The organism is Vibrio kyushuensis (assembly GCF_050337325.1).
GTDB classification, from domain to species: domain Bacteria; phylum Pseudomonadota; class Gammaproteobacteria; order Enterobacterales; family Vibrionaceae; genus Vibrio; species Vibrio kyushuensis.
The window spans coordinates 1-57,671 of record NZ_JAKJSV010000016.1 but is presented as its reverse complement, the minus strand read 5'-3'; the positions used below and the strand labels follow the sequence as shown (position 1 = coordinate 57,671).

Annotated in this window: 50 protein-coding genes and 3 tRNA genes (1 of these 53 running past the window's edge); 18 read left to right on the top strand and 35 right to left on the bottom strand. The window is 44.1% G+C overall.

Features of this window, described 5'->3' with window-relative positions; all coding sequences use genetic code 11:
• A protein-coding gene (locus tag L4D20_RS23145) for a DUF1481 domain-containing protein (RefSeq protein ID WP_428803942.1) crosses the window boundary here: on the top strand, positions 1-616 show its 3' portion. Its footprint begins 83 nt before the window's first position; 616 of the gene's 699 nt are visible here — the last part of the coding sequence; the start codon falls outside the window, past its left edge; it ends in the stop codon at positions 614-616.
• Positions 617-711: 95 nt separating this feature from the next.
• On the opposite strand, the gene purD is transcribed toward L4D20_RS23145, so the two are convergent.
• The gene (gene purD / locus L4D20_RS23140) at positions 712-2,004 is read right to left on the bottom strand and encodes a phosphoribosylamine--glycine ligase (protein WP_428803941.1); all 1,293 of its coding nucleotides are present in this window, start codon (positions 2,002-2,004) and stop codon (positions 712-714) included.
• A gap of 88 nt (positions 2,005-2,092) precedes the next feature.
• Positions 2,093-3,703 carry a bifunctional phosphoribosylaminoimidazolecarboxamide formyltransferase/IMP cyclohydrolase gene (gene purH, locus L4D20_RS23135; RefSeq protein WP_428803940.1) on the bottom strand — a complete coding sequence of 537 codons (1,611 nt, stop codon included), beginning with the start codon at positions 3,701-3,703 and terminating at the stop codon, positions 2,093-2,095.
• 327 nt (positions 3,704-4,030) lie between these two features.
• Between purH and zntR the strand changes: the two genes are divergently transcribed.
• Positions 4,031-4,465, top strand: a complete 435-nt coding sequence (gene zntR, locus L4D20_RS23130) for a Zn(2+)-responsive transcriptional regulator (RefSeq protein WP_428803939.1) — start codon at positions 4,031-4,033, stop codon at positions 4,463-4,465.
• On the opposite strand, the gene L4D20_RS23125 is transcribed toward zntR, so the two are convergent.
• The 10 genes from L4D20_RS23125 to L4D20_RS23080 form a co-directional block, all read right to left on the bottom strand.
• On the bottom strand, positions 4,462-6,105 hold the full coding sequence (locus L4D20_RS23125) for a methyl-accepting chemotaxis protein (protein ID WP_428803938.1): 1,644 nt from the start codon (positions 6,103-6,105) through the stop codon (positions 4,462-4,464). The two genes, zntR and L4D20_RS23125, sit on opposite strands and share 4 nt — an antisense overlap.
• Before the next feature lie 273 nt (positions 6,106-6,378).
• A complete protein-coding gene (gene fis / locus L4D20_RS23120) occupies positions 6,379-6,675 on the bottom strand; it encodes a DNA-binding transcriptional regulator Fis (RefSeq protein WP_017035697.1) in 297 nt (98 codons plus the stop codon).
• Positions 6,676-6,699: 24 nt separating this feature from the next.
• Complete coding sequence (dusB, locus tag L4D20_RS23115; RefSeq protein WP_428803937.1) at positions 6,700-7,668, bottom strand: tRNA dihydrouridine synthase DusB; 969 nt, start codon at positions 7,666-7,668, stop codon at positions 6,700-6,702.
• A gap of 136 nt (positions 7,669-7,804) precedes the next feature.
• Positions 7,805-8,695 (bottom strand): 50S ribosomal protein L11 methyltransferase, encoded by an 891-nt coding sequence (gene prmA / locus L4D20_RS23110; RefSeq protein ID WP_428803936.1) that lies wholly within the window; start codon positions 8,693-8,695, stop codon positions 7,805-7,807.
• Positions 8,696-8,840: 145 nt separating this feature from the next.
• On the bottom strand, positions 8,841-10,184 hold the full coding sequence (accC, locus tag L4D20_RS23105; protein WP_428803935.1) for an acetyl-CoA carboxylase biotin carboxylase subunit: 1,344 nt from the start codon (positions 10,182-10,184) through the stop codon (positions 8,841-8,843).
• A gap of 15 nt (positions 10,185-10,199) precedes the next feature.
• Positions 10,200-10,655, bottom strand: coding sequence for an acetyl-CoA carboxylase biotin carboxyl carrier protein (accB, locus tag L4D20_RS23100; RefSeq protein ID WP_428803934.1), 456 nt, complete (start codon positions 10,653-10,655; stop codon positions 10,200-10,202).
• Positions 10,656-10,769: 114 nt separating this feature from the next.
• Positions 10,770-11,219, bottom strand: coding sequence for a type II 3-dehydroquinate dehydratase (gene aroQ / locus L4D20_RS23095; protein ID WP_428803933.1), 450 nt, complete (start codon positions 11,217-11,219; stop codon positions 10,770-10,772).
• 357 nt (positions 11,220-11,576) lie between these two features.
• A complete protein-coding gene (acs, locus tag L4D20_RS23090) occupies positions 11,577-13,526 on the bottom strand; it encodes an acetate--CoA ligase (RefSeq protein WP_428803932.1) in 1,950 nt (649 codons plus the stop codon).
• A gap of 203 nt (positions 13,527-13,729) precedes the next feature.
• Positions 13,730-14,365: a 3'-5' exonuclease gene (locus tag L4D20_RS23085; protein WP_428803931.1), complete on the bottom strand. Its 636-nt coding sequence runs from the start codon at positions 14,363-14,365 to the stop codon at positions 13,730-13,732.
• A gap of 53 nt (positions 14,366-14,418) precedes the next feature.
• The gene (locus L4D20_RS23080) at positions 14,419-16,245 is read right to left on the bottom strand and encodes a DUF294 nucleotidyltransferase-like domain-containing protein (RefSeq protein WP_428803930.1); all 1,827 of its coding nucleotides are present in this window, start codon (positions 16,243-16,245) and stop codon (positions 14,419-14,421) included.
• A gap of 212 nt (positions 16,246-16,457) precedes the next feature.
• Here L4D20_RS23080 and L4D20_RS23075 point away from each other — a divergent pair, with 212 nt between their 5' ends.
• On the top strand, positions 16,458-17,642 hold the full coding sequence (locus L4D20_RS23075) for a 3-phenylpropionate MFS transporter (protein WP_428803929.1): 1,185 nt from the start codon (positions 16,458-16,460) through the stop codon (positions 17,640-17,642).
• A 107-nt stretch (positions 17,643-17,749) separates the two neighbouring features.
• Positions 17,750-21,181 (top strand): hybrid sensor histidine kinase/response regulator, encoded by a 3,432-nt coding sequence (locus L4D20_RS23070; RefSeq protein ID WP_428803928.1) that lies wholly within the window; start codon positions 17,750-17,752, stop codon positions 21,179-21,181.
• 146 nt (positions 21,182-21,327) lie between these two features.
• Here L4D20_RS23070 and L4D20_RS23065 read toward each other — a convergent pair whose 3' ends face one another.
• From L4D20_RS23065 to L4D20_RS23055, 3 genes are all read right to left on the bottom strand, one after another.
• Positions 21,328-21,816, bottom strand: coding sequence for a hypothetical protein (locus tag L4D20_RS23065; protein ID WP_428803927.1), 489 nt, complete (start codon positions 21,814-21,816; stop codon positions 21,328-21,330).
• Between the two features lie 123 nt (positions 21,817-21,939).
• On the bottom strand, positions 21,940-23,667 hold the full coding sequence (locus L4D20_RS23060) for a sodium:solute symporter family protein (RefSeq protein ID WP_428803926.1): 1,728 nt from the start codon (positions 23,665-23,667) through the stop codon (positions 21,940-21,942).
• Between the two features lie 12 nt (positions 23,668-23,679).
• Positions 23,680-23,943 carry a DUF4212 domain-containing protein gene (locus L4D20_RS23055; RefSeq protein WP_428803925.1) on the bottom strand — a complete coding sequence of 88 codons (264 nt, stop codon included), beginning with the start codon at positions 23,941-23,943 and terminating at the stop codon, positions 23,680-23,682.
• A 352-nt stretch (positions 23,944-24,295) separates the two neighbouring features.
• Here L4D20_RS23055 and L4D20_RS23050 point away from each other — a divergent pair, with 352 nt between their 5' ends.
• Positions 24,296-26,026 (top strand): potassium/proton antiporter, encoded by a 1,731-nt coding sequence (locus tag L4D20_RS23050; RefSeq protein ID WP_428803924.1) that lies wholly within the window; start codon positions 24,296-24,298, stop codon positions 26,024-26,026.
• 27 nt (positions 26,027-26,053) lie between these two features.
• On the opposite strand, the gene L4D20_RS23045 is transcribed toward L4D20_RS23050, so the two are convergent.
• The 11 genes from L4D20_RS23045 to aspA form a co-directional block, all read right to left on the bottom strand.
• Entirely contained in the window at positions 26,054-26,683 is a 630-nt protein-coding gene (locus tag L4D20_RS23045) for a response regulator (RefSeq protein ID WP_428803923.1), read from the bottom strand.
• Positions 26,684-26,861: 178 nt separating this feature from the next.
• Positions 26,862-28,673 (bottom strand): protein-disulfide reductase DsbD, encoded by a 1,812-nt coding sequence (locus tag L4D20_RS23040; RefSeq protein WP_428803922.1) that lies wholly within the window; start codon positions 28,671-28,673, stop codon positions 26,862-26,864.
• A 133-nt stretch (positions 28,674-28,806) separates the two neighbouring features.
• Positions 28,807-29,295, bottom strand: coding sequence for an arginine repressor (locus L4D20_RS23035; RefSeq protein ID WP_428803921.1), 489 nt, complete (start codon positions 29,293-29,295; stop codon positions 28,807-28,809).
• Positions 29,296-29,599: 304 nt separating this feature from the next.
• Complete coding sequence (pyrI, locus tag L4D20_RS23030; RefSeq protein WP_428803920.1) at positions 29,600-30,064, bottom strand: aspartate carbamoyltransferase regulatory subunit; 465 nt, start codon at positions 30,062-30,064, stop codon at positions 29,600-29,602.
• Positions 30,065-30,079: 15 nt separating this feature from the next.
• The gene (pyrB, locus tag L4D20_RS23025) at positions 30,080-31,009 is read right to left on the bottom strand and encodes an aspartate carbamoyltransferase (protein WP_428803919.1); all 930 of its coding nucleotides are present in this window, start codon (positions 31,007-31,009) and stop codon (positions 30,080-30,082) included.
• 106 nt (positions 31,010-31,115) lie between these two features.
• Positions 31,116-32,126, bottom strand: a complete 1,011-nt coding sequence (locus L4D20_RS23020) for an ornithine carbamoyltransferase (protein ID WP_428803918.1) — start codon at positions 32,124-32,126, stop codon at positions 31,116-31,118.
• 141 nt (positions 32,127-32,267) lie between these two features.
• Entirely contained in the window at positions 32,268-33,182 is a 915-nt protein-coding gene (arcC, locus tag L4D20_RS23015) for a carbamate kinase (RefSeq protein ID WP_428803917.1), read from the bottom strand.
• Positions 33,183-33,241: 59 nt separating this feature from the next.
• Entirely contained in the window at positions 33,242-34,462 is a 1,221-nt protein-coding gene (gene arcA / locus L4D20_RS23010; RefSeq protein ID WP_428803916.1) for an arginine deiminase, read from the bottom strand.
• A gap of 692 nt (positions 34,463-35,154) precedes the next feature.
• Complete coding sequence (locus tag L4D20_RS23005) at positions 35,155-36,603, bottom strand: YfcC family protein (protein WP_428803915.1); 1,449 nt, start codon at positions 36,601-36,603, stop codon at positions 35,155-35,157.
• Positions 36,604-37,095: 492 nt separating this feature from the next.
• On the bottom strand, positions 37,096-38,403 hold the full coding sequence (locus L4D20_RS23000) for an anaerobic C4-dicarboxylate transporter (protein WP_428803914.1): 1,308 nt from the start codon (positions 38,401-38,403) through the stop codon (positions 37,096-37,098).
• A gap of 132 nt (positions 38,404-38,535) precedes the next feature.
• A complete protein-coding gene (gene aspA / locus L4D20_RS22995; RefSeq protein WP_428803913.1) occupies positions 38,536-39,987 on the bottom strand; it encodes an aspartate ammonia-lyase in 1,452 nt (483 codons plus the stop codon).
• Between the two features lie 339 nt (positions 39,988-40,326).
• Here aspA and L4D20_RS22990 point away from each other — a divergent pair, with 339 nt between their 5' ends.
• A complete protein-coding gene (locus L4D20_RS22990; RefSeq protein WP_428803912.1) occupies positions 40,327-40,842 on the top strand; it encodes an FxsA family protein in 516 nt (171 codons plus the stop codon).
• Positions 40,843-40,939: 97 nt separating this feature from the next.
• On the opposite strand, the gene trmL is transcribed toward L4D20_RS22990, so the two are convergent.
• From trmL to L4D20_RS22970, 4 genes are all read right to left on the bottom strand, one after another.
• A complete protein-coding gene (trmL, locus tag L4D20_RS22985; protein ID WP_428803911.1) occupies positions 40,940-41,419 on the bottom strand; it encodes a tRNA (uridine(34)/cytosine(34)/5-carboxymethylaminomethyluridine(34)-2'-O)-methyltransferase TrmL in 480 nt (159 codons plus the stop codon).
• A 92-nt stretch (positions 41,420-41,511) separates the two neighbouring features.
• Complete coding sequence (locus L4D20_RS22980) at positions 41,512-42,129, bottom strand: superoxide dismutase (protein ID WP_428803910.1); 618 nt, start codon at positions 42,127-42,129, stop codon at positions 41,512-41,514.
• Positions 42,130-42,220: 91 nt separating this feature from the next.
• Positions 42,221-43,600, bottom strand: coding sequence for an envelope stress sensor histidine kinase CpxA (gene cpxA, locus L4D20_RS22975; RefSeq protein WP_428803909.1), 1,380 nt, complete (start codon positions 43,598-43,600; stop codon positions 42,221-42,223).
• Positions 43,600-44,286, bottom strand: a complete 687-nt coding sequence (locus L4D20_RS22970; RefSeq protein WP_428803908.1) for a response regulator — start codon at positions 44,284-44,286, stop codon at positions 43,600-43,602. Before L4D20_RS22970 ends, cpxA begins: the two co-directional genes overlap by 1 nt.
• Before the next feature lie 210 nt (positions 44,287-44,496).
• On the opposite strand from L4D20_RS22970, the gene L4D20_RS22965 reads away from it, so the two are divergent.
• The 3 genes from L4D20_RS22965 (at position 44,497) to pfkA (ending at position 47,344) form a co-directional block, all read left to right on the top strand.
• Positions 44,497-45,003: a CpxP family protein gene (locus L4D20_RS22965; RefSeq protein WP_428803907.1), complete on the top strand. Its 507-nt coding sequence runs from the start codon at positions 44,497-44,499 to the stop codon at positions 45,001-45,003.
• Positions 45,004-45,128: 125 nt separating this feature from the next.
• Positions 45,129-46,037 carry a CDF family cation-efflux transporter FieF gene (gene fieF / locus L4D20_RS22960; RefSeq protein WP_428803906.1) on the top strand — a complete coding sequence of 303 codons (909 nt, stop codon included), beginning with the start codon at positions 45,129-45,131 and terminating at the stop codon, positions 46,035-46,037.
• Positions 46,038-46,381: 344 nt separating this feature from the next.
• On the top strand, positions 46,382-47,344 hold the full coding sequence (pfkA, locus tag L4D20_RS22955) for a 6-phosphofructokinase (protein WP_428803905.1): 963 nt from the start codon (positions 46,382-46,384) through the stop codon (positions 47,342-47,344).
• Between the two features lie 127 nt (positions 47,345-47,471).
• On the opposite strand, the gene L4D20_RS22950 is transcribed toward pfkA, so the two are convergent.
• Both L4D20_RS22950 and epmB read right to left on the bottom strand, forming a co-directional pair.
• On the bottom strand, positions 47,472-48,794 hold the full coding sequence (locus tag L4D20_RS22950) for an anaerobic C4-dicarboxylate transporter (protein WP_428803904.1): 1,323 nt from the start codon (positions 48,792-48,794) through the stop codon (positions 47,472-47,474).
• A 211-nt stretch (positions 48,795-49,005) separates the two neighbouring features.
• Entirely contained in the window at positions 49,006-50,028 is a 1,023-nt protein-coding gene (gene epmB / locus L4D20_RS22945) for an EF-P beta-lysylation protein EpmB (protein ID WP_428803903.1), read from the bottom strand.
• 33 nt (positions 50,029-50,061) lie between these two features.
• On the opposite strand from epmB, the gene efp reads away from it, so the two are divergent.
• The 3 genes from efp (at position 50,062) to rraA (ending at position 52,264) form a co-directional block, all read left to right on the top strand.
• Positions 50,062-50,628 carry an elongation factor P gene (efp, locus tag L4D20_RS22940; protein ID WP_428803902.1) on the top strand — a complete coding sequence of 189 codons (567 nt, stop codon included), beginning with the start codon at positions 50,062-50,064 and terminating at the stop codon, positions 50,626-50,628.
• Between the two features lie 125 nt (positions 50,629-50,753).
• Complete coding sequence (locus L4D20_RS22935) at positions 50,754-51,671, top strand: 1,4-dihydroxy-2-naphthoate polyprenyltransferase (RefSeq protein ID WP_428803901.1); 918 nt, start codon at positions 50,754-50,756, stop codon at positions 51,669-51,671.
• 74 nt (positions 51,672-51,745) lie between these two features.
• On the top strand, positions 51,746-52,264 hold the full coding sequence (gene rraA, locus L4D20_RS22930) for a ribonuclease E activity regulator RraA (protein ID WP_428803900.1): 519 nt from the start codon (positions 51,746-51,748) through the stop codon (positions 52,262-52,264).
• 121 nt (positions 52,265-52,385) lie between these two features.
• Here rraA and L4D20_RS22925 read toward each other — a convergent pair whose 3' ends face one another.
• Entirely contained in the window at positions 52,386-53,720 is a 1,335-nt protein-coding gene (locus tag L4D20_RS22925; protein WP_428803947.1) for an MATE family efflux transporter, read from the bottom strand.
• A gap of 150 nt (positions 53,721-53,870) precedes the next feature.
• On the bottom strand, positions 53,871-54,641 hold the full coding sequence (gene tpiA / locus L4D20_RS22920; protein WP_428803899.1) for a triose-phosphate isomerase: 771 nt from the start codon (positions 54,639-54,641) through the stop codon (positions 53,871-53,873).
• Between the two features lie 252 nt (positions 54,642-54,893).
• On the opposite strand from tpiA, the gene L4D20_RS22915 reads away from it, so the two are divergent.
• Positions 54,894-55,244, top strand: coding sequence for a 5-carboxymethyl-2-hydroxymuconate Delta-isomerase (locus tag L4D20_RS22915; protein ID WP_428803898.1), 351 nt, complete (start codon positions 54,894-54,896; stop codon positions 55,242-55,244).
• 71 nt (positions 55,245-55,315) lie between these two features.
• Complete coding sequence (locus tag L4D20_RS22910) at positions 55,316-55,741, top strand: DUF805 domain-containing protein (RefSeq protein ID WP_428803897.1); 426 nt, start codon at positions 55,316-55,318, stop codon at positions 55,739-55,741.
• 78 nt (positions 55,742-55,819) lie between these two features.
• Here L4D20_RS22910 and coaA read toward each other — a convergent pair whose 3' ends face one another.
• Positions 55,820-56,743, bottom strand: a complete 924-nt coding sequence (gene coaA, locus L4D20_RS22905) for a type I pantothenate kinase (RefSeq protein ID WP_428803896.1) — start codon at positions 56,741-56,743, stop codon at positions 55,820-55,822.
• A gap of 210 nt (positions 56,744-56,953) precedes the next feature.
• Between coaA and L4D20_RS22900 the strand changes: the two genes are divergently transcribed.
• The 4 genes from L4D20_RS22900 to L4D20_RS22885 form a co-directional block, all read left to right on the top strand.
• Positions 56,954-57,029, top strand: a tRNA-Thr gene (locus L4D20_RS22900).
• A gap of 56 nt (positions 57,030-57,085) precedes the next feature.
• A tRNA-Tyr gene (locus L4D20_RS22895) sits at positions 57,086-57,170 on the top strand.
• A 35-nt stretch (positions 57,171-57,205) separates the two neighbouring features.
• Positions 57,206-57,280, top strand: a tRNA-Gly gene (locus tag L4D20_RS22890).
• A gap of 136 nt (positions 57,281-57,416) precedes the next feature.
• A partial coding sequence (locus L4D20_RS22885) for a GTP-binding protein (protein ID WP_428803895.1) occupies positions 57,417-57,671 on the top strand: 255 nt, incomplete at its 3' end.

The window sequence follows — 57,671 nt, the reverse complement described above, 5'->3', positions numbered from 1 at the left end:
GTTCTCTCATTATAGTGGTGGCCAATCAATGGGGGATGCTACTACGTTCTATTGGTACACAGAGAGACTCAGTCAGTCTTATACTGCAGGTGATTATGTTTTTGCCGGGGATTATGGCTGGTATAAAACAGATTACCGTTGGAGTGATGGTGAAGTTCGAGAGCTAATTCGTGAGGGTGAACAAATACGCCAAGATGTTGGTTTAGTACCGTATCGTATCCACGTTCGGTTCAATGTTAAAGGTGAAGCTGTTTATCAACAATATCGAATAGATGATAAAGTCCTGCCTATAAATGAAGAACAGCTCCAGCGCTATCAGGAAGAGGCGAAAACAGTCGCTGATGTCACTAAAGAATTTAGTCGAGAAGGCATTGATCTGATTCAAGGCTATTGGGATGGTTCAACCTTCGAAAGCTGCAATGGACAAACTTATGATGGGATTGAGTTTAATCACTCACTGCCAAGCTTTGTTGTAAATCGATTAGCAAGCCTCGATAGCTATGTCGCAGTACTCGGTAAGACTCGATCAAATAAAGTCATCATTGAAGAGCTATTGATGCTAGATACAGACAGTCACGACTGTGTTGAGCGACCAACGTTAATAGAAGCCAATTAATTGATTGAGATATATAAGAATAAAACAAAGGCGCTAATAATAGCGCCTTTGTTGTAATTAAAAGCCAAGCTTTTGCTTAGCCTGTAATCAGCTAATTATTTAGCTTCATTTTCACGCGCTATAGCACGGTAACCGATGTCATTGCGGTGGAACATACCATTCCAGCTTACTTGCTTAGTTAGGGCGTATGCACGCTCTTGAGCTTCAGAAACCGTATTACCTAGTGCTGTCGCACACAATACTCGTCCACCGTTTGTCACAACGTCTCCAGCTTCATTGTTAGCAGTGCCAGCATGGAAGATTTTTTGCCCTTCAACATTATCAGCTGAAAGAGAAATAACATCTCCTTTTGCGTAATCGGCAGGGTAGCCGCCAGCTGCTAATACAACACCGATTGATGCGCGTGGATCCCAGTGAGATTCTGCTTCATCTAGCTTCTCATTAACTGCAGCTAGACAAAGTTCTACTAAGTCTGACTCCATACGCATCATGATTGGCTGTGTTTCTGGGTCACCAAAGCGGCAGTTATATTCGATGACTTTAGGAGTACCATCAGCGTCAATCATAAGACCCGCGTATAGGAAGCCAGTGTAAGGTGCGCCTTCAGCGTCCATCCCACGTACTGTTGGGTAGATAACTTCTTCAAGAATACGATTATGGATTTCAGGCGTAACAACTGGAGCAGGAGAGTAAGCGCCCATGCCACCTGTGTTAGGGCCAGTATCTTTATCGCCAACTCGTTTGTGATCTTGGCTTGTTGCCATTGGAAGAACACTTGAACCATCAACCATAACAATGAAACTTGCTTCTTCGCCTTCTAGGAACTCTTCGATAACAACGCGGCTGCCTGCTTCACCAAAGGCGTTACCTGCTAGCATGTCTTTGATAGCGTCTTCTGCTTCTTCCAATGTCATTGCAACGATGACACCTTTACCAGCAGCAAGGCCATCTGCTTTAACAACGATTGGAGCACCTTGTTCACGAACGTACGCTAGAGCAGGCTCAATCTCAGTAAAGTTAGCGTAGTAGCCCGTCGGGATGTCATGACGAGCTAGGAAGTCTTTAGTGAATGCTTTAGAGCCTTCTAGTTGAGCAGCCGCCTGAGTAGGACCAAAGATCGGTAGACCAGCTTCACGGAATGCATCAACGACGCCGATAACAAGTGGTGCTTCAGGGCCCACAATCGTTAACTCAATAGCTTTCTCTTTAGCAAAAGCTACCAGTGCAGGAATATCTTCCACGCCGATGTTTACATTCTCAAGCTTAGGCTCAAGTGCAGTACCTGCATTACCTGGCGCTACGAATACGGTTTCTACATTTGGGTTTTGTGCAGCTTTCCAACCAAGTGCGTGTTCACGACCGCCAGCACCAATGATTAATACGTTCATGTTTTATTCCTTAAGTTCTAAATTCTCAAAAGCCCCTCATAATGAGAGGCTTGATATTCGTCTACTGTTTAGAAGCTAACTCTAATAATTAGTGACGGAAGTGACGCATGCCAGTGAAGATCATCGCCATGCCGTGTTCATCTGCCGCAGCGATAACTTCGTCATCACGCATCGAACCGCCAGGTTGGATAACACACTTAATGCCAGCTTCAGCTGCTGCATCAATACCATCTCGGAATGGGAAGAAAGCATCAGATGCCATCGCACAACCTTCAACCACAAGACCTTCGTCAGCAGCTTTAATTCCTGCAATTTTAGCTGAGTAAACGCGGCTCATTTGGCCAGCGCCGACACCAATCGTCATATCGCCTTTTGAGTAAACAATGGCATTAGACTTAACGTATTTAGCAACCTTCCAGCAGAATAGTGCATCTTTTAGCTCTTCTTCTGTTGGTTGACGTTTTGATACCACTTTAAGGTCAGACGCTTCAACCATACCTTGGTCACGATCTTGAACAAGTAGACCACCGTTAACGCGTTTAACATCAAAGCCTGTTGTCTTCGCAGCCCACTCGCCACACTCAAGTAAGCGAAGGTTTTTCTTAGCTGCTACGATTTCTACCGCTTCAGCAGAAACAGAAGGTGCAATGATAACTTCAACGAATTGACGTTCAGTGATTGCTGTCGCTGTTGCTGCATCTAATTCACGGTTAAATGCGATGATGCCGCCAAATGCCGATGTTGGATCAGTTTTGAAAGCTCGGTCGTAAGCTTCTAGGATGTCTTTACCTAGTGCAACACCACAAGGGTTTGCGTGCTTAACGATGACACATGCTGGCTCGTCAAACTCTTTCACACACTCAAGTGCAGCGTCAGTGTCCGCGATGTTGTTGTAAGACAGAGCTTTACCTTGAATTTGAGTGGCTGTAGATACTGACGCTTCTTCAGGGTTTGCTTCTACGTAGAAAGCGGCTGCTTGGTGGCTGTTCTCACCGTAGCGCATGTCTTGCTTCTTCTCGAATTGTTGGTTGAATGTGCGAGGGAACTTAGACTCTGCATCAGCCTTCTTTCCTTCTTCATCAAGCAAAGAGGCACCGTAAGATGGAACCATAGTGCCGAAGTAATTAGCAATCATACCGTCGTAAGAAGCGGTGTGCTCAAATGCTGCAATAGCTAAGTCGAAACGAGTTTCTAGTGTTAGAGATTTCTCGTTTGAATCCATTTCTGCAACAACGCGATCGTAGTCATGTGCGTTAACAACAATAGCTACGTCTTTGTGGTTTTTAGCCGCAGAGCGAACCATTGTAGGACCACCGATATCGATGTTCTCAACAGCATCAGCAAGCGTACAGCCTTCTTTAGCCACAGTTTCTGCAAATGGGTATAGGTTAACGACAACCATATCGATAGGGTTGATACCGTGAGTTGCCATGATTTCATCATCTTGACCACGACGACCAAGAACGCCACCATGAACTTTTGGATGAAGCGTTTTTACACGACCGTCCATCATTTCTGGAAAACCAGTGTAGTCAGAAACTTCTGTTACTGAGATACCTTTCTCAGCCAGTAGGCGAGCTGTGCCGCCTGTAGATAGGATATCGACACCGCGGTCACTTAGAGCTTGTGCAAACTCAACGATACCAGTTTTGTCAGACACGCTGATAAGAGCGCGGCGAATAGGGCGAGCGTTATTCATGCTTCCATCTTCCTCAAATTCACGGAGTTAAAGTAGTAAAGATATTTGCCAAAATAAACCACTCTGAATCCGATGTCATTGTAAACAAGCACTAATTGGCAATGTAACAATGGATGAGGTTAAATACTCATACTCGGATTAGAATGTTGGTTAACTTTGGTAAAGAACTTTAGGCGAGTTAAGTGCCAATAGACTCTAGATTTGATGGCGCACATTCTAACTAATTTATTACAATAAAGCTTGCGCAATCGTTTGGCATCGCAAAAATAATTGTAAAATCGACGAAAATGAACCAAAAAAGTAACAAGATAGTTAATGAGGAATGTTATGTTTCAGATTGGTGAACTGGCGAAAAAGTGTCAAGTAAGCACAGATACACTGCGTTTTTATGAGAAAAATAAATTAATTAAACCAGCAGGACGAAGCGAGTCAGGTTATCGTTTATATAGCGAAGCGAACCAGCGTCAGGTGAGTTTTATTATCAAAGCGAAGGAGCTTGGACTTAGCTTAGATGAGATTAAAGAGCTATTGGAGATAAAGCTGGAGCCAACGGAGCACAGTTGTGCTGAGGTTAAATCGATTACATCGTCAAAATTAGAGCTCATTGATGACAAAATCAATGAGCTCACTCGTATTCGTTCTGCACTTAAAAAGATCAATGACGCTTGTTGTGGTCATACTGATGACAAAGCGACGCACTGCTCTATTTTAGCCTCTCTTGAATATGACATCGTTAAGACATCATGCTCCTCAGAAAATTAGACCTTAAATAGCCCTAGATTAACTTGCAGCTGTTGACCGCTTTCCATCATATTATTACTTGCCTGCGCAACTTGTTCTGCTTGCGATGTGGTTTGAATACTATGATCTGCAATGCTAGTAAGATTCTGGCTTATCTCATCGGTTGCTAGAGTCTGCTGAGAACTCGCTTCTGCTATCTGCTCATTTAGTCCTAAGATGATATTCACCTGTTCTTCAATGGCGCTTAATGCGTCTTTTGCAAGGACGGCTTGCTCTTGAGTTTGTGAAGATTGCACTTGAGTCTGAGCCATCGATTCAGACACTTCTTTTGCTCTGCCTTGTAACGTAGACACAATCTGTTCTATCTCGTCTGTACTTGCTTGAGTACGAGTTGCGAGTGTTCGAACTTCATCAGCAACGACAGCGAACCCTCGTCCTTGTTCACCTGCTCTGGCAGCCTCAATGGCGGCATTTAATGCCAATAGATTGGTTTGTTCAGCGATGCCTCGAATAACATCGAGTACTGTGCCTACTTCCTGAGAATCTTGAGCTAGTTGATTGGTGTTTGTTTCTGTTTGACTCAACAGTGCTGAAAGTGAATCAATTTGAGTACTCGCTTGATCAATGACGCTAGCGCCCTGTGAACCTTTGTCGCTTGCTTCTTTAGCTGCCGTTGCCGCATGTTGAGCCGCATTGGCGACCTCTTGATTACTGGCATGTAGCTCGTTCATTGCTGAAGCAACAGTATCAACGGCTTGGTGCTGTTGATTTGCTTTAGATGAACTGTCTTGTGCGACATTGTTGAGATCGACTGCCGCGTTCGTAATATTCTCACTCACAGGTGTCATGTTGAGTACGATAGTTCGAATTTTATTGGTGAATTGATTGAACGCCGTAGCAATTTGAGACAGCTCGTCGTTGCCATCCTCAGCTAACTGCTTGGTTAAATCGCCATCACCACTGGCTATTTCATTGAGAGCATCTAGGGTCTCTTGGCAAGGGGCAGAGATACTTCGTCCAATCCACAGTGCTAAAACAACCATTAGAGACAAAGAGAACACTAGAGCAATTAGAACGTGTTGAATTCTTTCCCACACGATGACTTTTATATCGTCTACATAGACTCCGGTACCAACGATCCAGCCCCAAGGTTTAAAGAGTTTAATGTAGGATATTTTCCCGACATCGGTTTCTGAGCCGGGTTTTGGCCACATATAGTCGACATAGCCACCGCCTCCGTTAGAGCGAACGACGCTAATAAACTCCATGAAGATTCGTTTTCCAGTCGGGTCTTTGACTCCCGAGACATCTTTACCATTGAGAGATGGCTTAATAGGGTGCATAACGACGACAGGCTGCATGTCGTTAATCCAGAAGTAATCTTTACTTTCATATCTTAACTTTTCAACAGCACGTTTAGCTTGTTCTTGAGCATCTTCTTGGGAGAGTGCCCCGGAAAGCTGTTGTTGGTGGAAGTGACTAATTAAGCTATGCGTAGACTCAACAAGATGACGAGTTTTTAGCTTTTTAGCTTCCATAAGGTCATTTTGATATTGATTAAGGACGTAACCTAGTGGGATTAGGAGCGCAATAGTCACGAGCGTAGTGAGTAGGATCAGACGTTTTTGAATCGTCAGAGTTCTTAGGCCAAAAATGTTCATAGTACACTCCATTAGGTACGTTTAATTCTTTGGCTAGCCGCTGACTATTATTGTTATTTTATCTATTCATAAATGTAGTGGAGGAAAGAAGGGTTTGGTAGCTGTATTGACAATTTAATCAAGAGGGTGAGTTGCAGTGAGAAATAAACCTGGTTGCTTAGCGTGTGATTTCAATGCATTAGAGCACGGTGTGCTAGCGTGATGAGAATGTTTAGATATAAAAAAACCGCACATTAATATGTGCGGTCTTGAAATATAATAGCGACTAACTTTCTAGTTCATGCCGTATTTTTTTAGTTTCTTGCGAAGAGTACCGCGGTTGATACCCATCATAGTTGCTGCGCGAGTTTGGTTACCACGCGTGTACTGCATGATGGTGTCGAGTAATGGCTGTTCAACTTCAGCTAGCACTAACTCATATAGTTCAGTGACTTCTTGGCCATTTAATTGAGCAAGATAGTTTTTAAGAGATGCTTTAACTGAATCACGCAGTGGTTTTTGCGCGATCTGATCTTGTGAAGTAACGGTAGTAACTGTTAAAGCTTCTGAAGTTATATTTTGTTCGAACATATTCGGTCTAGCTCTTCTCATTAATTATGATGCAACGTTATCAAAATAACCTTCCAATGCTTCAAGTTGCTGCGAGGCAGCGTCGATAGCATTAAAGGTACGGCGAAACTCACTTGCTTGTTCATGCTCTTTTAGATACCACCCGACATGCTTACGAGCAATACGAGGGCCTAAAAACTCACCATAAAAATCATGGAGAGCATCTACATGGCCAAGCAGTATGTCTTTCACTTCCTCGAAAGGAAGCTCAGGCATTGTGGTACCGTTTTCCAAATAGTGTCGGATTTCCTGAAAAATCCATGGACGACCCTGGGCGGGACGACCAATCATTAAAGCGTCGGCACCGGTGTACTCCAGTACAAACTTAGCTTTTTCTGGACTGTCGATATCGCCGTTAGCAATAACCGGAATCGAGATAGCTTGTTTTGCCGCTTTAATGTGTTCATATTCGGCCTCACCTTTGTACATACAAGCGCGAGTTCTCCCATGGAGTGCTATTGCTTGTATGCCGCAGTCTTCGGCTAATTTAGCGATTTGGACACAGTTGCGACTCTCTGTATCCCAGCCAGTACGGGTCTTTAGTGTTACAGGAACATCTACTGCGTTCACTACTGCGGTTAGAATCTCTTTGATGAGTTCAGGGTGCTGTAGTAAAGCAGATCCGGCTAGCTTCTTATTCACTTTTTTAGCTGGACAACCCATGTTGATATCGATGATTTGCGCACCGTTCTCTACATTAAATTGTGCAGCTTCTGCCATAAGCTGTGGATCAGCGCCCGCAATCTGTACTGAACGAATGCCCGATTCGCCCTCATGTACCATACGTTGCATTGATTTGGACGTTTTCCATAGTTTCGGGTTAGAGGACATCATTTCACTGACCGCCATTCCCGCACCATAGCGAAGGCATAACTCTCGAAACGGTCTATCAGTAACTCCAGCCATAGGAGCGACGATAAGATTGTTCTTAAGTTGATGATTTCCTATTTTCAAAACGTCTTCACAGTATTACAGCAGTAAGGGCGCGCATTTTACGCATTTTTTCGCTGCGTGAAAAGACTAATATTTGAGCATTTACAATTTGTTTATGCAAAATGCATGAAATTCAGACAATTAAGCCCAAAAAGTCTTATTCAGCCTGTTTAGAACCCGATACGCGACACCATTCATCAATCTCTTTGATTGGGTCAATGTTGAATTCATCACGGTAATAGGTAGCGACATCCTCTGCTTGAGTGTCTAAAACACCGGACATAGCGAGCATACCTGACGGTTTTACTAGGCCTTTAATGATAGGCGATAGCTCACGCAGTGGTGCTGCTAGAATGTTGGCAACCAAGACATCAGCGAGAAGCCCTTCAGGTTGGTATTGCGGCAAGTAGACTTCTAATTGGTCAACAACGCCATTACGCTGGGCGTTGTCTTTTGAAGCAAGTAAAGCTTGAGGATCGATATCAATACCGACAACTTTTTTAGCGCCAAGTTTGATAGCTGCAATCGCTAAGATGCCGGAACCACAACCAAAATCGATCACTGTTTTATCCGTAAGATTGATCCCTTCAAGCCACTCTAGACATAAAGCCGTCGTTGGGTGAGTGCCAGTACCAAAGGCAAGGCCAGGGTCGAGCATGACATTGATGGCATCAGGCTCTGGAACTTCACGCCAGCTTGGGCAAATCCATAGTCGTTCGCCAAACTTCATTGGGTGAAAGTTATCCATCCACTCACGTTCCCAATCTTTATCTTCCAGCTGTTCAATTTTGTAAGCAAAGTTAGCGTCAAGTAAGTTGCTAAGCTTAATTTGCTCTAGGACAAACTGTGTATCAGCTTCAGCATCAAAGAGTGCAAGAACATCAATGTCACCCCAAAGGCGTGTTTCACCGGGGAGCGGCTCAAAAATAGGCGTGTCGCGAGCATCTAAAAACGTCACCGATAGTGCGCCAGCTTCTTCCATTAGCATGTCGCTAATCGTTTCAGCATTGTCTTTAGTGGCATTGAGTTTGATTTGAATCCAAGGCATGAGTTGTACTCTTACTATGTTTGAAGATAGGAATGGCGCTGAGTTTAGCAGATATCTGACGATTTTATAGCCATAAACAAAAATGCTCACCGAAGTGAGCATTTTGACTGTGCTGAGGCCAAATGACCCCGCTTAGTGTTCAATCTTATTGAAGACCAAGTTTCTTCTCAAGGTAGTGGATGTTAGCGCCACCGTGTTGGAAGTTCTCGTCGTTCATGATTGATTCTTGCAGTGTTACGTTCACTTTGATGCCTTCGATGATCATTTCACTCAATGCATTTTTCATGCGAGCAATAGCAACATCGCGGTTTTCACCAAAGGTGATCAGTTTACCAATCATTGAGTCGTAATGAGGCGGTACTGTGTAACCTGTGTAGATGTGAGATTCCCAACGAACACCCATGCCACCAGGTGCATGGAAACGAGTGATCTTACCTGGAGACGGTAGGAAACGCTCTGGATCTTCAGCATTGATACGACATTCAATAGCGTGGCCGCTTAGTCTAATGTCGTCTTGCGTGAATGACAGAGGTTGACCGGCAGCAACACGAAGTTGCTCTTTGATAAGATCAACACCAGTTACCATTTCCGTTACTGGGTGCTCTACTTGAATACGAGTGTTCATTTCGATGAAGTAGAATTCGCCATTTTCGTATAGGAATTCAAACGTACCTGCACCGCGATAGCCAATTTCAAGACAAGCGCGTGTACAACGTTCACCGATGTATTTACGCATCTCTTCAGTGATGCCTGGAGCCGGAGCTTCCTCAACCACTTTTTGGTGACGACGTTGCATTGAACAGTCACGCTCACCAAGGTGAATTGCGCCACCTTGACCATCAGCAATGATCTGAACTTCAACGTGACGAGGGTTTTCTAGGAATTTTTCCATGTAAACCACGTCATTGTTGAAACATGCTTTTGCTTCAGCACGAGTCATAGCAATCGCTTCAACAAGATCAGCTTCGCTGCGAACAACACGCATACCGCGGCCACCACCGCCACCAGAGGCTTTGATGATTACTGGGAAGCCAATACGTTTAGCGTGAGCTTTATTCTTAGCATCATCGTCATCAAGTGGGCCATCAGAGCCAGGTACACAAGGAACGCCTGCTTTCTTCATTGAAGTGATCGCAGACACTTTGTCACCCATAATACGGATAGTTTCCGCTTTAGGGCCAACAAAGATGAATCCACTGCGCTCAACTTGCTCAGCGAAATCAGCATTCTCTGATAAGAAGCCGTAACCTGGGTGGATAGCAACTGCACCGGTGACTTCTGCTGCAGAAATAATGCGAGGGATATTTAGGTAGCTATCGATACCGCGCGCAGGACCGATACATACCGTTTCGTCTGCAAGTAGTACGTGCTTTAGATCGCGGTCAGCTGTTGAGTGAACAGCAACTGTCTTAATACCTAACTCTTTACATGCGCGAAGGATACGAAGTGCAATTTCACCTCGGTTCGCGATGACTAATTTATCTAACATGAGAGACTGCCTCTATTATTCGATAACAACAAGTGCTTGGTCGAACTCAACCGGTTGGCCATCTTCAACTAGAATTGCAGTAACAACACCAGATTTATCAGCTTCAATTTGGTTCATCATTTTCATTGCTTCAACGATACAAATTGTATCGCCAGCATTAACTTGTTGACCCACTTTAACGAATGGTTTTGCATCAGGGCTTGGAGCGCCGTAGAAAGTACCAACCATTGGAGAAAGAACTTGGTGACCAGATACAGCTTCTGGCGCAGCTTCAGTTGCAGCGGCTACAGGAGCGGCAACGGGTGCAGCTACAGGAGCGGCCATTGGCGCTGCTGCGTATTGAACTGGAGCTGGTGCGCCAGTGTGGTTACGACTGATTCGTACTGACTCTTCACCTTCAGAGATCTCTAGCTCAGCAATGCCAGATTCTTCAACTAACTCAATAAGCTTTTTGATTTTGCGAATATCCATTTTTCTTTCTCTTTATCTTGTGAATAAGACAGCTCCCATAGAGCTGTAGAGTGTTCGTTTACTTTAAAAGCAATTATGTTACTTTCACGGCTAATTAGTTATTTCGGTTGCTAATTACTTAGCTTGCAAATGCTTAATCGCAGCCGTCAAAGCGAATTCATAACCTTGCGCGCCTAAACCACAGATGACGCCTTCAGCTTTATCTGAAAGGTAAGAGTGGTGACGGAAAGGTTCACGTGCATGAACGTTTGATAAATGCACTTCAATAAATGGGATAGCGACACCGAGGAGTGCATCGCGTAATGCAACACTGGTGTGCGTAAAAGCTGCGGGATTTATAATAATAAAATCCACTTTACCAAAGGCATTATGAATGGTTTCGAGCAGCTCGTACTCTCGATTCGACTGTAGATGTTGTAACTCAACCTGAGCATCAGATGCTTGTTGAGTTAAGGTGTCAATGATCTGAGCTAGCGTTTGAGAACCGTAATGTGCTGGCTCTCGTAACCCCAAAAGATTAATATTTGGACCGTTTAGGACTAGAATGCGTGATTTTGCAGTCATTGTGTTGCCATCTTCCTATATCGTGTGACGAATCTTAATATTCCCATATTATCAGAGAATCAGCATGAGATTTATGTCAAAAAATCACGGTTCTTTGAAATTAGACCAAGATTATAGCGAATTCAGCGCAAATCGCAGCAATTTACTGGTCTTATCACCTAGTTGTAACGACTAATTCTGTAACCGAGTTAACAAAAATGGCGATAACCACTCTCTATCTATGGTCAAATTTTGAGGTTATACGCATAAAAAAACCGCCACAGGAGTGACGGCTTTATCAGTTAGATGTTTTAAACGTATTGTTTCGCTTACTGCAATCTCGTTAATTTATGCAACTAAAGGGACTGTGTATCGACTTTAAGCAAGCTCGGCTTTTTCAGCGATTAGCTTGTCAACAACACTAGGGTCTGCGAGCGTTGAAGTATCACCTAAGTTGCTGGTATCTCCAGTGGCAATCTTACGTAGGATACGACGCATGATCTTACCTGAACGCGTTTTTGGTAGAGAGTCTGTCCAGTGGAGCACATCTGGCGTTGCAATTGGGCCAATCTCTTTACGTACCCAGTCTTTGACTTCTTTATGAAGCTCAGCTGACGGGAACTCACCATCATTTAATGTGATATAAGCGTAGATTGCTTGGCCTTTAATATCGTGAGGAATCCCTACGATAGCCGCTTCTGCAATCTTACTGTGCGCAACGAGTGCTGATTCAACTTCGGCTGTCCCCATTCGGTGCCCTGATACGTTCAGTACGTCATCAACACGGCCTGTGATCCAGTAATAGCCATCTTCATCACGGCGGGCACCATCACTTGTGAAGTACATGCCTTTGAAGGTAGAGAAGTAGGTTTGTTCAAAGCGGTCGTGGTCACCATAAACGGTTCGCATTTGGCCTGGCCAAGAATCAAGGATGACTAGGTTACCTTCGGCAGCACCTTCAATGATATTACCCATGTTGTCGACAAGTGCGGGTTGAACACCAAAGAATGGACGAGTAGCTGACCCCGGTTTTAGATCGGTTGCTCCTGGTAGAGGTGCAATCAAAATACCGCCAGTCTCAGTTTGCCACCACGTATCAACGATAGGCGATTTCTCATTACCAATGGTTTTGTAGTACCACTCCCACGCTTCTGGGTTAATAGGTTCACCAACAGAGCCCATAATGCGAAGGCTCGAACGTGATGTACCATCAACCGCTTCTGTGCCTTTCGCCATAAGAGCACGAATTGCAGTAGGTGCAGTATAAAGAATATTGACTTGGTGCTTATCAACCACTTCACTCATACGGCTTGTGTTTGGATAATTAGGCACGCCTTCAAATAAGATCGTTTTCGCGCCGTTTGCCAGAGGCCCATAGATAAGGTAAGTATGACCAGTGATCCAACCCACATCAGCCGTACACCAGAAGGTTTCGCCTTGTTGATAATCAAAGACGTATTTGAAGGTCATGGTTGCGTAGACAAGGTAGCCGCCAGTTGTGTGCAATACGCCTTTTGGTTTACCTGTTGAACCCGAGGTGTAGAGAATAAATAGTGGGTCTTCTGCTTTCATTTCTTCTGGTGGGCAATCTGCAGACACGGTTGCCGTTGCTTCGTGCCACCAAACGTCACGATGATCGTGCCATTCAACATCGCCACCGGTACGTTTGAATACGATGACTTTTTCAATGTTTTTAACTTCAGGGTTTGTTAGCGCTTCATCGACATTTTTCTTAAGTGGAACAGCGCGACCACCACGAACGCCTTCATCGGCTGTGATGACAATTTTTGAATCTGAATCGATGATACGACCTGATAGTGCTTCTGGAGAGAAACCGCCAAATACAACCGTGTGTACGGCGCCAATACGGGTACAAGCGAGCATCGCGACAGCAGCTTCTGGTACCATCGGCATATAAAGACAGACGACATCGCCTTTACGAACGCCTTGTTCTTTCAGCGCATTTGAAAATAAACACACTTCTTTGTGCAGCTCATTGAAGGTCAGTGTTTTATCATCGGCAGGGTCGTCGCCTTCCCAAATGATAGCCACTTCATCACCGCGGTCAGCGAGGTGGCGGTCAATACAGTTTGCAGAAACGTTAAGTGTACCGTCTTCAAACCAGCGAATATCAACATGGCCAGTATCAAATGAAGTGCTTTTAACTTGAGTGAATGGTTTGATCCAATCAACGATTTTTCCATGTTCCGTCCAGAACCCTTCAGGGTTAGAGACCGATTGTTGGTACATGGCTAGGTAAGTGTCATTATCCGCGTGAGTCGTTGCTTTAATGTGTTCTTTTACCGGATAAATATGGGCTTCACTCATTGCTTCTCTCCTTGTGCCTATGATGTTGTGAGCAGGACAAATTTCCATTTTGTTATTGAATAGTTGAGCTAGGTTGGAAAGTTTGTATGCCTATCACTTTCCGCCACCTTGCTCATTTTCACAATTAGACTTTAGGATGAGAGAAGGGTTTTATCTTATATGATAACGACTTAAGTTGATAAATTGAGATGTCAGTCGAGAGATTATCGTTGATGATAAGGGGAAGTGAACGAAGGTAGATCACCTTTTGTTAGCCGAACAAAGACCAGAGCAGCAGAAATAGCGTCTTGCAGAGCGTCATGCTTGCCTTGTATTGGAAGGTCCAAATGCTTGCAGATAGCCTCTAAGCTGAGATCAAAATAGGCGTTGGGTAAATGGCGCTCAAGCTTATCATGATAAATCTGGCTTACTTCAATAAGTGGATTTGGCAGAGGAAAGCCAAGCTGTTTACGACAAGCAATATCGAGGATCTTTTTATCATATCGAATGTGATAACCGACTAAAGGGCGATTACCAATGAAATTGAGCAGTTGCAGTAGTGCTTCTTTTTCTCCGATACCATCAAGCAAATCTTGATGTCGAATCTTATGGATTTTGACTGAACCTGAATCCAGTGATTGCGGAGCTCTAAGCCTCACCTCGAATGGCTGGCTGGTAATGATGCGATTACCAATGATTTTGGTTGCAGCAATGGTCACAAGCTCAGCTCGGTGAGGATCTAGGCTGGTAGTTTCGCAGTCGAGTGACACAAATTCCCCTTTTTGAGGCGAGCGGAACAGGGACCGGTAGGGCGATCCTTTTAATTTGTTATGCCAGTATTTACGTATCAACCAATTCATTTAAGACCTCTCACTCCTTTATGCTTTCAATATATTTAATACGTTGGTGGTAGCTAGTCTCTAATTTGATAGTGATAGCCCAGCAGCTGCTTAAATTTCTTTACTACATGTAGGCTGTGACGTAGCAAATCTCGCTCTGTTCTATCGAGCTGTTTGAGCTCAATATTATTTGAATTGTGGCGCTGTGAGAGTTGCTGTGACAGGCGCAGCTTGAAGAACAGCTTGAGCGCTTCACTGAGATTATCCGCAGTTTCTGGTTCTAAAATACGCTTAGCTTGGAGTTCATCAATTCGATCAAAGGTATTTTTCTCACTCAACGCATATTCAAGTGAAAGCGTTCGAATGCCGTGTACGATGGGGAAAATGCCCCCTCGCTTAATATCTAAGCCTTCTTTGTTTCGCTTTACGTTACCAAATAGGGTTAACGGAATAGAGAACTGCAAAGCGGGGCGAGTAAACTCTTGTAGAACTAACATCTTATTTTTCATTAAGCCGTGTAAGTGCTCACTCACGCTGGTAAGTAGATCTCGGTTTCCCGCAACGGCATGGGCGTCGGCTATGATTGCGAGATCCATGACGTGCTCGGGTTTAGCGCCTTGAATCCAGCGACTCACGGTATCTTTCCATTGCTGTTGAGTCTTGACCCATTTAGGGTTATTCACCATAACGTCACCTGGGCATAAAGGGTAACCGAGCTGCTGTAATGTATGAGTAAGTTCATCCATCACACTTTGGCAGTTTTCCCACTCAAGCCCGTCTTTGATAATGAGCGCGTTGTCTTGATCGGTTTTTAAAATTTGTTCGCCACGCCCCTCTGAACCTAGCACTATTAAACAACAGTGATCATGAAGCGCTGGTGGCACGACTAACTCAAACGCTTTTTCGATGATCTGTTCATTGACTGCGGCAATGAGTTCCATGATAAATCTGGTGCGAATACCATTGCCTAATAAGCTTTCGACTAATTGCCTCTGCTTGTTTGAAGCCAGTGCTAATTCTTCAACACTCGAGGCTCTGGCTATACTAAGGGTGAGTACGTGTGAATGGGTAGAGAAGGCACTGAGGATCTGGGTCATATCGAGCATACCCACTGCATCTTTACCATCACAGACCATCACTCGCTTCATCTTATTCCGTGTCATGGTGATCATAGCGTTAAATAGGAAGTCACCATCGTCGATATGAAGAACGGGAAATGTCGCTATTTTTCCGATCTCAGTATCTAAAGCTTGGTTCTCTAGCATCACGGCATGAAGCATGTTAGTTCTAGTTACGATGGCATATGGAAGTTCGTTTGGACTGCTACTTAAACGGTCATCATTATCGGATAGTCTAACCAATGCTGAGTCAACACCGCTCTCTTTTAGTTGAAGTGTCACCTCATTAAGAGGCTGTTCAGGCTTTAGGATCATCGGTGGGTGATAGATCGACTGGTCGACTTTAGTCAGTATAAATTCGGCAAGGTTTTGCTGCTGCTGCGCAGCTTCAATAAGGACTTGGCGGTTTTTTAGATTATTATCAAAGTAAGCGGCAAATTGCCCGTTGGCTTCATACAGTTCAATAAAGACCGCTTTTGGTAGCAAGTATGACAGCGTATCTTCTAATGCAATGTATTGATGGCGAACCTCACCTTCAAATAGTGCTCTGACATCAAACATGTCATCGTTGGCATAGTGCGCATAGATTTCTGAGGTGTCGATTGAGCGCTCTTCAACCGCCCCTTTAATTAATATATTAAGGTGCTGACACGGTTGGCCTGGCTGTAAAATGATGTCTTTGTCGCGGTAATAAGCAACATCCAGAGACGAGCGTAGCTGATGCTGCTGTTTTTCCGTTAAGCGATCAAAAGGTGGAGATTGCATATTAAACTTGTCTGGCATCACCATTCCTCTTGGTAACTTTCGTACCTACCAGTGTGACAACTTTCACCAGTACCTCCAGACGACTTTGGTCTAATAATCACTCAAGCAAAAGATCATTTTGTCGGTTTTTAAAGCGGAAATGTGTAAAGCGGCTTTCTTCCCTTTTTAATTAATTGATCTAGGTCCATAATAGCCGCGCTTGCACTTTTGCCATGTTTTAGGAGCACTCGATGCTAACCCCATCTCCCTATGGCTGGATCTCCCAGTACTTTCTCGGTTTCTTTTTTGCTTACGGTGTTTATCTTCCGTTCTGGGCTCTTTGGTTTGAAGAGCAGGGCGTCTCTGCAACAGATATCGGTCTCCTAGTGGGTATTGGTTTCGCGACACGATGTGTGGCCAACCTTGTCATTACGCCTCGGATTCATAAAGCTGAACACCTCTTACCCGCGCTTCGGTGGCTCAGTTTTGCGGCTTTCTTATTTATTGGCTTCCACTTTTTTACCGGTGGTGACTTCTGGTTGATGGTGCTGGCAACGGTTCTATTTAATCTCTGTTGCGGTCCGATAGTCCCTCTGTCTGATGCACTGGCTAACTACTATGCTCGCCTGAAAATGTTGGACTACGGGAGAACACGATTATGGGGCTCTATTGCCTTTATTGGTGGTTCTACGGTTGTAGGCTATCTGGTGTCGCTATACGGCAGTGACATGATTCTCTATACCGCCTTAGCTGGTGTACTTTTTTCACTGCTGATTTCAATGCGCAGCATCAGTACCATGCCGGTGACACAAAGTAAGCAGCAGGTTGAACGCCCGAAAGTGTCTCAACTATTACGTGAATGGCCTGTAGTTAAGTTCTTAACGCTTATTGCTCTGATCCAAGGTAGTCATGCTGCCTACTACAGTTTCAGTGCCATATATTGGCGAGATGCAGGTTACTCTGCCGATATTATCGGCTATTTATGGAGCTTGGGTGTTGTTGCTGAGGTGATGGTGTTTGCCTTTAGTAAGCGTATTTTTTCAGGCTGGACACTCCGAGCACTCTTTGTGACGGCATCTATTGGTGTGATGGTTCGTTGGGGGATGACGGCTTCAACGACGGATCTTTCAGCGTTGGTACTGATTCAACTGCTGCACGGTGTGACCTTCGCGATGGCGCACATTGCCGCAATTCAATATATACAGCAGGAAGAAGAGCATAAAATGGTGGCACTGCAGGCGCTGTATAATGCTATTCCACTTGGTGCTGTTATCGCTCTAATCACCACATTAAGTGGCTGGGGTTACGATAATTGGGGCGCTAATGTTTTCTGGGCAATGTCGCTAATGGGGGCATTGGCTCTGTTTGTGAAAGTAGAACCCAGAGCATCCAAGATCACCGATGTTAATAAAGCCGAGCCCAAAGCACAGAATTAGACTCAATTGATTGAGATTACAGTAGTTACTTAGTTAAATAGAACCTCTCCCTGTGGAGAGGTTTTTTTATATGAACACAGAAATTAATCGCTTAGAAAGGATCTCTAATGCAAGGATGGATTGTCATACCTGTTTCGCTCGCTTATCTTGGCGTTCTCTTTCTCATCGCTTGGTATGGTGATCGTCAAACGAACTGGCTTGCCAAGTGGCGACCATGGATCTACAGCTTATCGATCGCAGTCTACTGTACCTCGTGGACCTTCTACGGAACGGTTGGGCAGGCAAGCAGTAATCCTTGGTCATTCTTACCGATATACATTGCCCCCATTCTTGTTTTTACCCTTGGCTGGCGAGTCCTTGCTCGCTTGGTATTAACCGCAAAACGTGAACACATCACCTCAATTGCTGACTTTATTGCTGCAAGGTATGGGAAATCTCAGGGATTAGCGGTTGCTGTTACGCTCATTGCGGTTGCTGGAATACTGCCTTACATCGCATTGCAGCTTCGTGGCATCACTATGGGGCTAGACATTGTAGCTCCAAACTTAGCTGCCGATTTAGGCTATCAAGAACGGTATGTTTCTTGGTTTGTTGTTGCTGCCTTGGCTATTTTTACCATGCTGTTTGGTACCAGACATATTGATAATACTGAACATCACCGCGGCATGATGATGGCCATTGCCTTCGAATCAGTCATTAAGCTGGTGGCCTTTTTAACGGTTGGTTTTTTTATTATCTATTTAGCTTGGAATCAAGAGCATGTCGACCTTGTGTCTGTTGCCAAGCAGACTTATCAATCGCCAAATATACCGACACTTCTTATTCATACCGCACTGACCATGGTCGCGATAGTCTGTTTACCACGGCAGTTTCATACCATGGTAGTCGAGAACGAGCGCGCTCAAGATCTCCATACTGCCCGTTGGCTGTTCCCGCTCTACCTTATTTTAATGGGGATCTTCGTTCTTCCTATCGCTTGGGTCGGACAAAGCTTACTTGGTGGTAGCCCAGCGGACGCCTACGTGATCAGTGTACCAATGTCTGTGGGTGCCAATAACATCGCACTATTGGCCTTTTTAGGTGGTACATCGGCTGCCAGCGGGATGGTGATTGTCTCGACGATTGCGTTAGCGATCATGGTCTCCAATGACTTGGTGATGCCACTTCTATTGCGTCGTATGCGCATTACAGACCGTAACTATCGTCACTTCTCTGGGTTACTTCTGATCATTAGGCGAGCGCTGATTCTGCTGTTGTTAATCGGTGCATGGGGGTTTTATCAAGCACTTGATACCATTCACTCCTTGTCCGCGATTGGCTTTCTCTCATTTGCTGCGATTACTCAGTTCGCGCCCGCACTTATAGGTGGTATGTACTGGCGTAGAGGCAACCGAAAAGGGGTGTATGTTGGTCTAGCGGTTGGATTTGGTATTTGGCTCATTACCTTAATGAGTCAAACTGGTGTATTAGCTGGAGATGCCAGCAATAATGCACTTATTTGGTTGATTACACCGCCTGAAACACTAAGCGGCTGGGGGATTAAAAGCTCTGACTGGGGAATGCTACTCAGTGTTGTGAGCAATACGGTTTGCTATGTCGTGATTTCAATGATGACACGATCAAGCCTAAGTGAGCGCTTACAGTCGGCCTCTTTTATTGGCACACCAATGCCTGAGAGTGAAAATCAGAGCCTGTATCAAAGTCGTGTTACCGTTGGTGAGTTAGAGATGCTCGCTTCTCGCTTTGTGGGCCGAACGAGAGTGCGTAACGCCTTCAACCAATACTGGACTCAGCAACATGAAACCTTATTGCCTAATCAACAGGCACCATCAACTCTGATTCGTCATACCGAGCGTGTATTAGCGGGTGTTTTTGGCGCATCTTCTGCCAAGTTAGTGCTTACTTCTGCCCTGCAGGGTAAAAATATGCAGCTAGAAGAAGTGGCGACCATTGTTGATGAAGCTTCAGAGCTGTACGACTTTAGCCGAGGCCTGCTTCAGGGAGCAATTGAACACATTGGTCAAGGCATTGCAGTTGTTGATAGGCAGCTTAGGTTGGTGGCTTGGAATCAGCGTTATTTAGAACTGTTTGAGTTTCCTAGTGGGCTGATTCAAGTTGGACGGCCAATTTCCGATGTGATTCGCCACAATGCAGAGCATGGGTTATGCGGTCCTGGCGATCCTGAAGACCACGTTCGGCGCCGAGTATCACACCTAGAGCAAGGCACCCGTCATACCTCTTCACGAATTCGCCCTGATGGACGTGTGATTGAGGTTCAAGGTAACCCTATGCCTAGCGGTGGGTTTGTGATGAGTTTTACTGACATCACCGTCTTTAGAGACGCAGAGCAGGCGCTAAAAGAAGCGAACGAAACATTGGAGGTTAGGGTACTAAAACGAACGCAGGAGTTAGAGCGACTCAATAAGCAGCTAGTCAGTGCTACTCAGCGATCAGAGCATGAGTCTCAATCTAAATCCCGCTTTCTCGCTGCGGTTAGTCACGATTTAATGCAGCCCCTCAATGCCGCGCGACTGTTTGCATCATCGCTTTCTGAAGTGGCAAAAGATAAAGAAGTTAAAGGTCTATCAACGCATATTGAGAGTGCGCTAGAGGCGGCTGAAGATCTTATTGGCGATCTACTCGATATCTCTCGTCTGGAGTCTGGTAAGTTGGATGTTCATATCCAAAGCTTTGCGATTAAAGACGTGCTTGCCAACCTTGACGCTGAATTTAGTGCTTTGGCGAAACAGCAACAGCTCTCATTTAAGATGATTCCATCATCACTACTGGTTCAGTCTGATCCTAAATTATTAAGACGAGTCGTGCAGAACTTTTTGACGAATGCTTTTCGGTATTGCCCAAAAGGTAAGGTTCGTTTAGGGGTTAGGCGAATTGGTGACAATGTTCGAATTGATGTCTGGGACAACGGTATCGGCATTGATGAAGGGAAGCAGCAAGAGATCTTTGAAGAGTTCACTCGAGGAAGCCAAATTCGCTCCGATCAAGGGCTTGGATTAGGGCTTGCGATCTCTAAAGGGATCGCTCATGTATTGGGGCACTCTATCTCATTACGTTCTTGGCCAGATAGGGGTAGCGTCTTCTCGATTACCCTGAATCGAGCACAGAGCGATGAAATTATTGAGGTTATAACGCCATCACTACCAGTCTCTGATTTGTCTCATTTGAAAATTCTATGTGTGGATAACGAGCAAGAAATTTTAGTTGGAATGGAAAACCTACTGGCTCGCTGGGGGTGTGAGATTAAGACTGCGATGGACTTAGTACAGAGCATGAAGGCACTAGAGAATGGCTGGGTGCCTGATGTTATCTTCTCTGACTATCGACTGGACAATGGTCGTACAGGATTAGAAGTTCTTCAGCAGTGCCGCTTGAGACTAGGGGATAGTTTTAAAGGGGTTATCATCAGTGCAGATAGAACCGATGATATGTTGGAAGGTATCAAGTCTAATGGATTTGCTTTCATTCCAAAGCCAGTCAAACCACTCAAACTTAGAGCAATTTTGAATCAAGTTAACTAGCCTATTTGTTGCCTATTTACCTAGCAGATAAGCAGATAAGCAGATAAGCAGATAAGTAGATAAGTAGATAAGTGGTATTAACTATTGGCAGAGTTAACTTGATATGCAGAAGTTATTATTGGAAGAGCCGCGAGCACTCTTCCAATCTATTGCGCTTGGTCAAGCAGCGTTTCATAAGTTACGAATATGGTCTGAGTATCGCCATAATACAGCGTATCACTGGCCTGAGCGGCAACCCTTAACCAGTTTTCATCAGAAGTTGGTGCAGGCAAGCTAATGTGCCATTTTTGGTTAGTCTCATCGACAGATTGCATGGCGATAGGGTCACCGGTTGCTTCTAAACTATCAACGAGTGAGAGTTTTATGCCCTGTAGAGGTAGCTTTGATGTCAAGCTAAGGTAGAGCTGTTCATCAGTCACGCTTTCAGAGCGGAATTGAATTTTAAACTCGCCATTTTCCATATCGCACAAACCACTGGTGTAACGACAGTTAGATTTACTCAGGAGTTTGTAGGCCTCTCCCTTTTTTGCCGCATGGGGCTTCTCACTAAGGGCCATGTCGGTACCAACGTAAGCGAGAATTGAGAGAACTGGCGTAACAAGCATAGCGACGATGAAGTGCTTACTTTTAAACATATTGGCTTCCTTGCAGCTAAAGACGTTGTATAGACTGGGTAACTAATTGTAATAATAGATAAAGTACAGCATTGAATAGAATAAAAAAGCCCCCGAAGGGGCTTTTGTGGTTTAGGTTAGATTTTAGTGATCAACCGCATCACCAGCACCCGCTGGCATACGTACATGCTCAACTAAGTCTTTGACTTCTTGTGGTGTTTCAGCGGTTACTTTCGAAACTGCGAATGCCACAACAAAGTTACATACCGCACCAATGGCACCGAATGCGTTTGGCTCAATGCCTAGGAACCAGTTGCTACCCCAGCTTTCTAAGAATTTCCAGTCAGCAACGAATAGAATGCCTTTGTGTTGGAATACGTAGAACAGCGTGATACTGATACCTGCAATCATACCTGCGATAGCACCCTCTTTATTGATCCCTTTGCTGAAGATACCCATCATCAGAGCAGGGAAGATAGAGGAAGCAGCTAGACCGAAGGCGAGAGCAACAGTACCGGCGGCAAACCCTGGTGGATTAAGCCCTAGATACCCCGCGACACCAATTGCTACAGCCATGGATATTCGACTGGCGAGTAGCTCTTTTTTCTCGGATATATTTGGATTGATCACCCCTTTAATCAAGTCGTGCGATATGGAGGAGGAGATCGCTAGTAGTAGACCTGCCGCTGTTGATAGTGCAGCCGCTAAGCCACCCGCTGCGACTAGTGCGATTACCCAGTTAGGTAGTTTCGCAATCTCAGGGTTAGCCAGTACCATAATGTCACGGTCAACTTTTAGCTCGTTTGTTTCTGCGTTAGAAGTATATTGGATGTTGCCATCACCATTAATATCATCAAAACCTAGAAGTCCTGTTTTTTCCCAGTTTTTAAACCAGTCAGGTCGTTCATCGTAAGCGAGGTATTCGCCAGGATTTGGATTTACCGTATCCATCAGGTTTAGACGAGCCATTGCTGATACAGCAGGTGCTGTCGTATAAAGAATAGCAATGAAGAATAGTGCCCAACCTGCTGATGTACGAGCATCACGTACTTTTGGTACAGTAAAGAAACGGATGATTACGTGAGGCAGACCCGCAGTACCAATCATTAGAGACATGGTGTAAACGAACATGTTTAAGGTATCGCCCCGAACTTGGGTGGTATATTCGGTAAACCCGAGTTCGGTGACCACCTGATCGAGCCGGTCGAGCAGATAGACATCGGTTCCGAGCATGGTACTCCCGAGACCTATTTGGGGCAGAGGGTGACCTGTTAGTTGTAGAGAGATGAATATTGCTGGAATAGTGTAAGCTAAAATGAGTACGCAATATTGAGCAATCTGTGTGTAGGTGATCCCTTTCATGCCGCCCATTACTGCGTAGATGAATACGATACACATACCAATAACAAGACCGGTTGAGTAGTCCACTTCAAGGAAGCGACCGAAGGCAACACCAACCCCTTTCATTTGACCGATAACGTAGGTTACGGAAGCGATGATCAAACACGCTACAGCAACAACACGAGCCGTCTTAGAGTAAAAACGCTCACCTACAAACTCAGGCACAGTGAACTTACCAAACTTACGTAGGTAAGGCGCTAGAAGTAGGGCAAGTAGTACATAGCCACCTGTCCAGCCCATTAAGAATACTGAACCACCGTAACCCATGAAGGCTATCAGGCCGGCCATCGAAATAAACGACGCTGCTGACATCCAATCGGCTGCGGTTGCCATACCATTAGCGATAGGGTGTACACCACCGCCGGCAACATAAAACTCTTTGGTTGAACCAGCACGCGCCCAAATGGCGATACCGATATATAGGATAAATGTGGCACCTACTACGAGATAGGTGATAGTTTTCAAGTCCATCTGACGTATTCCTTATTCGTCTACATTAAATTCGCGGTCGATCTGTCTCATTTTCCACGCGTAATAAAAAATGATGGCTAAAAATGCATATATAGCCCCCTGCTGAGCAAACCAGAACCCGAGTTTGTATCCGCCTATTTGGAATTGGTTTAGAACATCAACGAACAAGATGCCGCAACCGAACGATACGGTAAACCAAATAACCAGTAGCCCGATCATCAACCTTACGTTTTTGTCCCAGTAGGCCTTGGCGCGATCTTGATTTTCAAATGCCATTGCCGTCTCCTTTTTTATGTTGTTAATAAATTGTTTCATTTTTACAATAGCAAGGACTGGACAATGGATCTTTTCAACTTTAGTCGTGGGCAATAAAGTAAAAACTGTCGAAAAATAGGCTTTTAGGTGAGGCTAGATGGAAAAGTGTGATGTTAATACGTTGTTAATTTAGCCAAAGGTCTAATGCGGGTATGCATAATGTATCGCATGATTGTTGTAAAAAATTTAGCTTGAACTTGCATGTTTATGAATAAGTGGTAATTAAATGTAATTTCCTTATAACATTCTGACTATTCAGGCGGCATGTTTGTTATATTGTAACACTCGAAATGGCTTCGCTTAGGAGGGAAAATTGGACGTCGATACTATCAATGGTTTGTTTCTAACCGGAGCAACATTAATCGCAATAAGTGTTCTAGTCAGTCGTGCTTCTTCTAAGCTAGGTGTCCCCATTTTATTAGTCTTCTTATTCGTTGGAATGTTGGCGGGTGAAGATGGCCCCGGCGGTATTAATTTTGATGACTACTCTCTCACTTACCTCGTTAGTAATTTGGCTTTGGCGATTATCCTGCTGGATGGTGGTATGCGAACCAAAGTATCGAGCTTTAAGGTCGCTTTCTGGCCATCACTTTCATTAGCTACGATTGGGGTTGCTTGTACCGCAACACTGACCGGTCTCATGGCATCATGGTTATTTGATCTTACTTTGCTACAAGGCATATTGGTGGGAGCAATTGTTGGTTCGACCGATGCGGCTGCGGTTTTCTCGCTATTAAAAGGTAAAAGCCTTAATGAGCGAGTAGGTGCGACACTTGAAATAGAATCGGGCACTAATGATCCGATGGCCGTATTTTTAACTGTCACCCTTATTACTATTCTATCCAGTCCAGAGATGGATATGGGAATGAACTTTTTACTCACCAGCTTTGCAATGCAGTTTGGTATTGGAGCGTTGGTTGGGTTTGCTGGTGGTTGGTTGTTGTGGTCGTTGGTGAACCGAATCAACCTGCCAGAAGGGATGTACTCGATCTTGGTACTCAGTGGCGGTATTGCACTGTTCGCTTTGTCTACTATTTTTGGTGGCAGCGGTATCCTTACTATCTATATCGTGGGCTTGTTAATCGGTAACAAACCCACCACGTCTCGCCACTCAATCTTAAGCGTACTCGATGGCATGACCTGGCTTAGCCAAATTGTGATGTTCTTGGTGCTAGGATTATTGGTTACCCCATCAACGCTACTCGAGATAATGCTTCCAGCGTTAGCGTTAGCATTCGGTATGATTTTAATCGCAAGGCCGATTTCAGTCTGGTTAGGGTTATTGCCATTTAGAAGCTTCAATACTCGTGAACGTTGGTTTCTTTCTTGGGTTGGACTTAGAGGTGCAGTGCCGATCATCCTTGCTGTATTCCCGATGATGGCAGGGCTACCTAATGCCCAGCTATATTTCAATATCGCCTTTTTTGTGGTTATGGTTTCATTGATCATTCAAGGTGGCAGCCTGATGAAAGCCGCTTCTCTAGCGAACGTTTCACTACCGCCGAAACCAAGCCCAATCTCTCGTAGTGGTATTGAGATTTTTCCAACCAGTGAGTGGGAGATGTTTGTCTACAAACTTAAGGAAGAAAAGTGGTGTATTGGCGAACCACTTAAACGCCTGACGATGCCAGAAGGGACAAGAATTACGGCATTATTTAGAAATAACACACTGCTGCACCCGTCAGGAAGCACGGTATTGGAAGCGAACGATACATTGTGTGTATTGGGGCAAGATAAGAATCTTGATGCGTTAAGTGAGCTATTTAGTGAAGCCCCTGTTGAAAAAGAAGACACGGCACGTTTCTATGGTGATTTCTTTCTTGATGCGACGACCTCAATTCAAAGTATTGTTGAACACTATGGCATTTCAGTTTCATTGGAAGATCAGAGCATAACACTTCAGCAACTGGCGAAAGAGCAGATCGGGCAATACCCTGTTCTAGGCGATAGTTTTGATTGGGAAAATCTTCATTGGGTGATTGCAGAAGTGCAGGATCATGAAGTGATTAAGATTGGATTGTGCTTACCAGAAGAAAACCCGTAGTAGAGTTTGCTTCTGGTCGTCACTGAACTAGTTGTGCTGTTCTTGAATAAGGATAACGGCCTGAGTACGGTTTTTAACCCCAAGTTTTCGGAAAATAGCGGTCATATGCGCTTTGATGGTCGCTTCTGAAACACTGAGCTCATAAGCAATCTGCTTATTGAGTAGCCCATCAGAGAGCATTCCTAGTACCTTATATTGTTGCGGTGTTAGGGCTGAAATTTTTTCTGCCAAATCGTTACAGGCGGCATTGTTGGTGATCAACCCTTCAGGAAAGAATGGGTCGCCGTTAAGGACTTGGTTAAGTGCACTAATCAGCTCTCGCATATCACTTGATTTAGGGATGAAACCAAACGCCCCATGGCTTTTAACCTGACTTACCACCGACGCTTCTTCACTGGCTGATACTACAACAATCGGCAGATCTGGGTATTCGGCTCGAAGGTGAATAAGGCCAGACATACCATTAGCACCGGGCATTTTAAGATCAAGCAACAGCAGATCGGGCTCATCTTCTTTTTTCAATAAGCTAAGAAGTGCATCCAGAGAATCGGCTTCGAGTAAGTTTGCCCCACTGACGGCCATATGAACTGACTGAAATAATGCATTGCGAAATAGCGGATGATCATCAGCAATGATAATGGAATAGGTTGGTTCCATAAGGTTATGCACTTATTAGGAAAAAGTTAAATTTAGTATCACCACTTGAGAGCAGCGTGACAACCAATACAGGCTTATTGCCTGACTTTTCTTCCTAAAATGTGAAAGAGTTGGGTTATCACTCCCAACTCTTTTGTATATAACTATTAATTAATAGAGACCGTGAGATCTGATTAATCTATTCGTTGTTTAGTAATGCATTAATGTGCTCCAAGAATGGCTTCGCTTCCATAAATCCCGTTAAGCGTGCGGCATTCACTTGTTCTCCTGATGCATCCCAAAATTCAATGGTTGGCAGCCCTAGAACATTCAGGTGTTGCAGTAAAGCGATGTCGTTAGGTTGATTACGAGTCACATCGGCTTGAAGCAAGACAAAGTTTTTGAGCTGCACTTCCACGTCAGGTTGGTGGAAAGTGTACTTCTCAAATTCTTTACACGCTACACACCAGTCGGCATAGAAATCGAGCATCGCTGGCTTGTTATTTTTCTTGGCAATTGCTAACTGTTCTTCAAGTTCTGCCACGCTGCTAACCTGAATAAATTCTACTTTGGGTTCGCTAATGTTAGCGCTTGGATTGAAGTAATAGTTAAGTGCGGGTTGAGCGGAGGCAAAGAGGCCAAGCACAGCAATAATACCGACGGCACTCTGTTTCCAGCCGCCAAAAGGCAGTCTGTTTTTAAGGTGATAAAGCCACCCAAATGCCACCAAACCTAACAGTGACCACAGTATCGTTGTCCATAGCGTTGGTAGAATTCGTTCTAGTAAGAAGATTGGTGCGGCAAGTAGAACAAAACCAAATAGAGTTTTCACTACATCCATCCACGCTCCTGCTTTTGGAAGGAGTTTATTGCCGAACACTGCTGCGAGCATCAACGGAATGCCCATCCCCATGGCTAATGCATACAGAGCGACACCACCAGTGAGTAAGTCACCACTTTGCGCCACATAGAGCAGTGCGCCAGATAGCGGGGCGGTGGTGCACGGAGAGCAAACTAGACCTGAAATCGCGCCCATAGAAAACACACCAAGAGTGCTGCCGCCTTTCTGCTGATTACTTAGATTATTGAGCCATGTTTGCATGCCACTTGGCAATTGAAGACTGTATAGGCCAAACATCGACGCTGCCAATACAACAAATAACGTACTTAGCCCGATGAGCACGTATGGGTGCTGCATTGCGGCTTGAAATTGCATGCCAGCAGAGGCGACAACAAGCCCAAGCAAGGTATAGGTCAGCGCCATCCCTTGAACATAAATAAACGAAAGCCCAAGTGCTCGTCGATGACTTAGCTTGCCACTGCCCAATACGATACTGGTCAAAATTGGGTACATCGGTAGCACGCAAGGCGTGAATGCTAGGCCGACACCTAACGCGAGAAATAGCAGGGGTGTCCACCAATTTTCAGCTAAGTTATCAGCCAGACTGCTGTCTTGTGAGGTTTGAATATTCGATTGAGGTTGAGAGTTTTCTGCCGTCACTTGTTTTGAGGCATTGACGATGGGAGTGCTGCCTGAAAACTCGAAGTTGGAAATTTCGATGACACGTGTTTCTGGCGGGTAGCAAAACCCTGCTTTAGCACAGCCTTGGTACTGAACAATGACACGCGCTTTGTCGTGGTAATCACTTAAAGGGATATCAACCAACAGCGGTTCCGTGTAGATATTGACCTGACCAAAAAACTCATCTTCATAAGGCTGACCTTGGCGCATGTTAATATCGCCTAGCGTGACGTTTTCACCACTAAATGAGATGCGGCTTTGATAAAGGTAATAGTCATCCTTTACTTGCCAATCAAGAGAAAGACGATCGCCTTGTTGATAGAAATTAAATGGAAATGCCTCATCCACGGGGACAAAGGTATTACTGTCAGATTGTGAGAACAAGGAGTCCGAGCTATTTGAAAGCTCTGAGCTTGTTGAAAACAAAGCATTGACGGGAAGCGCCGTGAGCGATAAACAAAAAGCAAAAACAAGAGAAAATAAACGCATATGAATCGTCTTTCTATTAGTGGATTGGGTATCTTAACTTAATCAGACAGGTTTAGAAGGGAATAAGTTTCATCCAAAATAAAACAGGCTTGAACAAACAAGCCTGATTGTAATTGCTTATGTATTAGATAAATTACCTAACGCCGAGGCGCGCCTTTACTACAGCCTCGCAAGCGTCAATATTCTCTACGCTTTTAGGGATGATCAAAACAGTATCATTTCCGCCAACCGTACCGAGTATTTCGGTATGTGGGTCAATGTCGACCAGCCTAGCAACCAGCTGAGCACTACCCGGGTGTGTTTTTACTACCACTGTCGCTTGATTGTGAGTAATGAACTCAATTTGTGAGGCAATAGAGGATTCGACACGCACTGGAGCATTTTCAACGGTAATGCAGTAGACCTTTTTTCCACAGGCATTTTGAACTTTTACCACGCCCAAATTGGATAATAAGCGTGAAACGGTCGATTGGCTGATCCCCTCAAAACCAATCTCAACAAGCTTTAATCGCAGATCGTTTTGCGTTGCGAAACTTTGCTGTTGCAGTAAGCGTTTACAAGCCGCAGTCAGTGTTTTGTCTTCTGCGGAAAATAAGGATCCGTGTTCTAAGGTGTCGTTCAAGGTCAACTCCTTGTATTTGACGTTCTGGATGTTGCTGGTCCTTAGCATCATGGATACTTCTAAATCCTTAAAGTATCAGTTCTTTTACTGTCCACTCTTTAAGTTGAGTTGTTATTATATTTTTCATTTGGAGTGTACCACTGAATTTAAATAGGCTATTTGAAGGTGATCACCAAAATAAACAACTAGTACCTTGTCTTAATTTTGGCGTTTAATTCTATCTGGTGGGATAATTATCCACTTGAGTGAATAATTATCCGGTGATGATTCATCTGTTTATATGCTTGATTAATAGGTATGGGCGCTAGCGCGCTTCTCTCATTATTCCGCGAGAGAATACTTTTTCACAATAGTGACATTTTAGCTGAACTTTCTCGTGTTTTAGCTGCACATTAAAACAACTTTCTACCGGTTCACCATGAGAAATACAGTTGCTGTTCGGGCACTCAAACACACCGTTTATCTGCTCAGGCAGTGCGAGTGTTAACTTATTCACCACGTTGTACTCTTCAATCTGATTAACCGTTGCATTGGGTGCATAAAGTGCGAGTTGATTGGCTTGCTCCTTGGTTAAAAAGAGATCCTCAATTTTAATCAAATCTTTAGCCCCTAAGGCTGAAGAGGGTAGATTCAGACCGATAGTAATACGGTGGTCGGTTTTATGCATTTTGAAAAGCTTGAGGATTTTTATTCCAACGTGCGCAGGAATATGATCGATAACGCTGCCGCTACGAATGGCTTCAACTTGAAGTTGGGTTTGCTTCACCATGATGGTATCTCCTGCTTATAGGTTGTCATTGAGTACTAGGGCTAATAGGGCTTCACGAGCGTAAACGCCATTCTCAGCCTGTTCGAAGTAATAGGCGTGTCGGGTTTTATCGACATCAGTGGTGATTTCATCCACTCTTGGAAGTGGGTGTAACACTCGCATATTGCTTCGAGCTTCTTTCAATGTCTCTTTAGTTAAGATGTACAGTGACTTCATATGTGCGTATTCCGACTCGTCAAAACGCTCTTTTTGTACTCGAGTCATGTATAGAATATCAAGCTCAGGAACAACCTCCTCAATACTGCTGTGGGTACTGTAAGTGATCCCGGCATCATCAAGCTCCTCACAAATGTAATCAGGCATGGCTAAGATATCTGGCGCGATAAAGAAGAAGCGCACATTGTTGAATTTAGACAGTGCCTGAGTCAGTGAATGTACGGTGCGGCCATATTTCAGATCACCCACAAAGGCGACATTAAGGTTATCAAGCGTGCCTTGAGTCTCTTGAATGGAGAACAGATCGAGTAGCGTTTGGGTTGGGTGCTGATTGGCGCCATCACCACCATTAACAATAGGGACACCGTTGGAAAATTCTGACGCTAAACGAGCAGCCCCTTCTTGTGGATGACGCATTACAAAGGCATCTACATACGATGAGATCACTTGAACTGAATCCGCTAGTGTCTCGCCTTTTTTTGCCAGTGATGTATTGCCACCGTTATCAAAGCCAATGATTGTCCCACCTAAACGTTGAACCGCAGTCTCAAATGAAAGTCGAGTTCGTGTCGAGGGCTCAAAGAAACAGCTCGCAACCACCTTGTTTTTTAACAGCTCTGGGTTTGGCTCTGCTTTGAGCTTTGCTGCGGTATCGACGATGAGTTCTAACTCACTTCGGGTCAGCTCCGGAATCGATATGATGTGTTTATTAAACAGTGAATGTGCCATAGAAAAAGCTCCTTACTTTATAAATTAACCCTGTGTATCAAGGTGGATATCTACCTATAAATTGCAGACAAAAAAACGCCCCCTTAAAGGAGGCATTTTCTATTGATTAATCACCCAAGGTGGCGACCATGACCGCTTTGATGGTGTGCATACGGTTCTCTGCTTCGTCAAAGACAATTGAGTGGTCGGATTCGATCACTTCATCAGTGACTTCAACACCCTCTTTGAGCATTGGGTACTCTTCGGCTAGTTGCTTACCTACCGTAGTATCTTCGCCGTGGAAGGCAGGTAGACAGTGCATGAATTTCACATGTGGATTGCCCGTTGCTTTTAGCATCGCCATGTTCACTTGGTAAGGGAGCATTAAGTTGATGCGCTCTGCCCACGCCTCTTTCGCTTCACCCATCGATACCCAAACATCAGTGTAGAGGTAATCACAGCCTTGCACGCCCTCTTGGACATCTTCAGTTAGTGTGATTTTGGCGCCCGTCGTAAGTGCAATTTCTTGGCATGTTGCTAACAACTGTTCTTCCGGCCAGAACTGCTTTGGTGCCACAAGGCGAATGTCCATGCCCATTTTTGCCGCGCCAACCATCAGTGAGTTACCCATGTTGTTGCGAGCATCACCAAGATAAGCGAATTTCATTTCATGTAGCTGCTTACCACGGCCATGCTCTATCATAGTCAGGAAATCAGCCAAGATTTGTGTCGGGTGGAACTCATCTGTTAGCCCATTCCATACAGGGACACCTGCGTAAGCACCTAGGTCTTCAACAATCTCTTGACCAAAGCCGCGGTATTCGATGCCATCGTACATACGGCCAAGAACACGAGCGGTGTCTTTCATTGATTCTTTATGGCCAATTTGAGATCCTGATGGGCCTAAGTAAGAGACGCGTGCGCCTTGGTCATAAGCGGCAACTTCGAAAGCACAACGAGTACGAGTCGAGCTTTTCTCAAAGATTAAAGCGACGTTCTTTCCGGTTAGACGCGGTTGTTCGTAGCCGTTGTATTTTGCTTTTTTCAGCTCTGCTGATAGCTCTAATAGGTGTTGGATTTCACGAGGAGTAAAATCTAACAATTTTAGGAAATTACGGTTACGTAGATTAAAAGCCATGGTCTATTCCTTCTGTATTAGGCGCTCTTGCGTTGTAGGGAAGAGCAAAGAGCGCTCTGTTTTCAGTTATTAGTCATTTTGTTATTTATTAATAGAATCAGTAGGTAATAACTCTATTTTTAACAGATGTTGAGTTGGATATTAGTGCTCTCGAACAATGTTTGTGCCTGCTGTACCTTGAAGAATGTGTAGACCATCTTCGAGTGCACCAATGCCCACGACTTTTCCGCCGTGCTTAATAAATTCACATGAAGCTTCTATTTTTGGCCCCATGGAGCCCGCATCAAACTTGTATTTTGCTAGCGCACTTGGTGTTGTGCTGCGTAGTGGGTGCTGAGTTGGTTTGCCCCAATCTAGGTAAACCGCATCGGCATCAGTGAGGATAAGTAGTGCGTCAGCATCAAGCTGTTTTGCTAAAAATGCCGCTGACATGTCTTTGTCGATAACCGCTTCAACACCAACTAACTTGCCATTCTCTTTTTTCACTGGAATGCCACCGCCACCGGTACAGATCACGAGGTGACCTTCGCCGATAAGTTTAGTGATAGCTTGGTGCTCGACAATACCAGTCGGCTGAGGACTTGGGACAACACGGCGGAAGTGCTTTCCGTCTGGCTTGATTGTCCAGTGGTACTTTTCAGCCATTTCACGGGCTTCTTTCTCTTCATAAATCGGGCCAATTGGCTTGGTTGGATCGGCAAACGCAGGATCGTTTGGATCAACCATCATCTGAGTCAGCATGCAAGAGATGTTGCGCTCAGGCAGGTAGTTTTTGAACTCTTGCATGAGCATGTAACCAATCATGCCCTGAGTTTCACTGCCAAGAACATCGAGCGGGTAAGGGCTCACTTTCTTGTATTCCAAACCTTGCAGTGCAAGTAGACCAACTTGTGGGCCATTGCCGTGAACCAATACCACGTCATACTCTTTAGCGATCTCTGAAATGGTTTTAACTGCCGTTTCAATATTGTGGCGTTGAACGTCAACTTCTAGCGGCTCGCCACGTTTTAGAAGTGCATTCCCACCCAGTGCGACAACAACTGTTTTTCTAGTCATAATGATTTTCTCTTTAATTGTGGTCGAGATAGGCACCTCGACCGTTATCGCTTTGGCGGTTAGATACCGTCACGCTCAATTGGGCAACTCATGCAGCGAGCACCACCACGGCCTCGGCCAAGCTCATCCCCTGGAATTGGCAGAACAGTAATGCCTGCTTTATCGTATTTTTCATTGGTGTAGGTGTTACGCTCATAGCCGATAACCACACCTGGTTTCACCGTCAATACGTTGTTGGCATCGTTCCACTGTTCACGTTCTGCCTCAAAGCTATTACCACCTGTAGTAATAAGATTGAGTTTGTCGACATGCAGGGCTTTAGCGATAGTGCGCATGTAAGATTCTTGCTGTGTTGCTTTGACCGTGCCGGATTCATCGCCAGTTAGGCTCCAGCAATTCACATCATCTGGAATAACGTTTGGATAGATAGAGAACGTATCTTCACGCATGTGCGTCATGACGGTATCTAAGTGCATACAAGAGCGATCTTGTGGTAGCTCAAGTGCAATGACTTGCTTCGCTTGGCCGTGTTTGAATAGGCTTGATGCAAGCTGCTCAACACCTTGAGCAGTCGTACGCTCAGACATACCAATAAGAACAGCACCTTTGCCGATGACCAGTACATCACCACCTTCGATAGTTGAGCGGTCGTAGGCACGTTCTTCGTCTCCGTAGTACTTAATGAAATCTTCACCAGCAAACGTTGGATGCCAGCGATAAATTGCACGCAAGTGATTCGTTTCACGCTGACGAGCCATTTTCGCCATCGGGTTGATGGACACACCACCATAAACCCAGCATGAGGTATCACGAGTAAATAAATGATTAGGTAGCGGATCGATGATGAAGTCGGTCGGTTTGTGCATAGATTGAAGCATTGAAGAGGACTTCATTGGTAACTCAGCAAACGACAAGCCACCAGTTAAGATTTTAGCCAGTTCAAGATTAGGGATATCACCAAGGTAACAACGCACATCATTGGCAAACGTCGGGCCATAGCGATAGTTCGATATCTGTGTATTAAGCAACCAGTCTTTTGCTTCTGGTACTGCCAATGTATCAGCAAGTAGGTGAGTCAATAGCAACACTTCAACACCTTGGTCTTTCAAGGTTTGAGCAAATGCATCATGCTCTTCACCAGCGCGTTCAACAGCAAGAACATCATCAAACAGCAAATCGTGGCAATTTGATGGTGTTAAGTGAGTCAGTGCTCGTCTTGGGCGATGAATTAAAACGCGACGTAATTGACCTATTTCAGAACCTACATAGAACTTACTCATGATCGTATCTCTCTTATTAATTGAAATTGTTTTATTCAAAAAACAATATTTATTTTGTAGGAGGAAAGTGGAGAATATTTAATATTCTTCTTTTGTTCTGTAATTCATATTACTCAGGTTTGGCTGGCTTTCTTAGAGGTCAATCACAAATCGTTTTTTATCACTGAGCCCTTTAAATACGAGGGTTTTAACAATATCTATTCAGTTAACCACTCGATTATCTCCTCCTAACTAGCCGTTGGTTAAGGAATATTATGCACTATTTACCCAATCACTCTAAAGATGAGGGTAGGTTTGGGGGATTGTATTCAATATATGATGCTTAATGTCAGTATGTATATTATTAAAATATGCATTTTTTCTATTTAGATAGTTATAAATTAAGAGTGATTTCGACGGTTGTTAACAAAACTTTTTCTTAATAAAATCGTTAGGATCACATTTTATTATTGAGGCTGTTTTAGATAGGGAAAGTGTTCCATTAGAAATAGTCATGCTCTTATAAATTAATCTAATCATATTGAGTTGGCGTTAAATATAAATAACGATGAATAGTGCCTATTTATTTGATTAAAGAGTCAGCTACTCATGATGGTAAGAATCACCTAGAAGCTCTAGCTAATAAAAAAGCCACTGAGAGACAGTGGCTTTATTGAATCTGTTTTTGCAGATTGTATGCTAATGGTTAGGCGCTAGATAAGCGCACCAATGCTTAGCGTGATAATACAGAACACGGTTAAGATTCCAATCAGTGGCATGACCCATTTAACCCATCGTACGTAAGGCACTCTCGCAATCGCTAGACCCCCCATCACCACAGCGGAGGTTGGTGTAATAAGGTTAACAAGCCCTGAAGCTGATTGATAAGCGGTGATAACCAGATCTCGCCCGACCCCCGCAAAATCAGCCAATGGAGCCATAATTGGCATAGTTAATACTGCAAGACCAGACGTTGAAGGAACCAAGAACGATAGTAGAATTTCAAGGAAAAACATTACGTTAATGAAGACTACCGAAGATAGCCCCGTCACCATTTGTTCCGCAGAAAACAAAATAGTATCGGTGATCATTCCGCGGTCCATGACGACGACGATACCACGAGCAATACCAATGATCAGTGCAACGCCTAATAGGTCGCGAGCACCATCAATAAAGCTATTAGTAAACTCCTCTTCACTCATTCGAGCCACAATTCCAACGATGATAGTCGCAGCTAAGAACATCGCAGAGATCTCTGCCATCCACCAACCAGCAACAGATACGCCGTAGATCATGACCCCGAATGAGCCGCCAAAAATAGCCAATATTGCTTTACGTGTTGCGGTGAACTCCAGTTTTTCACCGTTTGCATTACCCAAGAAGTGAGCTTTGTTCTCTTCGTACTTGTCATAAACAATCGATTTACTAGGGTCTGCTTTCACCATGCGAGCATAGCGCATGACATAAGCAACGCAGATGACCCAACCGATGACAAGCATTGCGATACGTAGCATGATGCCGTCAGTGAATGGTATACCAGAGGCGTTAGCTGCAATCACGGTAGCAAACGGGTTAATGGTAGAGCCAAGAACACCGATACCAGCACCCAGTAGAACGGTTGCCGCTGCGGTGAGCGGGTCAAATCGAGCCGCCATCATGACAGGGACTAGTAGGGTGTAGAAAGGTAAGGACTCTTCCGCCATACCATAAACCGTGCCGCCTGCAGCGAACAGCGCCATGAGTATGGGGATCATTAACTCTTCACGCCCTTCTAAGCGTGCGGTTACTCGCTCTATCCCAGCATCTATAGCACCAGTTTTTGTTACTAGCCCTAGAAAGCCACCAATAATAAGGATGAATAGCGAGACATCAATGGCGGCTGCTTCGTAGCTTTCGTGATCGTAGAAGCCATCAATTGGTGCCAGTAATACATCAATGACACCTTGAGGGTTACCGTCGACTTTTTGATAGGTGCCAGTAACTGGAACTTCTCGGCCGAGGTCATCGTTCATTGCGCGGTCATATTGCCCAGCAGGGACAATCCAAGTAAGTAGGGCAACTAATGCAATAAGAATAAATAAAATGGTGTAGGCAGAGGGGAATTTAAAGTTGGCAAAGAAGCCACCTTTCTTTTTTTCTGTTGGTAGAGTTTCAGTTGTCATAGCTATCTCCTTACATCTATTAATAGTTAAATAGATGTGAATAAGCGACTAATTAATTATGTTATTGGCGAAATTAAAATAAATCGCATGGATTAAATTGGTAAATATATATTTATAGTTAAATTTTCAGTGGTTGTAATCCACTGTTATTAGGTGTTTAGGTAATCTAGCTGCAATTATTCTAAGCGTGACTTAATGAGTTAACCTTGTGTTCGTTCACAAAAATTAACCACTAAAAATTAGGTTCTTTTTAGTCTAAAAATCAGGAGGGGTATTCTGTTATTAAACTTGAATTAATATTCGACCGTTTAATCAAGTAAACAGGGCTGTTGATGGGTTTTGCTTATAACAAATAGTAAGTGTGGAATTTTATTCAAACTTTATTTTTGGAGAGGAATGCAATTTTCGAAGGCTATTTTGATTAGGGTCAATAAAATTATAGAGTATAAATAACAAAGGGAGCCGAAGCTCCCTTTGTTTAGACGCGGTTAATTAGATAAACAGGCTACCAAAAGTGAAACCTAACGCAACAGCTGTCGCGATGGTTGTAACGCCTGGAATAAAGAATGCGTGGTTAAACACATACTTACCAATACGAGTTGAGCCTGTATCGTCCATCTCAACCGCTGCCAGTAGAGTCGGGTAGGTTGGAAGAACAAACAGTGCACTAACCGCAGCAAATGAAGCAACAGCCGTTAGCGGAGCCACACCAATAGCAAGCGCTGCTGGCATTAGAGCAACTGTTGTTGCACCTTGAGAATATAGAAGCATAGACGCAAAGAACAATACCAATGCCAACATCCATGGGTAATCAGAAAGCAGCGCACCAGCCACGTCTTTGATGCTATCTACGTGTGCGTTAACAAACGTTGAACCTAGCCATGCTACGCCCAGTACACAAACACACGCTGTCATACCTGAACGGAAAGTTGCCGCAGCTGGGATTTTAGAAGCATCAATTTTTGTGAACAGAACAATGGCAGCAGCAGCCGCTAGCATGAAGGTCATGATTGCTTCATTACGACCTAGCGTTGGGTTCTCAATTAGGCCGACTGAACCTGAAATTGCCGCGGCGTAACAAACAACGAAACCAATTGCAGCGAGGAAAATATAGGTAGCGCGTTTTGCAGTTGGTAAAATTTCACGTTGTTGGTTGTTCTCTTGTTTGATAAGCCCTTTTGCAAGACGCTCTTGATACACAGGATCATCCTTTAACTCACAGCCCATGAAGTTGGCAACAAAGGCACCCGCCATACAAGCAAGGAAAGTGGTTGGAATACATATCGCAAGTAGCGTTAAGTAATCAACGCCAAAAGGAGCCAACATCGCAGCAAAAGCGACTACCGCTGCTGAAATAGGAGATGCGGTAATGGCAATTTGTGATGCAACTACAGCGATAGAAAGAGGGCGAGATGGGCGAACGCCTTGGCCTTTTGCAACTTCTGCAATAACAGGAAGAGTTGAGAAAGCTGTATGGCCAGTACCCGCCATCAGCGTCATAAAGAAGGTAACAATAGGTGCGTAAAAAGTGATTCGCTCAGGGTGTTTTCGCAGAAAATTTTCAGCAATCTGCACTAGCCAGTCCATGCCGCCCGCAACCTGCATTGCAGCAATGGCGGTAATAACAGACATGATAATAAGAATAACATCGACGGGAATAAACGATTGGCTAGTTGGAACACCAAGCACGAGCGATAGTGCGATTACGCCTGCACCACCAGCAAAACCTATTCCTATTCCACCAATTCGTGCCCCGATGAAAATAAAGAATAGAACCACAAATAGTTCAACTGCGATCATGTGATCACCTCTTTTATATTGTTAAATTAAATAAGATAAATGTTTATTATGAGTAGCTTATACGTATTTGTTATTTTGATTTATTGTCAATAAGCCCAAAAAAGGCCCCCAGTTGGGAGCCTGTTTTAGCAATTACTCGTAACGCTTGCCTTTATACTGAGGTCTCATTAGGTTTTCAACCGAGAAAATGTCATCAAGTTCTTCTTCGGTTAATAAGCCTCGCTCTAGTACGACTTCACGGACACTCTTACCTGTTTCCGCACAAATCTTACCGACAATGTCACCTTCGTGGTGGCCAATGTATGGATTTAAGTAAGTGACGATGCCAATAGAGTTAAACACGTAGCCTTCACAGACTTCTTTGTTGACGGTGATACCATCCACACATTTATCACGTAGGTTGACACACGCGTTAGTCAGAATATCTAAAGACTCAAACATGCTTTGAGCAATTACAGGCTCCATCACGTTAAGTTGAAGCTGACCGCCTTCTGCTGCGAAAGAGATGGTGTTGTCGTTACCTAGAACCTTAAAGCACACTTGGTTTACTACTTCAGGAACAACTGGGTTTACTTTAGCAGGCATGATTGAAGAGCCAGCTTGCAGTTCAGGAAGGTTTAGCTCGTTAAGACCAGTACGGGGACCAGAAGAGAGTAGACGTAGGTCATTACAGATCTTAGACAGTTTCACTGCTAGACGCTTAAGTGCGCCGTGTGCCATTACGTAAGCGCCACAGTCTGATGTTGCTTCAATTAGATCTTCTGCTTGAACACATTCGTGTCCAGTTACTTCTGCCAAGTGTCTAACTGCCGCTTCTTGGTAACCATCAACAGCGTTTAGACCGGTACCGATTGCCGTTGCACCAAGGTTTACTTCAAGCAGTAACTTAGAGGTGAACTGTAGTGCACGAATCTCTTCATTTAGAGTGACTGACCAAGCATGGAACTCTTGTCCAACCGTCATAGGTACAGCATCTTGAAGCTGAGTTCGACCCATCTTTAATGTGTTTTCGTACTCTTTGCTCTTGAGATCGAAAGAACCCTTTAGGTACTCAATTGCGTCAATGAGTTTACGAACGCTATTAAATACAGAAATACGGAAGCCCGTTGGGTAAGCACAGTTAGTTGATTGGCTCTTATTGACGTGATCATTTGGATTAACGAACTCGTATTGACCTTTCTCTTTACCCATTAACTCTAATGCAACGTTAGCAATTACTTCGTTGGTGTTCATGTTAACTGACGTTCCAGCACCACCTTGGAATACATCCGATGGGAACTGATCCATGCACTTACCTGTATCAAGGATCAAATCACACGCTTGAATAATATGGTTTGCGACATCTTTTGGTAGCACGCCGAGCTCTTTATTTGCTAGAGCGGCTGCTTTTTTAGTCATCACCATGCCGCGAACGAATTCAGGTACGTCAGAGATGGTTGAATTAGAGATGTTGAAATTTTCAATCGCGCGTAAAGTATGGATGCCGTAATACGCATCAGCAGGGACATGACGTTGACCTAAAAGATCTTCTTCGATTCGAGTGGCTTGTTGAGCTGTAGTTGTAGCATTAGACGGGGTAGCCATAACGGGATCCTTAGAGAATTATTATTGGTAATTAATAAAATATTCCCCAACTCTGCATTTAAGAATCCCTTCTTCAGAATTGTGGGCTAGGAAATCTTTCCTAACATCTGAAGCACATGATACTGAACTAGGCACATAAAAATAGTAACTGGATCACCTTTTTATGAAAATATGAACGATACTTCACAAGAGAAAATGTATTGGTGATCCATTAGTAATAGTTATCTAAAAATGGATACTGCTTAGTGTACGTTTTTTGTTGAACATACAGATTTTTACATGATTCATTTGAGCTAAGAGAGCGTTTGCGCGTACACTGGATTCAACAAAGGAGGGCGTGTGTTTCCTATCTTACTATTACTATTTATTTTTGTACCGATCATAGAGATTGCTCTATTTATCCAAGTGGGTGATTTCTTTGGCTTATGGCCAACAATCGGCTTAGTTTTACTGACGGCTTTTGTCGGCGCTTCATTGGTTCGTAGCCAAGGTTTGCAGACGTTAAGGTCTGTACAGGGTCGCCTAAATCAAGGTGAAATGCCTGCACAACAAATTTTTGAAGGTGTCATGCTGGCGGTTTCTGGGGTTTTACTACTGACTCCGGGCTTTATGACCGACGCCTTTGGTATGTTAGTTCTACTTCCTGCTCCGAGAGCTGCGATAGCGAAATACCTTATGAGTAAAATGGTGGTTAAGTCTGTCGGTGGGGCTGGCTTTGGTGGTCAGCCATTTGGGCAGAGCCCATTTGAACAGGACCCTTTTCATCGTGACCCGTTTAATTCTGATTCGAACGGCAGCACCTTTGAGGGTGAATACGAAAAGAAAGACGACCAAGACAGAAACAAGCTGAATTAGAACTATTTCAGTTTCTGAGAGTGAAAAAAAGCAGCTAAGGAGCTGCTTTTTTGTTATCTAGTTTATGGCGAAACAGTCAGTGCCATAAAGGCAATATTTACACTGCACCATCAAAACCCATCTGACGCCATGCTTCAAAAGCAATGATAGCGACGGCATTCGACAGATTAAGGCTTCTCGCGTCTGGCATCATTGGAATTCGAATACGCTGATCCATTGGTAAGCTTTCAATCAGATCCGCTGGAAGCCCACGCGTTTCAGGACCAAACAGCAGTACGTCACCTTGGGTATATTTAGCATCGACGTGATGACCTGTTGTTTTAGTGGTGCAGGCGAAAATTCGGAACTGTCCTTCACGTTCATTTTCCAAATATTCCATAAACGCAGCGAAATCTTTGTGACGTTTTACGCGGGCTAAATCGTGATAATCCAAACCAGCGCGACGTACTTTCTTCTCTTCCAGATCAAAGCCGAGTGGCTCGATAAGATGTAGGTTCGCTCCACAATTAGCGCAAAGTCGAATGATGTTCCCAGTGTTCGGGGCTATTTCAGGTTCATAGAGAGCAATATCAAACATACGGAAAGTGTCTGTGTTAAAAGTTTGGGACTAGAGTATAAGGCGGCTTATGGTAGCCGCCAAGCAAGATAATGATTCTCAGTGAAGTGCGGCTAGGAATTTATCGTTCTCGCGACTGCGTAATTTTCACTTACTGCATCCCAATTGATCACATTCCACCACGCTTGAATATACTCAGGCCGTTTATTTCGATAGCTGATGTAATAGGCGTGCTCCCATACATCGAGAGCCAGAATCGGCTCACCCCGTTCAGAAACGACATCCATAAGTGGGTTGTCTTGATTGCTTGTTGAAGTGATTTTTAGTTGTTCGTCTTGAACGATTAACCAAACAAAACCTGAACCGAAGGTGTTGATCGCTGCTTGAGTAAATTGCTCTTGGAAGGCGTCAAATGTACCAAAGGTTGAGATGATGGCTTGAGCCAATGCGCCCGTGGGCTCCCCTTGAGGGTTGGGTGTCATGCAGTGCCAATACAGAATATGATTAAAGTAGCCGCCGCCGTTATTTCTCACCGCAGGAGAGTGTTGAGATACCGAATCAAAAATATCCGTCAGTGTCGCTTGCTCTAGTGATGTTCCTTTTACTGCTGTGATGAATTTATCGTAATAGGTTCGATGATGTCTGCTGTAATGGATTTCCATGGTTTGAGCATCAATATAAGGCTCTAGGGCATCGTAAGCATAAGGTAACTCTGGGAATGTGTGAGACATAGTAATCCTCCTTAATAGAAGGATTACTTTATTGCTAATGATAATCATTTACAACTGCGTTATTTGTGTGGTTTTATCGCTGACAGTCGATTTAAGCACTTAAAGGCAGTTGGACCGTGACTTTCAAGCCTCCAAGCTCACTTCGACTCGCTGAAATGGTGCCGCTATGTTGGCGAATCGCACTCTCTGTAATCGCTAGGCCCAATCCGGCTCCCCCTGAATTTCGATCTCGGGCAGTCGATACACGATAGAAAGGGCGAAATATCTCATTCATTTCATTTTCAGGTACGCCTTCACCGTTGTCTTCAACAATGATCGTGAGATTAGTTTCACTCGCATTCATTGTTACCCGAACTTGGTCTTTACCATAATAGATAGCATTGCGAGTAATGTTCTCAATTGCACTCATCAGCAGCTTTGGATTGCCTGAGATAACTCGCTCGGGAATCGAAGAGAAGCATAAGCTCTTTTCTATCTGTTCGGCTTCAAACTGTGCGTCTTTGAGTAGCTCTTCCCATAAGCTGCTTAATGGTTGTTCTTCACGCTTTAGGTGACTATCCGCTTGCATGCGTGAAAGCTCTAATAGTTCGGCTATCATCTGCTCTAATCGCTGAGCTTCGGTGTCAATCCTGCTCAGTTCTGAGCTTTCTCCCTGCTTTCTAGTCGCGAGTGCGTTAGCCATTCTCAATCTTGTTAATGGCGATCTCAGTTCATGAGATATGTCCGACAGAAGCCTCTGTTGACCTGAGAGCATGCTGTTTACTGCTTCAACCATTTGGTTAAAACTGGTGCCCGCTTGGCGAAATTCTGATGTTCCTTTTTCAAGCTCAGGGTCGACAATAAACTCTCCCCTTGCGACACGTTTTGCCGCTCGCTCAAGCTTTCGTGCTGGTTGACTTAAAGCCCATGCTAACCACAGTAGCAGCGGAGTACTGACCAGCATGACAGCAAACAGTAACTGAAAGGGCTTATCAAACAGTCGCAGTAAGAATGGCGAAGGTTGATCCCATCTCAAACCGACATAAAGCAGCAGGTCACGCTTAGCAAGAGTGATTGGAAGTGGACCTGCCACCATATATTGGCCATAAAGTTTCTGCTTTGGTGTCTCAATGGACTCGATGCTGGTAACAAAGTTTTTCAGTGCTCGAATCTTAAAGTCATGGTGTTTCTTAGTGGTGAGGACATTACCCTCAAGGTCGGTGATAAAAATACGTGGTCGCGAATTTCGATGGGATCCGCGCTGATCTTCAAGATTAAAGATGATCCGCCCAAGGTCGGTATCTTTTCTGTGTCGGTTCTCTATGCTTTCTTTAAGCCTAGCGAGCTTTTGCAGTTGATCACCCGGAACATCTCGGGCTTTTCTTGGATCGAGGTGAGGCAGAGAGAGAACCGCAAGCAGGACCAATAGCATGGTGAACCAAAAAATGGCAAAGATACGGCCATATAGGCTGGTGGCTTTAGGCAGGCGCATCAATCCTCCTCAATCAGCAAATAGCCACGACCTCTTAAGGTCTTAATTCGTGAGCGACCCGATTCTGTATCAGGCAGTTTTTTGCGTAAGTTGGAGACATGCATATCAATGGCTCGGTCAAAAGCGGCAAGACGCTTTCCTAGCACATCAAGGCTTAGCGTTTCTTTAGTGAGCGTGACTCCGGGGTTTTGAATAAAGTGCGTTAATAGGGCAAATTCAGTGGTTGTTAGCTCTAATAGCTGCTCTTGGCAGTACGCCTCTTGTTTTCCGGGATAAACCTTAATATCTAAATACTCGATGCAGTCCGTCATTTTAGGCGCCGCTTGGGTTTGCGTTCGGCGTAATATCGCTTTCATTCTTGCCAGTAGCTCGCGATCACTAAAAGGCTTAGGTAAATAATCATCAGCACCTAGTTCTAGCCCAATGACACGGTCGATCTCTTCGCCTCGGGCGGTGAGCATCAGAACCGGTGTGCTCCATGTTTCACGTAACTTCTTCAAGGTATCCATACCGTTGAGCTTTGGCATCATGACATCCAGCAAAATTAAATCGATATCATCACTGACTTCTGCAAGTCCAGACTCGCCATCGTTGGTTTCCGTCACCGTAAACCCTTCATAGCTTAATACCTCTTTCAATAAGCTGGTGAGTTCGGTGTCATCATCGATTAGTAGGATATGCGCCATAAATGCTTTGCCTCTTTTGAAATTACTGCTGCTATGTGCTTCTTATTTATATTACTGCGAAAAAGGAGTCGCGAAGAGATTAATTTATGCTCTTTACGATCCTTTACGCTTACTAAACGCTCATTTACACCCGAAGTCGTATTCTAAACTCAAGCGCTGCAACGGTAGCGATTTGAACCGAATAGAGATGAAACAATAGAGGGTACGATTATGAACACAACAAAAAAATTAGTTTTGGCTGCGGCGATTCTTCCACTGACGTTCGCAACAGCAAGTGCGTATGCCTTTGGCGGCGATTCACATCATAAAGGTGGTAAAATCGGCAAGTGTTCGGGTGGATTTGACCGAAGCATCGTCCGTCAATTGGATCTGACTGATGAACAAAAAGATCAACTTAAAGAGCTGCGTGAAACGTCTAGAACTGAGATGAAAGCTCACCATCAAGATAATTTCCAAGCTAAGCACGCTGAAATGCAAGCCTATCAACAACAGGTGCAAACATTAGTTTTAGCTGACACTTTTGATGAGGCAGCAGCCAATGAGTTAGCTCAACAGATGGTTGAGAAGCAAACTGAGCGCCGAGTGAATAAGCTTGAGCAACAACAAAAAATGTTAAGCGTACTAACGGATGAGCAAAAAGCTCAATTTGTTGAACTGCAGCAAGAACGTATGAACAAGTGCAGCGATAATATGCAGAAACACATGCAAGAGTCGTAAGTCGCGATTTATTGTGACTATCTAGTCTCGTTTTTGGGCAGCCTATATGGCTGCCTTTTGTTTGATATTTTTTTTATCATTCACGCGTTATACTGAACGCATATTGTTCTAGTTATAAATGTTATATGAAACAAGAATACGCTCGTTTGGTTACCATGGCTGCATGGACTGCAACCGCCGTTGCGACTCTATTATTAGTCGTTAAAGTTGCTATTTGGTGGATTACCGGTTCGGTGAGTTTGCTCGCCTCTGTTATCGATTCAATGCTTGATATTGCCGCATCTGGCGTTAATTTGATGGTGATACGCTACTCTCTCCAACCGGCAGATAAAGAACACACCTTTGGTCACGGTAAGGCGGAATCGTTAGCGGCGCTTGCGCAGGCGATGTTCATTTCAGGCTCTGCGTGTTTTCTTATTCTGAATGGTGTTGAACGTTTTTTCCGTCCGCATGAGCTGACCTCGCCAGAATACGGCGTCTATGTGAGCTTCTTCGCCATGATCGTCACTTTTGCACTAGTCCGGTTCCAAAAGCATGTCGTGAAGAAAACCGGAAGCCAAGCTATCGCCGCAGATTCTCTGCACTATCAAACCGATTTATACATGAACGGCGCGATTATGATTGCACTTGCCCTTAGCTGGTTTGGTGTGACTCAGGCTGATGCTGTTTTTGCTGTTGCTATTGGTATATATATTCTTTATAGCGCTTACCAAATGGTGAGTGAGGCAATTCAAACTTTGTTGGATCGCAAGCTTCCCGATGACGAACTATCAAAGATTCGTGAATGCTGCCTTGAAATCGAGGGGGTGTTGGGTGTCCACCAGTTAAGAACGCGTATGGCAGGGCCAACTCGTTTTATTCAGCTGCACCTTGAGCTTGATGACAATATGATTTTGATAGAAGCACATAGAATCTCTGATGAGGTCGAAGAGAGGTTAATGATAGAGTTTCCCGGTGCAGACGTACTTATTCACCAAGATCCTTTTTCGGTCGTTATGAATGGTGAAAAGTCACAAGTTAAGGATGATTGGTAGTGATTAGCTTAGTAAATATCTAGCGGATATTCGGAGTAACAATGTTGTCATTAATCCGTTCTATCATTGAAGAGCTATAATCAACAAGACTTATAATGTGGACTGCACTTTTTTTGATCTGTGAAAGAAAAACATGATTCTGATGTGAATCAACAAAGCGATCGGTGAAAACTGTAATACTATTACATAAGTAATAAACTTACATAATTCAGTGCAGAAAAATGTAGTATTCCTTTTCGGTAAAGGTAACATACTGCACAGTTTAAAAGGATTTCACGGGTGACGCTTGTATCGTCATCGGTATTAAATTGAAGTTTAATTCCCAAAAAAATTCGAGGGTGAGCATGATTAAGAAGATCGGTGTTTTAACAAGTGGCGGAGACGCTCCTGGTATGAACGCAGCAGTGCGAGGCGTAGTGCGTACAGCATTGTCGGCTGGTATTGAGGTTTACGGTATTTACGACGGCTATCAAGGCCTTGTTGAAGATCGCATTGAAAAACTTGACCGCTCTAGTGTTTCAGATGTTATCAACCGTGGTGGTACTTTCCTAGGTTCTGCTCGTTTTCCTGATTTTAAACATGTAGAAGTTCGCCAGAAAGGCATTGAAAACCTTAAGAAACATGGCATTGAAGCTTTGGTTGTTATTGGTGGAGACGGCTCTTATATGGGCGCGAAGAAGCTAACTGAAATGGGTTACCCATGTATTGGTCTTCCAGGTACAATCGATAACGATATTGCTGGTACTGACTACACGATTGGTTACCTAACGGCACTAAATACGGTGATTGATGCAATTGACCGTCTACGTGACACTTCTTCTTCACACCAACGTATCTCTATTGTTGAAATCATGGGTCGCCACTGTGGTGATTTAACATTGATGTCAGCAATTGCTGGTGGTTGTGAGTACATTATTACCCCTGAAACGGGCCTGGATAAAGATCAACTGATTGGTCAAATTCAGGACGGTATTGCTAAGGGTAAGAAGCATGCAATCATCGCACTTACTGAACTTATGATGGATGCTAATGATCTGGCGAAACAGATTGAAGATGCAACCGGTCGTGAAACTCGCGCAACGGTTCTTGGTCACATCCAGCGTGGTGGTCGTCCAACAGCATTTGACCGTGTATTAGCATCTCGTATGGGTAACTATGCGGTTCACCTTTTAATGGAAGGTGAAGGCGGTCGTTGTGTTGGTATTCAAAAAGAAGAACTAGTACACCACGACATTATCGATGCCATTGAGAACATGAAGCGTCCTGTTCGTAACGACCTATTCAAAGTAGCTGAAGAGTTATTTTAAGCCTTTCCTTATTAGCGAAAGGGCTGTTGTTCAAGATGCACTAGATACAAAATGCAGATAATAAAAATCCAGTTGGGCAACCAACTGGATTTTTTATTTTTGGTACTCTGTTGGTATGCTTTATGAACTAATTGATAGCCATTGAAATTAAGTAGCCAACGATGGTCGCTGTAGTGACACCGATAAATCCGGGTATCAAGAAGCTGTGGTTAAGTACGTATTTACCTATCTGTGTCGTACCAGAGCGGTCAAAAGTAATAGCTGCTAAGTCACTTGGGTAGAATGGGAAGAAGAAATACGCGTAACACGCAGGTAGAACACCGATCAGTACGGGCGCTGGGATGCCCATGGCAAAACCTAGCGGTAACATAATGGTCAGTACAGCGGCTTGGCTCTTTAGGAAAACAGAGACCACAAACATCGCTATAGCAAATGTCCAAGGGTGCGCTGCCACTAAATCACTGACAAGGCTAATTAGGTAAGGCTTGTGATAACCAATGATAGTGTCACTCATCCACGCAATACCGAAGATGATGATCACCGCCGTCATACCCGCAATAAACACATTACTGTGTACGATCTTTTTCGGGTCGACTTTAGTTGTCAGTAAGATGACCGCACCGACAGACAGCATTAGAAACTGAATGGCAACGGACATGTTGACACCGTCTGGTAGTAGCGCGAGATCTTTACCGAACATCGCGACAAAGATAACTGTGGCGATACCCGCTAAGAAGATCCCCAGCCCTTTTTTAGCCTGAGCATTGGTTTTCGGATCATCTGAGTTGTCTACAGTGGCATCAATAAGCTGCGCTTTGAACTCAGGATCTTTGCAGCGTTCGATAAAATCTTGGTCTTTATCTAAGTCTTTACCGCGTTTTAAACTCCATGTACAACCTGCAAGTAAACCGATGAGTGTTGCTGGAATGGTGACGAGCAGAACGTTCACTAAGCTGATATCTAAGTTGTTGTCAGCAGCGGTTGCCATCACAACGGCGGCTGCGGCTGCAATCGGGCTCGCAGTGATGCCCATTTGAGAAGCGACCGTTGCCATCGCCATTGGACGCTCAGGACGAATACCTTTTTTATAGGCGACATCATAAATCACGGGAAGAAGCGGATACACGGAATGGCCTGTCCCGACGAGTACTGTCAGTGAGTAAGTACAGAGTGGGCCGAGAAAAACAATTTGGTTCGGGTGTTTACGTAATAAGCGTTCTGCAAACTTCACTAATAGCTTTAGACCACCAGTAGCCTCTAAGGTCGCAGAGGCGGCAACAACTGCTAGAATGATCAGCATTACGCTGATTGGTGGTGTTCCTGGAGCAATGCCAAATACGAAGGCGAGTACAGATACGCCTAGCCCTCCAAGCAAACCAAACGCTATGCCTCCATGACGGATACCAATAAAGATAACCGACAACAACAGCAGCATATGTACATAGAACATGCTTATACCTCAACCAATTATGTGTGTAGGACAATCCTATACAAAAGTGGTAGGCGTGGATGTGAGCTGATGTGCGTATTGGGCTGCTTGAGTTACGATCCGCTATTTCATTGTTTTCTGTCAAAAAATCGTGCTTCAGTTAATGGGTATTGGATGAAACCGGACAGTAGGTCACATCGATAAACTGGAGCTTTAATTTAATAGTTGGTCGTTACTCCAAGTGTAAGTCGAGTGGCGTTTTACTGCGTTTTCCGGCGACTTCACGAGTGAGGGTCGGGACAAGGTATCCAGATACTTGCTCAATTAAACCGGCCATAATGGCTTTAGCTTTTTCATCGGAGACGTAAAAATGCGCAGCCCCTTGTACTTTGTCTAGAACATGAAGGTAGTAGGGTAGGATGCCCGCTGAGAATAATTCATCACTTAAAGCAACTTGGGTTTCAACACTATCATTAACGCCTTTTAGCAGCACGCTTTGATTGAGCATCGTTACATTGGCATTCTTTAGCATTTTTATAGCGCGAGTGAGTTCAGCATCGATTTCGTTGGCATGATTAATGTGTGTAACCATAACAACTTGTAATCGAGTACGAGCAAGAAGCTGACACAGTTCATCTGTAATTCGAGCTGGGATCACAACGGGCAAACGGCTATGAATACGAAGTCGTTTGATGTGCTTGATGTCGCCAATAGCATCAATCAACCACTCAAGCTCATGATCTTTTGCCATGAGAGGATCACCACCAGACAAAATTACCTCGTTTATCTCTGGGTGATCACTCAGGTAATCTAAGCCTTGTTGCCATACCGATTTATTGCCCTTATTTTCGCTGTAAGGAAAGTGGCGTCTGAAACAGTAGCGGCAATTAATCGCACAACCGCCTTTCACGATGAATAGCGCTCGATTGGTATATTTGTGTAGTAATCCAGGGATGGGGTTATCTTGCTCATCGAGTGGATCAGCAGAGTAGCCTTTGTGTTGCTCAAACTCTTCGCACAATGGTAATACTTGTCTTAATAGCGGATCGTGAGGATTACCTTTTTCCATTCGATTCACAAAACTGAGCGGTACACGCTGCGCAAACAGAGTTTTGGCGTCAAAGCCGTTTTCCCACTCTGAGACATCAATATCAAGCTGTGCGAGCAGCTTTGCTGGGTCTGAGATCGCATTCGCCAGTTGTTTGAGCCAGTTTTGCTCAACAGATGGGGTAATTCGGGTTATGATGTGCGACATTAATTTAAACTCGAAATATAGTAAGAGGAAAAAATGGCTACTGTTAGCACGAATGAATTTAAAGGCGGTCTTAAACTTATGCTTGATAAGGAGCCGTGTGTCATTCTCGAAAACGAGTTAGTGAAACCGGGCAAAGGTCAGGCGTTCAACCGTGTCAAAATCCGTAAATTGCTTTCAGGTAAAGTATTAGAGAAAACCTTTAAGTCAGGTGAAACTGTAGAAGTTGCTGACGTTATGGATGTTGATCTTGATTACCTGTACAACGATGGTGAATTCTATCACTTTATGAACAGTGAGTCTTTCGAGCAAATTGCAGCTGAAGTGAAAGCGGTTGGTGAGAACGCTAAATGGCTTGTAGAAAACGACACTTGTATGATCACGCTTTGGAACGGTAACCCAATCGTTGTTACGCCACCAAACTTTGTTGAGATTGAAGTGACTGAAACAGATCCTGGCCTGAAAGGCGATACTCAAGGTACTGGTGGTAAGCCTGCTACTCTTGCAACAGGCGCAGTGGTTCGTGTTCCGCTTTTCATTTCTATTGGTGAAGTGATTAAAGTAGATACTCGCAGCTCAGAATACGTAGGTCGAGTTAAGTAATTGCAGAGTGTCATCTGACTCTAATGCGAAAAAAAAGGTCACTTATGGTGGCCTTTTTTAGTTTTTGCGTGAATGAAAAGGTTATGACACAATCATCATTACATTGAGCGTAAGCAAATAAAATAATGAAGCAATCAATTCAAATCTGGTTAGACGCCGCAAGACCCAAGACTCTCCCTTTAGCGCTTGTTTCAATCTTAACAGGCAGTGTTCTTGCGTATTCCATTGGGCAATTCTCTATCGCAATTTCTGTGTTGGCATTTGTTACGGCGACCTTACTACAAATATTGTCTAATCTTGCTAATGATTATGGTGATGCGGTTAAAGGGACAGACAACGATGCCCGTCTTGGCCCTGTTCGCGCCATTCAGTCTGGTGCGGTTTCACTAAGCACTATGAAGCAAGCGATGGTCATCAATATAGTTTTAACTATGCTTTCGGGCCTGTGTCTGGTTTTTTATGCACTCGATAGTCTGCAAAGTATCGTGTCTTTCATTGGATTGGGCATACTGGCGATTGTGGCTGCGATTGCCTATACCGTTGGCAATAAGCCGTATGGTTATGTCGGGCTTGGTGATATTTCGGTCTTTATCTTCTTTGGTCTACTCGGCGTAGCAGGAACCTTTTTTCTACATACCGGTTTTGTCGAAACTGCGTTGATACTGCCTGCTGTAGGCTGCGGTCTATTCGCAGTGGCAGTTTTGAATGTCAATAACATGCGCGATATAGAGAATGATCAGGCGTGTGGAAAGAGAACCGTCGCGGTTCGTTTAGGGCAAAACAAATCAAAGCAATACCATACGTTATTACTGGTGACGGCATTGGTGATGTTTGCGAGCTATTTGGTGCTTCAACCTGCCCCTATCATTCTTAGTCTGCCGTTCATCTTGAGTTTGGTTATTGTCTATAAGCATGGGAAAGCCGTTTGGCAAGCAACACAACCCGCTCAAATAGCCCCTATGATGCCCATTGTGGTTAAGTGTGCTTTGCTGACGAATCTACTCTTTACGGGCATTGTGATAGCGCAAACTCTAGTCAGTTAATTGAGCCTTATCATTGCATTGACTTATTGACCCTATATACTCGATAGAGATGACTATCAGTATGGATAAATACTATGGAATACAATACTTCTGCTCTTTGCGATATCTACTTAGATCAAGTTGATGTCGTTGAACCACTTTTTAGTAACTTTGGTGGCAGCGCATCATTTGCTGGACAAGTTACCACAATCAAGTGCTTTGAAGATAACAGCCTCATTCGAGACGTCTTAGAGCAAGATGGGGTAGGAAGAGTATTACTCATTGATGGTGGTGGCTCACTTCGCCGCGCACTAATTGATGCTGAACTGGCTACACTAGCAGAAGAGAGCGAGTGGGAAGGTATTGTCGTCTATGGTTGTGTTCGTGAAGTTGATGAACTAGAAGATATGAGCATTGGTATTCAAGCGCTCGCGTCTATACCTGTTGGTGCTGTAGGTAATGGTGTTGGTGAGCTCGACGTAGCCGTAAACTTCGGCAGCGTTACCTTTATGCCAGAGGATTTTCTCTATGCGGATAACACCGGTATTATTATCTCTCAAGAGCCATTAGATATTGAGCTTGAGATTGAAGAAGACGATGAAGTGATCGATTAATTTTCGATACCATCAGAAAATATTAAGAAGCCGAGACTCATTGAGTGTCGGCTTTTTTCATTCTTCCAGTCGAGGGCGTTAATGTTGTGGATTATTTATGATCGGCTCTTAGGTATATGAGCTAGAGGCAATGAATCCGGCGAAGCCTAAGTGCGTATAAATAGCTACACACACCGGAAATGATATTCCCCACAGCAATGCCAATGAACAATCCTTCAACGTCGTATAGGATGCTTCCTAGCCATGCGATCGGCAAGGTAAAGAGAAACAGTCTCATGATACTCCATTGAAAAGCCTGCATCGGTTTATGCAGCGCGTTCAGCCCAGCGATAAGCATCATTGTCACGCCTTGAAAACCATAGCTAAAAGGCACGACAAGCAAGTAGTGCCAAAGAAGGTCTCGCACCGATTGCTCTTGTGAGAAAAGACGGGCTAATGGGATGCTCAGTGGCACCATCATGACAAAAATTATCAGCTGAAAGACGATGGCAAACCGCATACTGATGAACAGTGCGCTAAAACTACGTTGGCTATTATCTGCTCCGAGGTTTTGTGCCATAAAAGGGGTCAACACTGACGTGAGCGCCATCAAGACTAAAATAAGTAAAGACTCGATCCGTTGTGCGGCCCCAAATGCAGCAACTGCGACGGTACCATGTGAGGCGAGTAATACCATCAGGATTGCGCCAGCTAATGGAACCATGGCATTAGAGAGAGCGGCTGGCGTGCCAATTTTAAGAATCTGTGTCCAATCGCTGTATATTCGAGAAAAATTAGGGAATGCGATGAGTTTCTCTCGTTTGGTCAAAACATAGAGCGAACCGATTAAAGCCCCAAACCAACTCAGCGCGCTAGATATTGCAGCCCCTTGAATACCAAGCTCAGGGAAAGGGCCGATACCAAAAATAAGCAGAGGATCGAGAACACCGTTAATGAGCCCTGCGAGCATCATGATCTTCGCTGGTGTTTTTGTATCGCCTGTTGCGCGAATAGCGCTATTGCCAGCCATTGGAATAACAAGAAGTGGAATAGCTAAGTACCAAACGCTCATGTATTCATGAATAAGTGGGAATAAGTTAGGTTTAGCACCAAGTAGTGAAAATAGGGGATTGATAGTTAGTAAGCCGATTAACGAGGCAAATGAGACTAGCAATAACGCTAACATTAATCCGTGGGTTGAAAAGTGCGCCGCTTGTTTTGCATGACCTTTTCCGAGTAATCGAGCTAGGGTCGTCGAGATACCAATACCGATGCCCATGGTGATGCAGTTAATCGCAAACGTAATGGGGAAGGTAAAGCTAATGGCAGCTAGTGCATCGGTGCCAAGCAGAGAGATAAAAAACGTATCAACTAAATTGAACATTAAAATGGCAATCATGCCAAATGTCATTGGAATGGTCATTTGACGAAGCACATTTGGAATGGGCGCTGTTAAAAGGCCGTGTTTGTCGTGCATCATCCATACGCTATATTTTCAAAACGCTAGGATACAAGATATAAACGCTATTGGGAATGTGCGGGTAATAGCAATCTGGATTGATGTGATTTGGATAAAAAAAGGGTCCGCCTATGCGAACCCTTATCGATAATTAGATGATTGATCTAATTAAGCTTTAGCTTCTGCAGCTGCTTTAGCGATAGCTGCAAAGCTTTTCGCGTCTAGAGCTGCGCCGCCAACTAGAGCACCATCGATGTCTGGTTGTGCGAAGTAAGCTGCTGCGTTGTCAGGCTTAACAGAACCGCCGTATTGGATTACAACGTTCTTAGCAACTTCTGCAGATTTCTCAGCAATGTGAGCACGGATTTGAGCGTGGATGCGTTGTGCATCGTCAGCTGTTGCAGCTTTACCAGTACCGATAGCCCAGATTGGTTCGTAAGCGATAATAGCGCCTTCAAGAGCTTCAACGCCTTGAGTGTTGATCACAGCGTCAAGTTGACGTGCACATACTGCAACCGTTTCACCAGCTTCGTTTTGAGCTTCAGATTCACCGATACAAAGAACAGGAGTTAGACCATTCTCTTTTAGGAATGCGAATTTCTTAGCAACAAACTCGTCTGATTCAGCGTGGTATTCACGACGCTCAGAGTGACCGATGATGATGTGAGAAGCACCAAATTCTTTCAGCATAGCTGGAGACATGTCGCCAGTGAATGCACCGCTGTTGTTTAGGTCAGAGTTTTGAGCACCTAGGATGATTGCGCTGCCTGCTTCAGTAAGCGTGCGCTCTGCTAGGTCAACAAAAAGAGCAGGTGGAGCTACTGCAACGTCTACGCCAGTTACGCCTTCAAGTTCAGCGTTAAGGCCGTTAAGTAGGTCAACAACCATTTCTTTGCTGCCGTTTAGTTTCCAGTTACCCATAACTACAGGATGACGCATAAGAATATCTCCATATTTGAATGTAAAAAGCTAATTAATGTAAAAAATAAACGCGATTGCGTAAGAATATAACAGATTAATACCATCAAATCATGACTCGGGTCATGAGTTTATTTAATGGTAAGAGTTCTTGATAAGTGATCCAGTAAGCAGAATGATAGTGATTATCTCGGAATTTGCTAAGTTAATTGGTATTAGTGTTGAGAATTCACTGTGATAAATGAAGACCTTACCTCATAGAAAGGGAACCCAATGCCAAATCTTGTTATGGAATATTCAAATTCAATCGATCAGCGCGTTAACGTGCAAGGGCTATTAGAAGACTTACACGATGTTGCGCTGAAGAGTAGTCTGTTCGATCCTGACTCTGTTAAATCAAGAGCATTGCGCTGTCATCATTGGCTTATTGGAGAGGAAGGAGATAGCGTTGATTTTATTCACGTGGGGTTTGAGTTATTAGATGGTCGGAGCGAAGAGCAAAAAAGAGAGCTTTCACGTCAATTAATGACGGTACTTCAACAGCAGGCAAGTCAGGTAAGAAGTTTAACGGTAAATATACGAGATATGGATAAAGCGTGTTTTCAGAAGACGGTGAATCGATAATGAAAGTTCGTTAAACTAATTAGATAGCGTTTTGAGTATATTTTTTAGTTGGTAATTTTTAAGGTAATGAGATGTTGATAAAACAGCTACTGTTTTCATTTGAAGGGCGAGTCGCAAGAAAAACGTATTGGATTTGGAACGCACTTTATTATGCGGTTATTGTCGGTTTCGCTATGGGGTCTAATGTTCTATTCCCTGCGATGGCGCATATTATTCTTCCGGTATTTTTATTGATTGTTCTCATCCCTGATTTAGCAATCACGTCTAAGCGTTGGCATGATCGTGGAAAATCGAGTTGGTGGTTATTGCTTAACGTTCCACTGGTCTTTGGTCGTATGGCGGTTCCAGTGGGAGACCCTACCGGTATTGCACAAACGACAACACTTGAGATGCTAACGTCAGTGGCTGCTCTGATTTGTGGAACTTGGATTTTAATTGAATGTGGCTTTATGAAAGGTGAAGCGAAAACGAACCAGTATGGCCCGGAGTTAAAATAAAATCATTTGGAGGCTCGGATTTAGAGTTTGAGCCTCTAGCTGTTTATGATTTAACTGCGTAGAGTTCAATTCAAATTGCTATTTACGTAATAACACTTCTTCGACCGCATGATCTTGGCCTTTCTTTAAAATAAGCTGAGCTCTGTGCTTAGTTGGTAAGATGTTCTCTGCTAGGTTTTGGCCATTAATCGATTGCCAAATTCCTTTCGCTTTCTCGTTAGCTTCGGCTTCTGTTAGCAATGTGTAGTGACTAAAGTAAGAGCCGGGTTTTTTAAAAGCGCCTTGTCTAAATTCCAGAAACCGTTCCACATACCACTTTTCAATCACTTCAGTTTCCGCATCCACGTAAATTGAAAAGTCGAGAAAGTCAGAGATGAAGGTACTCACAGGCTTTGAGGGGTAGTCTAAACCACTTTGTAATACATTTAGCCCTTCAATGATGATGACATCAGGCTTGTCGATAAGCTTTACTTCATCGGTAATGTCATAAGTAATATGGGAATAGACAGGAACTTGAACGTTAGCAACACCCGCTTTGACATCCGTTAGAAACTGCACCAATCGCTTAGTATCGTACGATTCAGGAAACCCTTTACGGTGCATGATGCCACGCTTATCGAGTTCGCTTTTTGAAAACAAAAAACCATCGGTTGTCACTAGCTCTACTTTTGGGTGGTTTTCCCAACGAGAAAGTAAGGTGCGAATGATACGCGCGGTAGTACTTTTTCCAACCGCGACGCTTCCGGCTATACCAATAATGAAAGGTGGCGGTGTATCGTTACTATCGAGAAATTTGTGTAACACCGAGTTGCGACTTTGGCGAGCCTCGATATACAGGTTAAGCAGCCGACTAAGAGGTAGGTAGATATCAACGGCTTCTTTCATTGAAAGGCGTTCGTTGACCCCTCTGAGTTCTTGGATATCAGACTCTGACAGTGTCATTGGCACAGCGTTACGAAGCTCTGCCCATTTTGCACGATCAAAAGATATATAAGGACTCATAAGTTCTCACTAACAATTTAATAACGAAATAGAATTGCGAACATACAACAAGCGTTAAGCAATGCAAATAATAAAGACGCAGAACCGTCTAAAAAACGCAAACTTGGGTGAAAAAAACATCAAACAATTCCAATCATGTAAAAAAAGCGTTTTTTTTCAAATTTACTATTGCAAGGTCGAATATCATTCAATAGAATGCGCACCACTTATGCCGACTTAGCTCAGTAGGTAGAGCAACTGACTTGTAATCAGTAGGTCACCAGTTCGATTCCGGTAGTCGGCACCATTCTTTCCTGTTTCATGTTAAATGAAGCACTAGTAGTAAGAATGGATTAAAAATTTGGAGGGGTTCCCGAGTGGCCAAAGGGAGCAGACTGTAAATCTGCCGGCACTGCCTTCGATGGTTCGAATCCGTCCCCCTCCACCATATTCTAAAGAAAATAGCACCCTGAGTATTATGTTGCGTGCATCGTATAATGGCTATTACCTCAGCCTTCCAAGCTGATGATGCGGGTTCGATTCCCGCTGCACGCTCCAACTCAATAAGCGTTATTTCCTTTTGATACTTCCTTTTAACTAAACTACGTTTAGCTTTAAGAGCAAGTTTATTACCAATTTGTTTTGGTTACGTGGTCATTAAAGCCACTTTAATCTGTACCTAGAGGGACACATCATGTCTAAAGAAAAATTTGAACGTACGAAACCGCACGTAAACGTTGGTACTATCGGCCACGTTGACCACGGTAAAACAACTCTAACTGCTGCTATCTGTACTACTTTGTCAAAAGTATACGGCGGTGAAGCGAAAGACTTCGCATCAATCGATAATGCTCCAGAAGAGCGTGAGCGCGGTATCACAATCGCAACTTCACACGTTGAGTACGATACTCCAGAGCGTCACTACGCACACGTAGATTGCCCAGGACAC

Excerpts from the sequence above, each read along its gene's own strand:
- purD (WP_428803941.1), bottom strand. The coding sequence starts at position 2,004 with ATGAACGTATTAATCATTGGTGCTGGCGGTCGTGAACACGCACTTGGT.
- purH (WP_428803940.1), bottom strand. The coding sequence starts at position 3,703 with ATGAATAACGCTCGCCCTATTCGCCGCGCTCTTATCAGCGTGTCTGAC.
- zntR (WP_428803939.1), top strand. The coding sequence starts at position 4,031 with ATGTTTCAGATTGGTGAACTGGCGAAAAAGTGTCAAGTAAGCACAGAT.
- L4D20_RS23125 (WP_428803938.1), bottom strand. The coding sequence starts at position 6,105 with ATGAACATTTTTGGCCTAAGAACTCTGACGATTCAAAAACGTCTGATC.
- fis (WP_017035697.1), bottom strand. The coding sequence starts at position 6,675 with ATGTTCGAACAAAATATAACTTCAGAAGCTTTAACAGTTACTACCGTT.
- prmA (WP_428803936.1), bottom strand. The coding sequence starts at position 8,695 with ATGCCTTGGATTCAAATCAAACTCAATGCCACTAAAGACAATGCTGAA.
- accC (WP_428803935.1), bottom strand. The coding sequence starts at position 10,184 with ATGTTAGATAAATTAGTCATCGCGAACCGAGGTGAAATTGCACTTCGT.
- accB (WP_428803934.1), bottom strand. The coding sequence starts at position 10,655 with ATGGATATTCGCAAAATCAAAAAGCTTATTGAGTTAGTTGAAGAATCT.
- aroQ (WP_428803933.1), bottom strand. The coding sequence starts at position 11,219 with ATGACTGCAAAATCACGCATTCTAGTCCTAAACGGTCCAAATATTAAT.
- acs (WP_428803932.1), bottom strand. The coding sequence starts at position 13,526 with ATGAGTGAAGCCCATATTTATCCGGTAAAAGAACACATTAAAGCAACG.
- L4D20_RS23085 (WP_428803931.1), bottom strand. The coding sequence starts at position 14,365 with ATGAATTGGTTGATACGTAAATACTGGCATAACAAATTAAAAGGATCG.
- L4D20_RS23080 (WP_428803930.1), bottom strand. The coding sequence starts at position 16,245 with ATGCCAGACAAGTTTAATATGCAATCTCCACCTTTTGATCGCTTAACG.
- L4D20_RS23075 (WP_428803929.1), top strand. The coding sequence starts at position 16,458 with ATGCTAACCCCATCTCCCTATGGCTGGATCTCCCAGTACTTTCTCGGT.
- L4D20_RS23070 (WP_428803928.1), top strand. The coding sequence starts at position 17,750 with ATGCAAGGATGGATTGTCATACCTGTTTCGCTCGCTTATCTTGGCGTT.
- L4D20_RS23065 (WP_428803927.1), bottom strand. The coding sequence starts at position 21,816 with ATGTTTAAAAGTAAGCACTTCATCGTCGCTATGCTTGTTACGCCAGTT.
- L4D20_RS23060 (WP_428803926.1), bottom strand. The coding sequence starts at position 23,667 with ATGGACTTGAAAACTATCACCTATCTCGTAGTAGGTGCCACATTTATC.
- L4D20_RS23055 (WP_428803925.1), bottom strand. The coding sequence starts at position 23,943 with ATGGCATTTGAAAATCAAGATCGCGCCAAGGCCTACTGGGACAAAAAC.
- L4D20_RS23045 (WP_428803923.1), bottom strand. The coding sequence starts at position 26,683 with ATGGAACCAACCTATTCCATTATCATTGCTGATGATCATCCGCTATTT.
- L4D20_RS23040 (WP_428803922.1), bottom strand. The coding sequence starts at position 28,673 with ATGCGTTTATTTTCTCTTGTTTTTGCTTTTTGTTTATCGCTCACGGCG.
- pyrI (WP_428803920.1), bottom strand. The coding sequence starts at position 30,064 with ATGGTGAAGCAAACCCAACTTCAAGTTGAAGCCATTCGTAGCGGCAGC.
- pyrB (WP_428803919.1), bottom strand. The coding sequence starts at position 31,009 with ATGGCACATTCACTGTTTAATAAACACATCATATCGATTCCGGAGCTG.
- L4D20_RS23020 (WP_428803918.1), bottom strand. The coding sequence starts at position 32,126 with ATGGCTTTTAATCTACGTAACCGTAATTTCCTAAAATTGTTAGATTTT.
- arcC (WP_428803917.1), bottom strand. The coding sequence starts at position 33,182 with ATGACTAGAAAAACAGTTGTTGTCGCACTGGGTGGGAATGCACTTCTA.
- arcA (WP_428803916.1), bottom strand. The coding sequence starts at position 34,462 with ATGAGTAAGTTCTATGTAGGTTCTGAAATAGGTCAATTACGTCGCGTT.
- L4D20_RS23005 (WP_428803915.1), bottom strand. The coding sequence starts at position 36,603 with ATGACAACTGAAACTCTACCAACAGAAAAAAAGAAAGGTGGCTTCTTT.
- L4D20_RS23000 (WP_428803914.1), bottom strand. The coding sequence starts at position 38,403 with ATGATCGCAGTTGAACTATTTGTGGTTCTATTCTTTATTTTCATCGGG.
- aspA (WP_428803913.1), bottom strand. The coding sequence starts at position 39,987 with ATGGCTACCCCGTCTAATGCTACAACTACAGCTCAACAAGCCACTCGA.
- trmL (WP_428803911.1), bottom strand. The coding sequence starts at position 41,419 with ATGTTTGATATTGCTCTCTATGAACCTGAAATAGCCCCGAACACTGGG.
- L4D20_RS22980 (WP_428803910.1), bottom strand. The coding sequence starts at position 42,129 with ATGTCTCACACATTCCCAGAGTTACCTTATGCTTACGATGCCCTAGAG.
- cpxA (WP_428803909.1), bottom strand. The coding sequence starts at position 43,600 with ATGCGCCTGCCTAAAGCCACCAGCCTATATGGCCGTATCTTTGCCATT.
- L4D20_RS22970 (WP_428803908.1), bottom strand. The coding sequence starts at position 44,286 with ATGGCGCATATCCTACTAATCGATGATGACACCGAACTCACCAGCTTA.
- L4D20_RS22965 (WP_428803907.1), top strand. The coding sequence starts at position 44,497 with ATGAACACAACAAAAAAATTAGTTTTGGCTGCGGCGATTCTTCCACTG.
- fieF (WP_428803906.1), top strand. The coding sequence starts at position 45,129 with ATGAAACAAGAATACGCTCGTTTGGTTACCATGGCTGCATGGACTGCA.
- pfkA (WP_428803905.1), top strand. The coding sequence starts at position 46,382 with ATGATTAAGAAGATCGGTGTTTTAACAAGTGGCGGAGACGCTCCTGGT.
- L4D20_RS22950 (WP_428803904.1), bottom strand. The coding sequence starts at position 48,794 with ATGTTCTATGTACATATGCTGCTGTTGTTGTCGGTTATCTTTATTGGT.
- epmB (WP_428803903.1), bottom strand. The coding sequence starts at position 50,028 with ATGTCGCACATCATAACCCGAATTACCCCATCTGTTGAGCAAAACTGG.
- efp (WP_428803902.1), top strand. The coding sequence starts at position 50,062 with ATGGCTACTGTTAGCACGAATGAATTTAAAGGCGGTCTTAAACTTATG.
- L4D20_RS22935 (WP_428803901.1), top strand. The coding sequence starts at position 50,754 with ATGAAGCAATCAATTCAAATCTGGTTAGACGCCGCAAGACCCAAGACT.
- rraA (WP_428803900.1), top strand. The coding sequence starts at position 51,746 with ATGGAATACAATACTTCTGCTCTTTGCGATATCTACTTAGATCAAGTT.
- L4D20_RS22925 (WP_428803947.1), bottom strand. The coding sequence starts at position 53,720 with ATGCACGACAAACACGGCCTTTTAACAGCGCCCATTCCAAATGTGCTT.
- tpiA (WP_428803899.1), bottom strand. The coding sequence starts at position 54,641 with ATGCGTCATCCTGTAGTTATGGGTAACTGGAAACTAAACGGCAGCAAA.
- L4D20_RS22915 (WP_428803898.1), top strand. The coding sequence starts at position 54,894 with ATGCCAAATCTTGTTATGGAATATTCAAATTCAATCGATCAGCGCGTT.
- L4D20_RS22910 (WP_428803897.1), top strand. The coding sequence starts at position 55,316 with ATGTTGATAAAACAGCTACTGTTTTCATTTGAAGGGCGAGTCGCAAGA.
- coaA (WP_428803896.1), bottom strand. The coding sequence starts at position 56,743 with ATGAGTCCTTATATATCTTTTGATCGTGCAAAATGGGCAGAGCTTCGT.